General features: G+C 67.4%; 49 protein-coding genes and 1 pseudogene (2 of these 50 running past the window's edge). 40 read left to right on the top strand and 10 right to left on the bottom strand.

The window, feature by feature from the left end:
• The 11 genes from CRT60_RS20880 to CRT60_RS20830 all read left to right on the top strand — a co-directional run.
• Positions 1-378: the 3' portion of an SDR family NAD(P)-dependent oxidoreductase gene (locus tag CRT60_RS20880; protein WP_098738439.1), read on the top strand. Its footprint begins 372 nt before the window's first position; the window shows 378 of its 750 coding nt (coding positions 373-750); its start codon lies beyond the left edge, outside the window; the stop codon is at positions 376-378.
• Between the two features lie 25 nt (positions 379-403).
• Entirely contained in the window at positions 404-1,261 is an 858-nt protein-coding gene (locus CRT60_RS20875) for a transketolase (RefSeq protein ID WP_098738438.1), read from the top strand.
• Positions 1,258-2,274 carry a transketolase family protein gene (locus tag CRT60_RS20870; RefSeq protein WP_204562041.1) on the top strand — a complete coding sequence of 339 codons (1,017 nt, stop codon included), beginning with the start codon at positions 1,258-1,260 and terminating at the stop codon, positions 2,272-2,274. Before CRT60_RS20875 ends, CRT60_RS20870 begins: the two co-directional genes overlap by 4 nt.
• 95 nt (positions 2,275-2,369) lie before the next feature.
• Positions 2,370-3,410, top strand: a complete 1,041-nt coding sequence (locus CRT60_RS20865; protein ID WP_193548452.1) for a TRAP transporter substrate-binding protein — start codon at positions 2,370-2,372, stop codon at positions 3,408-3,410.
• Between the two features lie 178 nt (positions 3,411-3,588).
• The gene (locus CRT60_RS20860; RefSeq protein ID WP_098738436.1) at positions 3,589-5,481 is read left to right on the top strand and encodes a TRAP transporter large permease; all 1,893 of its coding nucleotides are present in this window, start codon (positions 3,589-3,591) and stop codon (positions 5,479-5,481) included.
• 59 nt (positions 5,482-5,540) lie between these two features.
• Entirely contained in the window at positions 5,541-6,458 is a 918-nt protein-coding gene (locus CRT60_RS20855) for an NAD(P)-dependent oxidoreductase (protein ID WP_098738435.1), read from the top strand.
• A 50-nt stretch (positions 6,459-6,508) separates the two neighbouring features.
• On the top strand, positions 6,509-7,258 hold the full coding sequence (locus tag CRT60_RS20850) for a response regulator (protein ID WP_098738434.1): 750 nt from the start codon (positions 6,509-6,511) through the stop codon (positions 7,256-7,258).
• Positions 7,259-7,424: 166 nt separating this feature from the next.
• Complete coding sequence (locus CRT60_RS20845) at positions 7,425-8,474, top strand: ABC transporter substrate-binding protein (RefSeq protein WP_244592660.1); 1,050 nt, start codon at positions 7,425-7,427, stop codon at positions 8,472-8,474.
• A 138-nt stretch (positions 8,475-8,612) separates the two neighbouring features.
• Positions 8,613-10,802 carry an ABC transporter permease gene (locus tag CRT60_RS20840; protein WP_098738432.1) on the top strand — a complete coding sequence of 730 codons (2,190 nt, stop codon included), beginning with the start codon at positions 8,613-8,615 and terminating at the stop codon, positions 10,800-10,802.
• Complete coding sequence (locus CRT60_RS20835) at positions 10,799-11,878, top strand: ABC transporter ATP-binding protein (RefSeq protein ID WP_098738431.1); 1,080 nt, start codon at positions 10,799-10,801, stop codon at positions 11,876-11,878. The genes CRT60_RS20840 and CRT60_RS20835 overlap by 4 nt, the downstream gene beginning before the upstream one ends.
• 105 nt (positions 11,879-11,983) lie before the next feature.
• Positions 11,984-14,719 (top strand): PAS-domain containing protein, encoded by a 2,736-nt coding sequence (locus CRT60_RS20830; protein WP_161958100.1) that lies wholly within the window; start codon positions 11,984-11,986, stop codon positions 14,717-14,719.
• An 82-nt stretch (positions 14,720-14,801) separates the two neighbouring features.
• On the opposite strand, the gene CRT60_RS20825 is transcribed toward CRT60_RS20830, so the two are convergent.
• Positions 14,802-15,839: an ABC transporter substrate-binding protein gene (locus tag CRT60_RS20825; RefSeq protein WP_244592659.1), complete on the bottom strand. Its 1,038-nt coding sequence runs from the start codon at positions 15,837-15,839 to the stop codon at positions 14,802-14,804.
• A 376-nt stretch (positions 15,840-16,215) separates the two neighbouring features.
• On the opposite strand from CRT60_RS20825, the gene CRT60_RS20820 reads away from it, so the two are divergent.
• Positions 16,216-16,773 carry an LbetaH domain-containing protein gene (locus CRT60_RS20820; protein WP_204562039.1) on the top strand — a complete coding sequence of 186 codons (558 nt, stop codon included), beginning with the start codon at positions 16,216-16,218 and terminating at the stop codon, positions 16,771-16,773.
• 147 nt (positions 16,774-16,920) lie between these two features.
• On the opposite strand, the pseudogene CRT60_RS37810 reads toward CRT60_RS20820, so the two are convergent.
• Positions 16,921-17,136, bottom strand: a pseudogene (locus tag CRT60_RS37810) (hypothetical protein); the annotation flags it as partial.
• A gap of 469 nt (positions 17,137-17,605) precedes the next feature.
• Between CRT60_RS37810 and CRT60_RS20810 the strand changes: the two are divergent.
• From CRT60_RS20810 to CRT60_RS20765, 10 genes are all read left to right on the top strand, one after another.
• Entirely contained in the window at positions 17,606-20,017 is a 2,412-nt protein-coding gene (locus CRT60_RS20810) for a glycosyltransferase (RefSeq protein ID WP_244592658.1), read from the top strand.
• Between the two features lie 96 nt (positions 20,018-20,113).
• Positions 20,114-21,088, top strand: coding sequence for a glycosyltransferase family A protein (locus tag CRT60_RS20805; RefSeq protein ID WP_244592657.1), 975 nt, complete (start codon positions 20,114-20,116; stop codon positions 21,086-21,088).
• A gap of 494 nt (positions 21,089-21,582) precedes the next feature.
• On the top strand, positions 21,583-24,552 hold the full coding sequence (locus CRT60_RS20800; RefSeq protein WP_143273334.1) for a beta strand repeat-containing protein: 2,970 nt from the start codon (positions 21,583-21,585) through the stop codon (positions 24,550-24,552).
• Positions 24,553-24,788: 236 nt separating this feature from the next.
• Positions 24,789-26,720: a bifunctional sugar phosphate isomerase/epimerase/4-hydroxyphenylpyruvate dioxygenase family protein gene (locus tag CRT60_RS20795; protein ID WP_098738424.1), complete on the top strand. Its 1,932-nt coding sequence runs from the start codon at positions 24,789-24,791 to the stop codon at positions 26,718-26,720.
• A gap of 40 nt (positions 26,721-26,760) precedes the next feature.
• Positions 26,761-27,210 carry a type II 3-dehydroquinate dehydratase gene (gene aroQ, locus CRT60_RS20790; protein WP_098738423.1) on the top strand — a complete coding sequence of 150 codons (450 nt, stop codon included), beginning with the start codon at positions 26,761-26,763 and terminating at the stop codon, positions 27,208-27,210.
• A complete protein-coding gene (locus tag CRT60_RS20785; protein ID WP_098738422.1) occupies positions 27,207-28,109 on the top strand; it encodes a shikimate dehydrogenase in 903 nt (300 codons plus the stop codon). Before aroQ ends, CRT60_RS20785 begins: the two co-directional genes overlap by 4 nt.
• Positions 28,110-28,166: 57 nt before the next feature.
• A complete protein-coding gene (locus CRT60_RS20780) occupies positions 28,167-28,796 on the top strand; it encodes a TRAP transporter small permease (protein WP_244592656.1) in 630 nt (209 codons plus the stop codon).
• A gap of 12 nt (positions 28,797-28,808) precedes the next feature.
• A complete protein-coding gene (locus tag CRT60_RS20775; protein WP_098738421.1) occupies positions 28,809-30,089 on the top strand; it encodes a TRAP transporter large permease subunit in 1,281 nt (426 codons plus the stop codon).
• A 35-nt stretch (positions 30,090-30,124) separates the two neighbouring features.
• Positions 30,125-31,144, top strand: coding sequence for a TRAP transporter substrate-binding protein (locus CRT60_RS20770; protein WP_098738420.1), 1,020 nt, complete (start codon positions 30,125-30,127; stop codon positions 31,142-31,144).
• Between the two features lie 122 nt (positions 31,145-31,266).
• Positions 31,267-31,944 carry a TetR/AcrR family transcriptional regulator gene (locus CRT60_RS20765; RefSeq protein WP_098738766.1) on the top strand — a complete coding sequence of 226 codons (678 nt, stop codon included), beginning with the start codon at positions 31,267-31,269 and terminating at the stop codon, positions 31,942-31,944.
• A 31-nt stretch (positions 31,945-31,975) separates the two neighbouring features.
• Here CRT60_RS20765 and CRT60_RS20760 read toward each other — a convergent pair whose 3' ends face one another.
• Positions 31,976-32,914: a LysR family transcriptional regulator gene (locus CRT60_RS20760; protein WP_098738419.1), complete on the bottom strand. Its 939-nt coding sequence runs from the start codon at positions 32,912-32,914 to the stop codon at positions 31,976-31,978.
• A gap of 94 nt (positions 32,915-33,008) precedes the next feature.
• Here CRT60_RS20760 and CRT60_RS20755 point away from each other — a divergent pair, with 94 nt between their 5' ends.
• The 6 genes from CRT60_RS20755 to CRT60_RS20730 all read left to right on the top strand — a co-directional run bounded on the left by CRT60_RS20755 (position 33,009) and on the right by CRT60_RS20730 (position 38,382).
• Positions 33,009-33,476, top strand: coding sequence for an ester cyclase (locus CRT60_RS20755; protein ID WP_098738418.1), 468 nt, complete (start codon positions 33,009-33,011; stop codon positions 33,474-33,476).
• 309 nt (positions 33,477-33,785) lie between these two features.
• Positions 33,786-34,982: an ABC transporter substrate-binding protein gene (locus CRT60_RS20750; RefSeq protein WP_098738417.1), complete on the top strand. Its 1,197-nt coding sequence runs from the start codon at positions 33,786-33,788 to the stop codon at positions 34,980-34,982.
• A 32-nt stretch (positions 34,983-35,014) separates the two neighbouring features.
• A complete protein-coding gene (locus CRT60_RS20745; RefSeq protein WP_098738416.1) occupies positions 35,015-35,947 on the top strand; it encodes a branched-chain amino acid ABC transporter permease in 933 nt (310 codons plus the stop codon).
• Entirely contained in the window at positions 35,944-36,933 is a 990-nt protein-coding gene (locus CRT60_RS20740; RefSeq protein ID WP_098738415.1) for a branched-chain amino acid ABC transporter permease, read from the top strand. Before CRT60_RS20745 ends, CRT60_RS20740 begins: the two co-directional genes overlap by 4 nt.
• Complete coding sequence (locus tag CRT60_RS20735) at positions 36,926-37,681, top strand: ABC transporter ATP-binding protein (RefSeq protein ID WP_098738414.1); 756 nt, start codon at positions 36,926-36,928, stop codon at positions 37,679-37,681. The genes CRT60_RS20740 and CRT60_RS20735 overlap by 8 nt, the downstream gene beginning before the upstream one ends.
• A complete protein-coding gene (locus CRT60_RS20730; protein WP_098738413.1) occupies positions 37,681-38,382 on the top strand; it encodes an ABC transporter ATP-binding protein in 702 nt (233 codons plus the stop codon). Before CRT60_RS20735 ends, CRT60_RS20730 begins: the two co-directional genes overlap by 1 nt.
• Before the next feature lie 69 nt (positions 38,383-38,451).
• Here CRT60_RS20730 and CRT60_RS20725 read toward each other — a convergent pair whose 3' ends face one another.
• Complete coding sequence (locus CRT60_RS20725) at positions 38,452-39,180, bottom strand: GntR family transcriptional regulator (RefSeq protein ID WP_098738412.1); 729 nt, start codon at positions 39,178-39,180, stop codon at positions 38,452-38,454.
• A 125-nt stretch (positions 39,181-39,305) separates the two neighbouring features.
• On the opposite strand from CRT60_RS20725, the gene CRT60_RS20720 reads away from it, so the two are divergent.
• The 7 genes from CRT60_RS20720 to CRT60_RS20690 are packed head-to-tail and all read left to right on the top strand — an operon-like array spanning position 39,306 to position 47,990.
• Positions 39,306-40,691, top strand: a complete 1,386-nt coding sequence (locus CRT60_RS20720; RefSeq protein WP_098738411.1) for a M20 family metallopeptidase — start codon at positions 39,306-39,308, stop codon at positions 40,689-40,691.
• A complete protein-coding gene (locus CRT60_RS20715; RefSeq protein ID WP_098738410.1) occupies positions 40,688-42,262 on the top strand; it encodes an ABC transporter substrate-binding protein in 1,575 nt (524 codons plus the stop codon). The genes CRT60_RS20720 and CRT60_RS20715 overlap by 4 nt, the downstream gene beginning before the upstream one ends.
• A 4-nt stretch (positions 42,263-42,266) precedes the next feature.
• Positions 42,267-43,214, top strand: coding sequence for an ABC transporter permease (locus tag CRT60_RS20710; protein ID WP_098738409.1), 948 nt, complete (start codon positions 42,267-42,269; stop codon positions 43,212-43,214).
• The gene (locus CRT60_RS20705; protein ID WP_098738408.1) at positions 43,207-44,037 is read left to right on the top strand and encodes an ABC transporter permease; all 831 of its coding nucleotides are present in this window, start codon (positions 43,207-43,209) and stop codon (positions 44,035-44,037) included. Before CRT60_RS20710 ends, CRT60_RS20705 begins: the two co-directional genes overlap by 8 nt.
• A complete protein-coding gene (gene nikE, locus CRT60_RS20700) occupies positions 44,034-45,620 on the top strand; it encodes a nickel ABC transporter ATP-binding protein NikE (protein ID WP_098738407.1) in 1,587 nt (528 codons plus the stop codon). Before CRT60_RS20705 ends, nikE begins: the two co-directional genes overlap by 4 nt.
• Positions 45,621-45,639: 19 nt before the next feature.
• Positions 45,640-46,851 (top strand): M20 family metallopeptidase, encoded by a 1,212-nt coding sequence (locus CRT60_RS20695; protein WP_098738406.1) that lies wholly within the window; start codon positions 45,640-45,642, stop codon positions 46,849-46,851.
• Positions 46,851-47,990: a M24 family metallopeptidase gene (locus CRT60_RS20690; RefSeq protein WP_098738405.1), complete on the top strand. Its 1,140-nt coding sequence runs from the start codon at positions 46,851-46,853 to the stop codon at positions 47,988-47,990. Before CRT60_RS20695 ends, CRT60_RS20690 begins: the two co-directional genes overlap by 1 nt.
• 107 nt (positions 47,991-48,097) lie before the next feature.
• Here CRT60_RS20690 and CRT60_RS20685 read toward each other — a convergent pair whose 3' ends face one another.
• From CRT60_RS20685 to CRT60_RS20675, 3 genes are all read right to left on the bottom strand, one after another.
• Positions 48,098-49,591: a M20/M25/M40 family metallo-hydrolase gene (locus CRT60_RS20685; protein ID WP_204562037.1), complete on the bottom strand. Its 1,494-nt coding sequence runs from the start codon at positions 49,589-49,591 to the stop codon at positions 48,098-48,100.
• A 214-nt stretch (positions 49,592-49,805) separates the two neighbouring features.
• The gene (locus CRT60_RS20680) at positions 49,806-50,531 is read right to left on the bottom strand and encodes an SDR family oxidoreductase (protein WP_098738403.1); all 726 of its coding nucleotides are present in this window, start codon (positions 50,529-50,531) and stop codon (positions 49,806-49,808) included.
• A gap of 62 nt (positions 50,532-50,593) precedes the next feature.
• A complete protein-coding gene (locus tag CRT60_RS20675) occupies positions 50,594-51,346 on the bottom strand; it encodes an SDR family NAD(P)-dependent oxidoreductase (protein ID WP_098738402.1) in 753 nt (250 codons plus the stop codon).
• Between the two features lie 123 nt (positions 51,347-51,469).
• Here CRT60_RS20675 and CRT60_RS20670 point away from each other — a divergent pair, with 123 nt between their 5' ends.
• A complete protein-coding gene (locus tag CRT60_RS20670; RefSeq protein ID WP_098738401.1) occupies positions 51,470-52,378 on the top strand; it encodes a LysR family transcriptional regulator in 909 nt (302 codons plus the stop codon).
• 8 nt (positions 52,379-52,386) lie between these two features.
• Here CRT60_RS20670 and CRT60_RS20665 read toward each other — a convergent pair whose 3' ends face one another.
• On the bottom strand, positions 52,387-53,292 hold the full coding sequence (locus CRT60_RS20665) for a LysR family transcriptional regulator (RefSeq protein ID WP_098738400.1): 906 nt from the start codon (positions 53,290-53,292) through the stop codon (positions 52,387-52,389).
• 106 nt (positions 53,293-53,398) lie between these two features.
• On the opposite strand from CRT60_RS20665, the gene CRT60_RS20660 reads away from it, so the two are divergent.
• The 4 genes from CRT60_RS20660 (at position 53,399) to CRT60_RS20645 (ending at position 55,774) form a co-directional block, all read left to right on the top strand.
• Positions 53,399-54,265: an SDR family oxidoreductase gene (locus CRT60_RS20660; RefSeq protein WP_098738399.1), complete on the top strand. Its 867-nt coding sequence runs from the start codon at positions 53,399-53,401 to the stop codon at positions 54,263-54,265.
• A gap of 192 nt (positions 54,266-54,457) precedes the next feature.
• Positions 54,458-54,712: a type II toxin-antitoxin system ParD family antitoxin gene (locus CRT60_RS20655; RefSeq protein WP_098738398.1), complete on the top strand. Its 255-nt coding sequence runs from the start codon at positions 54,458-54,460 to the stop codon at positions 54,710-54,712.
• The gene (locus CRT60_RS20650) at positions 54,709-55,068 is read left to right on the top strand and encodes a type II toxin-antitoxin system RelE/ParE family toxin (RefSeq protein WP_098738397.1); all 360 of its coding nucleotides are present in this window, start codon (positions 54,709-54,711) and stop codon (positions 55,066-55,068) included. Before CRT60_RS20655 ends, CRT60_RS20650 begins: the two co-directional genes overlap by 4 nt.
• Before the next feature lie 43 nt (positions 55,069-55,111).
• Positions 55,112-55,774, top strand: coding sequence for an HAD family hydrolase (locus tag CRT60_RS20645; RefSeq protein ID WP_098738396.1), 663 nt, complete (start codon positions 55,112-55,114; stop codon positions 55,772-55,774).
• A gap of 73 nt (positions 55,775-55,847) precedes the next feature.
• On the opposite strand, the gene dctA is transcribed toward CRT60_RS20645, so the two are convergent.
• Both dctA and CRT60_RS20635 read right to left on the bottom strand, forming a co-directional pair.
• The gene (gene dctA / locus CRT60_RS20640; RefSeq protein WP_098738395.1) at positions 55,848-57,227 is read right to left on the bottom strand and encodes a C4-dicarboxylate transporter DctA; all 1,380 of its coding nucleotides are present in this window, start codon (positions 57,225-57,227) and stop codon (positions 55,848-55,850) included.
• Positions 57,228-57,256: 29 nt separating this feature from the next.
• Positions 57,257-57,671: the 3' portion of a 4-oxalomesaconate tautomerase gene (locus CRT60_RS20635; RefSeq protein WP_204562035.1), read on the bottom strand. The gene runs 707 nt beyond the window's last position; 415 of the gene's 1,122 nt are visible here — the last part of the coding sequence; its start codon lies beyond the right edge, outside the window — the gene reads right to left on this strand; the stop codon is at positions 57,257-57,259.

Raw genomic sequence — 57,671 nt, 5'->3', positions numbered from 1 at the left:
CCCCACATGCGGGAGCGCAAGTCCGGCTCCATCGTCTGCATCTCGTCGGTGTCGGCGCAGCGCGGCGGCGGCATCTTCGGCGGCCCGCATTACAGCGCGGCCAAGGCCGGCGTGCTGGGGCTGGCCAAGGCGATGGCGCGCGAACTGGGGCCGGACAATGTCCGCGTCAACTCGGTCACGCCCGGCCTGATCCAGACCGACATCACCGGCGACAAGCTGACCCCGGAACTGCGGACGGAAATCCTCAAGGGCATTCCGCTGAACCGCCTGGGCGACGCCGACGATGTGGCCCGCTCCTGCCTGTTCCTGGCGTCCGAGCTGTCCTCCTACGTCACCGGCGCCACGCTCGACGTCAACGGCGGCATGCTGATCCACTGATCCCGAAATGCTGGAGACACCTCCCGTGGACACCGCAATCGACTCCACCCCGCTGGGGCACAATGTGCCGCTGGCCGAACGCGCCTACCGCATCCGCCGCAACGCCCTGCTGATGGGCGAGGTGCAGGGCCAGGGCTATATCGGGCAGGCGCTGGACATCGCCGACGTGCTGGCGGTCTCCTACTTCCACGCCATGACCTACCGGCCCGAGGACCCGCACTGGGAGGGGCGCGACCGCTTCCTGCTGTCCAACGGCCATTACGCCATCGCGCTCTACGCCGCCCTGATCGAGGCCGGCATCGTCCCGGCCGAAGAGCTGGAAACCTACGGCAGCGACGACAGCCGCCTGCCGATGTCGGGCATGGCCGCCTACACGCCGGGCATGGAGATGTCGGGCGGGTCGCTCGGCCTCGGCCTCGGCATCGCGGTCGGCATCGGGCTCGGGCTGAAGCGCAAGAACTCCGCCAGCCGCGTCTACACCCTGTTCTCCGACGGCGAGCTGGACGAGGGCTCGGTTTGGGAGGCCATCATGTCGGCCGCCCACTACAAGCTCGACAATCTGATCGCCATGGTCGACGTCAACAACCAGCAGGCCGACGGCCCGTCGACCCAGGTGATGGCGTTCGAGCCGCTGGTCGACAAGCTGGAGGCCTTCGGCTGGTTCGTCCAGCGGGTCGATGGCAACGACATGGACGCGGTGGTCGCCGCCTTCGACGCCGCGAAGTCCTACCCGGAGCCCAAGCCGCGGATAATCGTCTGCGACACCAAGATGGGCAAGGGCGTGCCCTTCCTCGAAGCCCGCGAAAAGAACCACTTCATCCGCGTCGACGCGCACGAATGGCAGCTGGCGCTGGACGCGCTCGACGCCGGGAGAACCGCATGAGCACCGCCGCCACCACCCCCGGCTCCAACGCCGCCAAGCCGCGCCTGAAGACCTCCGCCATGATCGCCTCCATCGCGGCGGAGGGGCAGCGGACGAAACCGGCCCCCTTCGGCCATACGCTGGTCGAGCTGGCGAAGCAGCGGCCGGAGATCGTCGGCATGACCGCCGATCTCGCCAAATACACCGACCTGCACATCTTCGCCCAGGCCTTCCCGGACCGCTTCTATCAGATGGGGATGGCCGAACAGCTGCTGATGGGGGCGGCGTCGGGCATGGCGCATGAGGGCATGATGCCCTTCGTCACCACCTACGCCGTCTTCGCCTCGCGCCGCGCCTACGACTTCGTCCACCAGACGATTGCGGAGGAGAACCGCAACGTCAAGATCGCCTGCGCCCTGCCGGGCCTGACCTCCGGCTATGGCCCGAGCCATCAGGCGGCCGAGGATCTGGCGCTGTTCCGCGCCATGCCGAACATGGTGGTGATCGACCCCTGCGATGCGCACGAGATCGAGCAGGTGGTGCCCGCCATGGCCGCCCACAACGGCCCGGTCTATATGCGCCTGCTGCGCGGCAACGTCCCGCTGGTGCTGGACGAGTACGACTATAAATTCGAACTCGGTAAGGCCAAGCTGCTGCGCGACGGCGCCGACGTGCTGGTCATCTCGTCCGGCATCATGACGATGCGGGCGCTGGAGGTGGCGCAGCGGCTGGAGGCCGACAGGATCGGCGTCGCCGTGCTGCACGTCCCCACCATCAAGCCGCTCGACACCGGGACCATCCTGCGCGAGGCGGCCCGCACCGGCCGCATGGTGGTGGTGGCGGAGAACCACACCGTCATCGGCGGGCTGGGCGAGGCGGTGGCCGGCACCCTGCTGCGCGCCGGCGTCACCCCGGTCTTCCGCCAGATCGGCCTGCCCGACGAGTTCCTGAAGGCCGGCGCCCTGCCGACCCTGCACGACCTCTACGGCATCTCCACCGATGCGATGGCGGCCAGCATCAAGGGCTGGCTGTAAGGGCCTTCGGGACGCGGGGAGGACGCCTCCCCGCTGTCGCCGCCCTAAAAGGCCAAACCCCAAAAAACCAATCATAGACCTCCGGAGAGGAAACCATGCTCAAGATGCCGCCCTTCCGCGCGACCTCCTTCCGCCCCAGCCGCCGCGCCGTTCTGGCCGCCGTCGGCGCCATGCCGCTGGTCACGATCCTGAAATACCCGGCGGACGCCGCCGAGTTCCAGTTCAAGTACGCCACCGGCCAGGACCCGACCCATCCGGTCAACATCCGCGCCCAGGAAGCGATCGACCGCATCCGCGAGGCGACTTCCGGCAGGCTGGACATCAAGCTGTTCCCGGCCAACCAGCTGGGCAGCGACACCGACCTGCTGGGTCAGGTGCGCAACGGCGGGGTCGAGATCTTCAATCTCAGCTCGCTGATCCTCGCCACCTTCGTCCCGGTGTCCGGCATCACCAGCATGGGCTTCGCCTTCAACGACTACAACGCCGTCTGGCAGGCGATGGACGGCGATCTTGGCAAGCACATCCGTGCCGAGATCGCCAAGACCCCGATCATGACGCTCGGCAAGATCTGGGACAACGGCTTCCGCCACGTCACCTCCTCCACCCGCGTCATCAAGACCGCCGACGACATCAAGGGCTTCAAGATGCGGGTGCCGCCGGCGCCGGCCTTGACCTCGCTGTTCAAGGCCATCGGCGCCGCTCCCGCCCCGATCAATTTCAACGAGCTGTATTCGGCGCTCCAGACCGTGGTGGTGGAGGGGCAGGAAAACCCGCTGGCGATCATCGCCACCGCCCGCCTGTACGAGGTGCAGAAGACCTGCAGCCTGACCGGCCATGTCTGGGACGGCTACTGGGTGCTGGGCAACAAGCGGGCCTTCGCCAAGCTGCCGGCCGATGTCCAGGGGATCGTCGGCCGCGAACTGGACCGCTCGGCCGACGACCAGCGCGCCGACATCGCCGCCCTGAACGACAGCCTCCAGAAGGATCTGGCCGCCAAGGGGCTGACCTTCCACACCGTCGACCGCGAGCCGTTCCGCAAGGCGCTGTCCTCGACCAGCTTCTATCAGGAGTGGAAGGACAAGTACGGCGCGACCGCCTGGGAACTGCTGGAGAAGGTGTCCGGCAAGCTCGGCTGAGACCGTCCGGGCTGAGACCGTCCAGACTGAGACTGCCGTCCATTGAGACTGCCGTCGATTGCGACCCGGCCGACCCGCCCCCCCGCTCTGAACCCGGTCCGAATGGCGCCGGCTTCACGGGCGGCGGGTCCAGGTCGGCCGTCCCGTCCACCGATCGTCCTTCCGAAGGGCTGGCCTCATGAACACTCCCATCAATGCGGCGACGTCCGTCGCTCACGGTTCCGGGCAGCCGTCCGGCAGCCAAGCCCGCTGGCTCGGCCAGCTCGACCGGGGCATCGGCCTCCTCGTCGAACTTCCGGCGGCGCTGCTGGTGCTCGCCGAGGTCGGCGTGCTGCTGGTCGGCGTCATCTGGCGCTATCTGCTTCACAGCCCGATCATCTGGTCTGACGAGCTGGCCTCCATCCTGTTCCTCTGGCTCGCCATGTTCGGCTCCGTCGTGGCGTTGCGCCGGGGCGAGCATATGCGGATGACGGCGCTGGTCGGCATGCTGGGACCGCGCGCCCAGGCCTTCCTCGACGTGCTCGCCATGACGGCGGCGCTGGCCTTCCTGCTGCTGATGGCCGAACCCGCCTATGAATTCGCGTCGGAGGAGGTGTGGGTCACCACCCCGGCTCTCGACATCGCCAATTCCTGGCGCGCCTCGGCGCTGCCGGTCGGCATCGTCCTGATGATCTCGGTCGCCCTGCTGCGGCTGGCCCGTGTCGGCCGCGCCGCCGACGTGCTGTGGGCGGCGCTGGCGGTGGTCACGACCATCGGTGCGGCGGTGCTGGCCGGTCCGGTCTTCGCCGGGCTCGGCAACCTCAACCTGCTGCTGTTCTTCGTCGTCGGCGTCGGCGTGATGGTGTTCCTCGGCCTGCCCATCGCCTTTTCCTTCGGGCTCGCCACCTTCGGCTATCTGTCGCTCGCCACCTCGACCCCGGCCATCGTCATGGTCGGCCGCATGGACGAGGGGATGAGCCATCTGATCCTGCTGTCGGTGCCGCTGTTCGTCTTTCTCGGCCAGTTGATCGAGATGACCGGCATGGCCCGCGCCATGGTCGGCTTCCTCGCCAGCCTGCTCGGCCATGTCCGCGGCGGCCTGTCCTATGTGCTGATCGGTGCCATGTATCTGGTGTCCGGCATCTCGGGCTCCAAGGCGGCGGACATGGCGGCGGTGGCGCCGGTGCTGTTCCCCGAGATGAAGGCGCGCGGCGCCAAGCCCGGCGATCTGGTCGCCCTGCTGTCCGCCACCGGCGCCCAGACCGAAACCATTCCGCCCTCGCTGGTCCTGATCACCATCGGGTCGGTCACCGGCGTGTCCATCGCCGCCCTGTTCACCGGCGGATTGCTGCCCGGCATCGTGCTGGGGGTAGCGCTTGGCGGGCTGGTCTGGTGGCGCTATCGCGACGAGGACCTGTCCCATGTCCGCCGCGCCAGCCGGGGCGAGATCGGCAAGGCGTTCCTGATCGCCATGCCCGCCATCGCCCTGCCTTTCATCATCCGCGCCGCGGTGATCGAAGGTGTCGCGACCGCGACCGAGGTGTCGACCATCGGCATCGTCTATGCCGTGATCGCCGGGCTGCTGGTCTACCGCCAGTTCGACTGGCGCCGCATCTATCCGATGCTGGTCGATACCGCGGCCCTGTCCGGCGCCATCCTGCTGATCATCGGTGCGGCTACCGGCATGGCCTGGGCGCTCACCCAGTCCGGCTTCTCCAATACCCTGGCGACGGCCATGCGCGACCTGCCCGGCGGCGTGCCGGTGTTCATCGCGGTGTCCATCGTCGCCTTCATCATCCTGGGCAGCGTGCTGGAGGGTATCCCCGCCATCGTGCTGTTCGGCCCGTTGCTGTTCCCCATCGCCCGTCAGATCGGCGTGCATGAGGTCCATTATGCGATGATCGTCATCCTGGCGATGGGCATCGGCCTGTTCGCCCCGCCCTTCGGTGTGGGCTATTACGCCGCCTGCGCCATCAGCCGCATCAGCCCGGACGAAGGCATGAAGCCCATCCTGGGATATCTGGCGGCGCTGGCAGTCGGGCTGATCGTCGTCGCGGCGTTCCCCTGGGTGTCGATCGGCTTCCTCGGCTGACCCGCTCCGGCACCGGCCTCTCTCCCCTTCACAGTCTCCGCATCCAAGGACACCGGACAATGACGATTGTCGGATTCATCGGCCTCGGGTCCATGGGAATGCCCATGGCGAACAACCTGCTGGCCAAGGGCTTCGCCGTGCAAGGCTTCGATGTCCGCGGCGACAGCGTCGCCGCCCTGGCGGCGCGCGGCGCCCGGCCGGCGGCCAGCGCGGCGGCGGCGGCGGCCGGTGCCGATGCGCTGGTGCTGATGGTGGTGAATGCCGCCCAGGCCGAGCAGGCGCTGTTCGCCGACGGCGCGCTGGAGGCCTTGCCGGACGGATCGGCGGTGATCCTGATGGCGACCTGCCCGCCGGGAGCGGTGGCCGCCCTGGCGGCGCGGGTGGAGGCGGCGGGCCGCCGCTTCGTCGACGCGCCGGTGTCCGGCGGGGTGGTGGGTGCGGTCGCCGGCACCCTGTCGATCATGGCGGCGGCACCGGCCGCGGTGGTGGAACGGCTGCGCCCGGTGCTGGCGGCGATGGGGGACAAGGTCTTCCATGTCGGCGAGCGGCCGGGCCAAGGCGCCACGGTGAAGACCGTCAACCAGCTGCTGTGCGGCGTCCACATCGCCGTGGTCGCCGAAGCCTTCGCGCTCGCCGCCAAGGTCGGCGTCGATCTCGACATCCTGCTGGAGATCATGAGCGGTTCCGCGGCGTCGAGCTGGATGCTGAAGGACCGCGGTCCGCGCATGTTGCAGGCCGACCCCGGCATCACCAGCGCCGTCGACATCTTCGTCAAGGATCTCGGCATCGTGCTGGAGGCCGGCCGCGACACCAAAGCGGCCTTGCCGCTGGCGGCCGTCGCCCATCAAATGTTTCTCGCCACCTCCGGCCGCGGAGAGGGGGCGATGGACGACAGCCAGGTGATCCGCAGCTACCACGCGCTCAACGGAACAGGCCAGGCTGCGGAACCGATTGGAAATACCGGCCAGACCGGTTGATCCTGGCGGAAAGGAATGCGATCCTGCGCCCTCATCAGCGGGCGGGCAGGATGTCATCGAACACGTCACCGAATGGCGGCAGGCGTCTGACGATCGGGATCGTCGACGACGATCCGGCGGTCCTCCAGATGGTCGCCGACCTACTTTCCGGGGAAGGGTACGAGACGGTCCGCTGCCCCGACGCGGCGACGCTGATGACCGTGCTCGGTGCCGGACGGCTCGACCTGATCGTTCTCGACCTGCGGTTGCCCGACCGCGACGGCATCTCCATCGCCGCCCAGGTGCGGGGCACGATGGATGTCCCGATCATCATGCTGACCGGCCGCGGCGACGACATCGACCGCATCATGGGGCTGGAGGTCGGCGCCGACGACTACATCGTGAAGCCGTTCAACAACCGCGAATTCATCGCGCGGGTGAAGGCGGTCCTGCGCCGCACCGCCCGCGAGAGCGTTCCCGTCCCGGCTCCCTGTAAGCGCGGCTACCGCTTCGCCGGCTTCACCCTGGACGAGGACGGGCGGCGGCTGTTCGACCCGGCGGGCAAGCCGGTGCCGCTGACGGTGGCCGAGTTCGACCTGCTGGTGGCCCTGGTCCGCGCCCATGGCCGGGTGCTCAGCCGCAACCAGATCCTCGACCTGACCCACCATGACCGGGACGACGTCTTCGACCGGACCATCGACGTGCTGATCCTGCGCCTGCGCCGCAAGATCGAGCGCAACCCGCAGCAGCCCTGGCTGATCCGCACCGAGCGCGGTCTGGGATATGTCTTCGACTGCGACATCGAGGCGTTCGGCCACTGACCGGGCCACTGAGCAGCCATCCCCCACAGCCGGGCTTCTGTTAACAAAGTTACAGCCACTCCCTTGAAGCGTGACATTCGCCGTTCACCCTGGCCGCTTACGCTGGGGAAGCGAACAAATGTGCAATCGTCAAAAATCAACCCGAACTCCAAGGGAGGAGTGTTCCGTGACATCCGCTGGCTACTGGATCAAGTCGCTCGGCCTCGGCATCCTGGCGGCCGGCTCCGTGATCGCCCTGACGGCGACCCCGGCCAAGGCGCAAGGCCCGCTCACCGTTCTCTGCGGCGTGCAGGAGGAATGGTGCAAGGCGATTGCCGTCGCCTTCGAGAAGAAGACCGGCACCGCCGTCGCCATGAGCCGCAAGAGCGCCGGTGAGGCGCTGGCGCAGATCCGCGCCGAGTCCGCCAACCCGAAGACCGACGTCTGGTGGGGCGGACCCGGCGACCCGCATCTGCAGGCGGCCGAGGAAGGGCTGACGATGGCCTACGAAAGCCCGCAGTTCGCGGACCTCCAGCCCTGGGCGCAGAGCCAGTACAAGCAGTCGCAGGGGCGCAGCGTCGGCATCTATGCCGGTGCGCTCGGCTTCGTCTACAACACCGAGCTTCTGGCCAAGCGCAAGATCAGCGCGCCGAAATGCTGGGCCGACCTGCTGCGTCCGGAATTCAAGGAAGAGATCCAGATCGCGAACCCCAACGCGTCGGGCACCGCCTACACGGCGCTGGCCACCCTGGTCCAGGTTCTGGGCGAGGATGGGGCGTTCGATTACCTGAAGAAACTGAACGACAACGTCAACCAGTACACCAAGTCGGGCAGCGCCCCGGCCGCCGCCGTCGCGCGCAGCGAAACGCTGGTCGGCATCATCTTCATGCATGACGGCATCAATCAGAAGGTGAACGGCTTCCCGGTCGATGTCGCCGCCCCCTGCGAGGGCACCGGCTACGAGATCGGCTCGGTCAGCATCATCAAGGGCACGAAGAACCTCGACACCGCCAAGGCCTTCTACGAGTTCGCCCTGTCGCCGGAAGGCCAGGCCACCGGCGCCGAGACCAAGCAGTTCCAGATGCCGTCCAACCGCAAGGCGGCGATCCCGCCGGAAGCGCCGAAGCTGGAGGCGATCCGCATGATCGACTACAACTTCCAGAAATTCGGCACCGCCGAAGAGCGCAAGCGCCTGCTGTCGCGCTGGGACGCCGAGATCAAGGCCGTCGCCAAGTAACGGCTGCCGAACAGCGGTTGCAGCGTAACCGCCTACGGTCTTTCCCATCGATCAGGACATCCGTCGCCCCCCTCCCCCGTCAAAGGGGGGAGGGAAGGGGCGGTCATGCCCGGATCGCAAAAATTCGCAGGTGAAGTGATGCGTCCTCGTTCAGCAGTCTGGCTGGCGCTGGGGTGGGTGGGCTTCGCCCTGCTGCCCTGGTTCGCCGGCAGCGGCACCCAACCAGAACTTGCACCGCCGTCCCCAGGCCCGGCCGGCTCCGCCCTGATCGACGGGCTGACCAACGGGCGCTGGTGGCTCCTGCCCGCCGCCCTGCCGCTGATCCTGGCACTCGTCGCCACCGCCCTGCCCCGGCTCCACGCCCGGCAACCGGCGATCCTGCTGGCGAGCGGAGCCTTCGGGCTGGCCTGGACCGCCGCACAGGGCTTCGCCATCGGCCTCAACGGCTGGGCTTGGGGTTGGCTCGGCGCGCTGTTCGGCCCGCTGCCGCTCGGCCAGGGCGGCTTCGGCGCCGGGGCGGCGCTGACCGCGCTGTCCTTCCTGTTCCTGATGACCAACGGCTTCGCCGGTCTGGGCTTCATGAAGGGCGACCGCTTCACGGCAGGCGCCATCGGGCTGGTGCTGGCGGCCATCGCCGCCTTCGTCTTCCTGCCGGTCGGCTATGTGCTGAGCGGAGCCGGCGACACCGGAACAGGCGCCTTCTCGGCTGCGGCGCTGTGGTCACGGCTCACCGCCCCCGACATCTGGCGCCTGTCCTGTCTGACCGAGGCGAAAGCCTGCGGGGTGGTGTGGAACAGCGTCTTCCTGGCGGTGATGACCGGCATCGCGACGACCCTGCTCGGGCTGGCCTTCGCCCTGGTGGCGGTGCGCACCGGCTTCCGCGCCAAGAAGCTGCTGCGCGTTCTGACCGTGCTGCCGATCATCACGCCGCCCTTCGTCATCAGCCTTGCCGTGATCCTGCTGTTCGGGCGCAACGGCACCGTCACGCTGGTGCTGGCCGACTGGTTCGGCATCCCGGTCTCGCGCTGGATCTACGGGCTCCCCGGCGTGCTGCTGACCCAGACGCTGGCCTTCACGCCGATTTCCTTCCTGGTGATGATCGGCGTCGTGCAGGGCATCGGCCCTTCGCTGGAGGAAGCCGCGCAGACCCTGCGGGCGAGCCGCTGGGTCACCTTCCGCACCGTCACCTGGCCGCTGATGCGTCCCGGCGTCGCCAACGCCTTCCTGATCAGCTTCATCGAGAGCCTGGCCGACTTCGGCAACCCGCTGATCCTCGGCGGCAATTTCGAAGTGCTGTCGACCAAGATCTATTTCGCGGTCGTCGGCGCCCAGAACGACCCCGGCCGTGCCGCCGCACTCGGCATCATCCTGCTCTGCATGTGCCTCGGCGCCTTCTGGGTGCAGCGGCAATGGCTCGGCAAGAAGTCCTACGCGACGGTCGGCGGCAAGGGCGACAACGGCATCCCGTCGCAGCTTCCGCGCGGCATCAAGATCGCCGCCTATGCCACCGCCCTGCCCTGGGCCGCCTTCACCTTCGTGCTCTACGGCCTGATCCTGTTCGGCGGCTTCACCGAGAACTGGGGCCGCAACAACAGCCTGACGCTGCGCCATTATCTGGCGGCCTTCGACCTCAGCTGGGGTCCGGGCGGGCTGATCTGGTCCGGACGGGCCTGGGGCTCGCTGTTCACGACCCTCGAGGTCGCCGCCCTGTCGGCGCCGCTGACCGCCGCCGTCGGTCTGCTGACCGCCTATCTGCTGGTGCGCCAGCGCTTCAAAGGCCAGGGCGCCTTCGAGTTCCTGACGATGCTGAGCTTCGCCATCCCCGGCACGGTGATCGGCATCAGCTACATCCTCGCCTTCAACCAGCCGCCGATCGAGCTGACCGGCACCGTCACCATCCTGATCGTCTGCTTCGTCTTCCGGAACATGCCGGTCAGCATCCGCGCCGGCGTCGCCGCCATGTCGCAGATCGACCGCAGCCTCGACGAATGCTCGCTGACGCTGGGGGCCGGCAGCGTGCAGACGATCCGCCGGGTCATCCTGCCGCTGCTGCGCCCGGCCATCGTTGCCTCGCTGGTCTACAGCTTCGTCCGGGCCATCACCTCGATCAGCGCGGTGATCTTCCTGGTCAGTCCGAAATACGAGCTGGCCACCGCCTACATCGTTGGCCGTGTCGAGCAGGGCGATTTCGGCCTCGCCATCGCCTACAGCTCGGCCCTGATCGTCCTGATGTCGATCGTCATCGCCCTCATCCAGCTGCTTGTCGGCGAGCGCCGCATCGGCCGCCGCACCGCCACCCCCGTCACGCTTCAGGAGAAGCCGGTATGAGCATCGCCAGCAAGCCCGCGGGCGTCGAGTTCCGCAACGTCAGCCGCCGCTACGGCAACACGGCGGCGGTGGACAACGTCAGCTTCACCATCGATCAGGGCACCCTCGTCACCCTGCTGGGGCCGTCCGGCTGCGGCAAGACCACCACGCTGCGCATGATCGCCGGGCTGGAGATGGCGAGCAGCGGAACCATCCTGATCGGCGGCAAGGACGTCACCCGGCTGTCGGCGACCGACCGCAACGTCACCATGGTGTTCCAGTCCTACGCCCTGTTCCCGCACATGAGCGTGGCCGACAACGTCGCCTACGGGCTGGTGGTCAGCGGCGTGCGCAAGCGCGACGCCGCCGCCAAGGCGGCAGAGGGGCTGGAACTGGTCGGGCTCGGCGGCTACGGCCAGCGCCTGCCGAGCGAGCTGTCCGGCGGCCAGCAGCAGCGCGTCGCCGTCGCCCGCGCCCTGGTGCTGGAGCCGGAGGTGCTGCTGTTCGACGAGCCGCTGTCCAACCTCGACGCCAAGCTGCGCCGCAAGATGCGCGACGACATCCGCGAGCTTCAGCAGAAGCTCGGGCTGACCTCCGTCTACGTCACCCACGACCAGGAGGAGGCGCTGGCCGTCTCCGACCGGATCATCGTGATGAACAGATCGGTGATCGCCCAGACCGGCACGCCGGACGAGCTGTACCGCCGGCCGAAGAACCGCTTCGTCGCCGACTTCATCGGCGGTGCCAACCTGATCGACGGCGAACTGGTGGGGCGCAGCGGCGGCATGGCCACGGTGGCACTCGGCCGGATGACGCTGTCGGTCCCCGATCCGGGACTGCCGGCCGGCGAGGTGCTGCTGGCTGTCCGGCCGAACGCGATCCGCCTGCGCACCGTGTCGGCCGGCGAGAGCGGCGGAGACGGCATCCCGGTCACGGTCCGCAAGGCGACCTATCTCGGCTCGCACATGGAGTATGGGCTGGTCAGCGAGTTCGGCGACCTGTTCGTGGTCGATCCGAACGTCGCCAATCCGGTGCCGGCGGGGGCCAGCGCGCTCGCGACCTTCACCGGCGACGGCATCGCCGCCGTCGCACGCTGAGGCCCTCCGCCCCGTCTCCTACCGCCCCGTTCGCGCCGGCCGCCGCTTTTACCGCTGGCGCCGGCGGGGCGGCCGGCGCTAGCCTCCAACCCGATGGTCAGACGCATGCTGTCCCCCGTTAGTGTTCGCGGCCGGCTGCTCGCCGCCTTCGGAGCCATGGTGGTCCTGACGACGGCGGTCGGCGGGGTCGGCTGGTTCGGGCTGGGGGAGACGGAACGCGCCCTGCTCTCCCTCCAGCGCGAGGGGTTGGGCAACATCGCGCTGGCGATGCGGATGGCGGAGCTGAGCACCGGCTTGGCCGCCCGCGCGCCCTTCATCGCGGCCATCGAGGCGACGCCCAGCCTGGACGAGGAGCGCAGCCAGCTCGAACTCAAGCTCGCCGACCTGACCGGGCTGGTCAACCGCCTGCCGGGGCTGGAGCGTGCTTCGCTGCATGTCCCGTCCGACGTGCCGTCGCTGGTTCGCCTCGCCGGCCGGCTCGACGGCACCTTGCGCAACCTGATGGACGTCACCGGCGAGGCCATCGCCGTGCGGGCGGAGGCGTCGGCGATCCGGCTCGGGCTGGAACACCAACGCATCCTCGGCGAAACGCTGGCCGGGGCCGCGGCCAGGACCTTCGAGCATCCCGGCTTTCCCGGCCTTGAGGGAACCGGGGCGCCGCCCCTGCCCTTCTCTGTCCTGCGGCTGGCAGACCGCACGCGCGACGCCGTCTCCGCCGCCCTGACGACCACCAGCCCGACCGACCTCATCCGCTGGTACAGCGGCTTCGATGCCGACCGGCAGAGCCTGCGGGCAATCGACACCACGGCTCCGGCGCTGGCGATCATGGCCCCCTCGCTCGATCAGCTTCTGACCGTGCTGGACACCCAGTCGGCCGTCTTCGACATCCGCACCCGCCAGCTCGGCATCGAACAGCGCAGCCGGTTCCTGGTCGCCGCCGCCAACACCCTGTCGGTCCAGCTGAACCGCGAGGTCGAGAGCGTCACCAGCACGATGCAGACGGCGGCGCGCAGCCGGGGCGACGCGACCTTCTCCGCCCTGTCGTCTGGCAAGGCCAGCATCCTCGCCTTGGGTGCCCTGTGCGCGCTCGCCGCCATCGCCGCGGCGGTCTATGTCATGCGCGACGTTGCCGGCAACCTGCGCGCGGTGACGCGGGCGATGTCGGCGCTGGCCGGCGGCGACCGGCTGGTCAGCGTCCCCGCCACCGGCCGGCCCGACGAGATCGGCGACCTCGCCCGCGCCTTCAGCGTCTTCAAGGAGAATGTCGCGGAGCGCGACGCACTGGCCCGCAAGCTGGGCGAGAACTCCCGCATGCTGGAAGCCGTGTTCGTCAACATGAACGACGGGCTATCGGTGTTCGACGAGAATGGCCGGCTGGTCACCTGGAATCCGCGCTTCCTCGACCTCAACGGCTTCACCCCAGCCGAGGTCGCCGGCCGCGAGCTGGCGGAACTGCAACGCAGCCTGCTGCGGCGCGGGGTCGGCATCCGCATGCTCGACGGCAGCAGCGTCGATCTCGACGCGCTGACCCGGCTGCGGACGGAACAGGCGGTCCGCTGCGAGCATCACTTCCCCGATGGCCGGGTGGTGGAACTGCACAGCAGCCCGATGCCGTCCGGCGGCTTCATCACCACCTATTCCGACCTGACCGAACGCAAGGACATCGAAAAGCAGCTGCGTCACGCTCTGAAGATGGAGGCGGTCGGCCAGTTGACCGGCGGCATCGCCCACGACTTCAACAACCTGCTCGCCGCGATCATGGGCAATCTGCAGATGATCCACGACGAGTCGCCGGAGCAGGACCCGGTGCGCGGCAAGGCGCTGCGGGCGCTCGACGCCGCGGAACGCGGCGCCACGACGATCCAGCGGCTGCTGGCCTTCTCGCGGCAGCAGGCATTGCAGCCGCAGGCGGTCGACCTGAACGAACTGGTGGAGGGCATGCTCGACCTGCTGGCCTATGGGCTGGGCGGCGGCATCGTCCTAAAGACGGCGCTGACGCCGGGGCTGCCTCCCGCCCTGGTCGATCCCGGCCAGTTGGAGAACGCCCTGCTCAATCTCGTCGTCAATGCCCGCGACGCCATGCCCGATGGCGGCACCATCGTCATCGCCACCGAAGCCGCCACGCAGGATTCCAGACAGGATGGGAGCGACGCCATCGTCCTGTCGGTCCGCGACGACGGCAGCGGCATGCCGCCCGCCGTGCTGTCGCGCGTCTTCGAGCCCTTCTTCACCACCAAGCGCTTCGGGCGGGGCAGCGGGCTCGGCCTGTCGATGGTCTACGGCTTCGTCCGCCAGTCGGGCGGCAAGGTCGACATCCAGAGCGAGGCCGGCGTCGGCACGCTGGTGGCCATGGCCTTCCCGCGCGCCCGGATGCTACCGGAAACACTGGTCCTGCCGCGCGACCCCGGCCCGGTCGAAGGCGGCCCCGAACGCATCCTGGTGGTGGAGGACGATCCCGCAGTCCGCACGACCACGGTCGACATGCTGGCGGCGCTGGGCTACCGGGCGGTGCCGGCGGCCTCGGCGGAAGAGGCGCTGCTCCTGCTGGAGGGGACGGCGTTCGATCTCCTGTTCACCGACGTCATCCTCACCGGCGGCATGAACGGCCCCGCCCTGGTCGCCGTCGCCAAAATCCGGCAACCGACGCTCCAGACCCTTTTCTGCTCCGGCTATGCACGGGACTTCCTGGTGGAAAGCGCCAGTCTGCCGCTCGACATCCACTTCATTCAAAAGCCCTACCAGAAGCCCCTGCTGGCCGCCCAGATCCGCAACGTCCTGGGCGGTGTCCCGCCCGCGGCCCGCGGCCGGGCGGAGATTTCGGCCCTGCCGGGACAGGCCTGACGCCGAACAGGTTCCCGAAAACGGAAAAGCCCGCTTCCCCCGGCATGGGGGGAAGCGGGCCCGTCGAAGCCGGTCCGCCTGCTCAGTTGGCTGCGGACTTGATCTCGGCATCCCAACGGCCCAGCAGCCGCTTGCGCTCCTCGACCATGCCGTATTTCTGGAAATTATAGTCGATCAGCCGGACATCCTCGAATTTCGGTGCGTCGGGCGGCAGCACCGACCGCTTGTTGGACGGCGTCATCTGGAAGTTGGTGGCACCGTAATCCTGGGCTTCCGGCGTCAGGGCGAAATCGTAGAACTTCTTGGCCGCCTCAAGGTTCTTGGCGCCCTTCAGGATGCTCATCGAACCGATCTCGTAGCCGGTTCCCTCGCAGGGGGTGGAGATCTCGACCGGGAATTTGTTCACCTTCTGGATGACGCTGTCGTTGACCCAGGAGATGCCGACCAGCGTCTCGCCCCGCGCCACCGCCGCCGCGGGTGCGGCCCCGGACTTGGTGTACTGGTTGACGCTCTCGTTCAGCTTCTTCAGATAATCGAAGCCGGCATCCTCCCCGAAGATCTGCACCAAGGTCGCCACCGCGGTATAGGCTCCCCCCGACGAATTGGGGTTGGGCATCTGGATCTCGCCCTTGAATTCCGGGCGCAGCAGGTCGGCCCAGCATTTCGGCGGCTGGATGCCCCGCTTGGCAAGCATCTCGGTGTTGTAGACGAAGCCGAGCGCACCGGCATAGATGCCGACGCTGCGTCCCTGCGACTGCTTGTACTGGCTCTCCGCCCAGGATTGCAGGTCCTTCATCTGCCCGCTCTCGTAGGCAACGGTCAGGCCTTCCTCGGCCGCCTGGAGATGCGGATCGCCCGAGCTGCCCCACCAAATGTCGATTTTCGGATTGGCCGCCTCGGCGCGGATCTGGGCCAGAGCCTCGCCGGCGCTCTTGCGGGTCATGGCGACGCCGATGCCGGTCTTCTTCTCGAAGGCGACAACCATGGCCTTGCACCATTCCTCCTGCACACCGCACATGACGGTGACGCTTCCCTGCGCATAAGCCGGGATCGCGGCAAGCGCAACCAGCGCACCGATGCCGACACCGGCAAACTTCATCTTGGCAACCGCACCAACCATGAGAGGAATCCTCCGAGTGAACTTGTGTTCTTGTTTTCTCTGACGATATCGCGTCGCCCAAAAGCTTTGGAACTTCAGGGAAAGGCTGATATCAATGGCGAGGAGGGGCAAAGGCAACTTTCCCTGTTCCTTCGACCGCCCCCGTATTTGTGCATGGCGCATTGTTTGCCGGCACCATTGTTTCCGATTGTTCATACAAGGGCCGAATGAATGGCGGATGTCACCGTTATGCGAAATCGGCGAAACACTGTTAACCGAAGGCTCCCGGCTCTGCCCGGATCGAGGCGTGCGGAGGCCGGCGACCTTGAGTGACTCCCTCGTCGCCGCCGCCAACCGGGCGCGTGGATGCGCCGGTTTCCTGCCCGTCGAGGCGGTGATGGCACTCGCCGACGACGGTGTTCTGGTGCTCGATCCGTTTTCGACCCTGGTATCGCCGGGCGTCACCCTGGCGGCCGGCGTCACGCTCTGGCCCGGCACGATCATTCAGGCGACGGGGGGCGGCGAGGTGACGGTCGGCAGCGGCACCCGGCTCTTTCCCGGCACACGCATCGTCGCTGCCGGCGCACGGGTGACGATCGGTGCCGACACCGAAATCGGCGAAGAGGGTGGCTTCACCATCAAGGCCGATCATCCCGACGGCCTGATCGAGATCGGCAGCCGCGTCCGGCTGCTTGGCGCCGGTTCGCTCGCACTCGACAACCACATCGGTGACGGTGCCCAGATCCTCGGCGCGATCCGGATGCAGAATTGCAGACTCCAGGCCGGCGGCAGCCACCGTGACCCGGACCCGGACCGGCGGGGCGGCGTCCTCAAGGGCAGCGGCGTCGCCCGCGACCTCACCGTACCGACCGGAATGGTCATTCAGGCTTTCGGCCTGTTCAACGAAGCCCCTCTGCGCCCTCAGTCCTTCTTCCATCCGAAACAGCGGACGTGACGCCAAGTGAAGCGGCCCTGGAGGCACTGAACATTCGGGCAATGCGACAGGCTGCGGTGAGCGTCCAGCCGCTCCGGCACGTTCGGGTTGAGTGCGCGGGCGGCTCGCAGAGCGGCGATGTCGCTCCCACTCCTCCCGCTTGGGCAGTTAGGAGCACCAGACATCGGCGGAGCGCTCGAAGGTCATCTGAACATCGAAGAAGCGCATGATCGCAGGATCGTTCCGTACTGGCGTGTGCCCACGGCGTTCCATCGACCAGGCCACCCAGATCTGACCGCGGCGCTTGGGGACCGTCCCAATCTCGTTGCATTGCGGCAGATGGAAGACGACAGCATCGGCGTCGGCCAGGAACTCCCGGTTGTTGGTGAAACGATACTCCGAAGAGCAGGGGAAGCTGGCCCAGTCCGGACAGGAATCGAAAAAGCTGTTTTAGAACAATATTGTAGCTTCTCGCCCCGTTGCCGCGCCGCCCAGCGACATGTCATTCCGTTCCGTTCAAGCCGATGAAGAGCCAACACAAAACGCTTTCCCTACAGACTCAATATAATATATGGCTATGACATCCTAGAAATACCCACAAGCCATCATCAAGACTCGCAGTTGGCAGAATCAAATGCCGAGAAAGAACATCAAAAATGAGATCGATGGCAATTTTTATATTATACATTTTTTGGAATATATTATAAATCTTCATTTAAAGTGTCGATTCAGTCTTTGGCTTTGGATTTATAGGGAAAATTTCAGAATCCGGCTTGAGCCATTTCGCCCAACGCGGTCGATCTGAGTTTCCCTTCTGCTCCACCTTGACGATATCTAAAAGGACTTGAGCGACTTGGCCCCCGTCATCCCGCCTGTGATCCATCAGACCTGGAAGAGCCGGGAGATTCCGAGCGAGTTCCAGGCCCTTCAACGAAGCTGGATCGAGCACAATCCAGGCTTCGCCTATCGGTTCTGGACCGACGATGACATCGAGCGTTTCGTTGAGGCCGAGCACCCGGCGCTGCTGCCGGTTTTCCACGGCTACGCCGATCCGATCGCGCGGGTCGATCTGGCGCGCTACCTGATTCTGCGCCGGTTCGGCGGGGTGTACGCCGATCTCGATTTCGAATGCCTCCGCCCGATCACGGGGTTGCTGGACGGTCGGAGCTTCGTCGTCGGGCTGGAGCCGGAGGAGCATGATGGCTTGGCGAAGGCGGTCGAACGCGGCCTCTCCCGCATTCTCTGTCCGTCCTTCCTCGCATCCGTTCCCGGTCACCCTTTCTGGGATCATCTGCTGAACCGGCTGGTCGAGGCGCGCCACTGCGCGGATCTGCTCGATGCGACCGGCCCTTTCCTGCTGACCCGCGCCCATGCGTCCTACGAGGCCGCCCATCCGGGCGGAACGGAAGCCGCGGCCGCGGTGACGGTGCTGCCGCCGAACCAGCTCTATCCGGTCACCAAGGACGATTGCTGGAGCGGCCGGCTGTTCGATCTCGTCTTCTGGGAGCAGGCGACGCGAGACGCCTACGCCATCCACTATTGGGAAGGCACTTGGTTCCGCAGCGATGCCGAACGCACTCCGAGATTGCCGGATCGGGTCACCGCGGTGGTGTCGGACGGTTCTGCCGCCCCGACGGCCGGCTCCGCGGCGACCGCGGGCGACACGGGCGATCATCCGCCGCTCATTTCCTGCCTCATGGTCACCAAGGGCGGGGATGGCGGGCGGGCGGACATGCTGGCCCTGGCGATCGGCAGCTTCGCGCGGCAGAGCTGGCCGAACAAGGAACTGGTCATCGTCTGCGACGCCGCCGCCCGCGATGGAGACGGGCCGGAGGACCCGCTGGACGCCGTGATCCGGATTGCCGGCAGAGCGGACATCCGCCTTGTCCGGGTCGACGGGCCGGGCCGGACGCTCGGGGAACTGCGCAACATCGCGGTCGACAGCGCCAAGGGCCGCTATGTCTGTCAATGGGACGATGACGATCTCTACGACCCGATGCGGCTAGAGGTCCAGCACATGGTCCTCGCGCGGACCAATGCCCGTGCCTGCCTGCTGGGGCGGTGGATGATCTGGTGGCCGGGCCGGCAAAAGCTTGCGGTTTCCTGCGAAAGATACTGGGAAGGGTCTCTGCTGTGCGAGAAGGCGGCGATGCCCCGCTATCCGCACCTGCGGCGTGGCGAGGACACGCCGCTGGTGGACCGGCTGCGGCAAACCGTACGGCTGGTCCGGCTGGATATGCCCCGGCTCTACACCTACATCGTCCATGGCGCCAACACCTTCGCCGCCGAGCATTTCGAGGAGCATTGGCAAATCGCCACCTGCCGCTTCACCGGCGACCGTTATGAGACGGTGCTGCGGGAAATGGCCAAGCGGCTGCCAATCGATGCAGTCCGACGGCAAGCCACGGCGATGTCCCGGCCAGGTCCGGCGTCCCACCCCCTTCCCCCATCGGATCGGACGGGCCAAGCCCCGACGGCTCCCGCAATGTCTACCGGGGCATTGCGGACCGCCAAGGTCCTGGTGCTGACGCCGGTCAAGAATGCGCGCAGCCATCTGCCTCGCTACATGGAATTGCTCGACCGGCTCGACCATGACCCCGGCTGCCTGTCCCTCGGTTTCCTGGAAAGCGACAGCGTGGATGGGACCCATCCGTGGCTGGCCGAACGCCTGCCGGCCCTGCGCGGCCGCTACCGCCGGGTGACCCTGCTGCGCCAGGATTACGGATTCCATCCAGAGGGACCGCGCTGGCTGCCGGCGGTCCAGCGTGCCCGCCGCGAGATCCTCGCCCGTTCGCGAAACCGCCTCCTCCAGGCCGCCCTTGCCGACGAGGACTGGGTGTTGTGGCTGGATGCGGACCTGATCCACTATCCGCCCGATTTCCTGGGGCGTCTGCTGGCGGCGGGACGGGACATCGTGACCCCGCATTGCGTTCTGCCGAACGGCACCACCTTCGACCTCAACAGCTTCGCTCTGGAGCCGGGCGGCGAGCGGCCGGAGCATCTGATCGACGGCCTGTTCCAACCGCCGAGAGGCATCGGGCGCCGCTATCTCGACTCCTTCCCGGAAAGGGACGCCGTGCCGCTAGACGGTGTCGGCGGCACGGCGCTGCTGGTGCGGGCCGATCTGCATCGGGAGGGGCTTTGCTTCCCGCCCTACAGCCATCGGGGCTACATCGAGACGGAAGGGTTGGCCGCGATGGCGAAAGACATGGGGATCACCTGTTGGGGGCTCCCGGCGGTGAAGATCGTCCATGCCGACCATTGACGCGGCGGTCATTCAGTTCCGCCCGGCGGACCGCGGCGGCTACGGCGATGGCCGGCGCTTCGGCCCTGACAACTGCTCATTCAAGGGATGAATCCGGTGTTCGAACCCGAACCGGCCCAATCGGGCCCATCGCCGACCGCGGACGGCCCGGCACTGCCCACCTTTGCGGCCAGCATCGTCATCTGCACCTATCGGCGCCCCGAGCTGCTGGATGCCTGTCTGGCCAGCCTGCTGGATCAGCAGCTCCCGGACGGTTTCCACGAAATTCTGGTGGTCGACAATTCAACCGGCTGCGAAGCCCGCCCGGTCGTGGAGCGCTGGCAGCCCTTCTTCACCTTGCGGCGCACCCCGCTGCGCTACCTGCTGGAAGAGCGCAGCGGGGTCGCCTTTGCCCGCAACCGCGGGGTGGCGGAGGCGGTGTCGCCGCTGATCGTCTTCATCGACGATGACGAAACGGCTTGCGACGGCTGGCTCGACCGGATGACCGAACCGTTCCGCCGCTTCGGCGACGCGGTGGACATCGTCGCCGGCGAGGTCGAGCCGGATTTCGGCGATCAGCCTCGCCCCGACTGGCTGAGCGACGACCTGTTGCATTTCTTCTCATGCCGTTGGGGGTGGGACACCCAGCCACGCTTTCTCCAGCTGCCGGAGTGGTTCGGTGAAGGAAACTGCGCCTTCCGCAAGGTTCTGATGGCCGGCCGGCAATTCCCGACCGATATGGGGCGCAAGAGCGGCGGACTGATGTCCAACGAAGGCATCATCTTCCAGGACATGCGGCGGGAGGGAGCCAAGGCCTATTACGTGCCAGGCGCCTTCGTTCTGCACCGTATCCATCCCGACCGGCTGAACCGGCGCTGGCTTATGCGGCGCATGTTCTTCCAGGGCGTGTCCAACCGCAAGACAGTGGACCGCATGGGAGTGGACGTTCCCCAGGCCGACTTCATGCTGAATCTGGCCAAGCTGGCCACGCTGGATGTCGAGACGCTGGAAGGCGAGAGCATCCGCGCCGTCGCGGGGCTGTATCACCAGATCGGCTACGCGATGGGAAGCGTGCTGCACGGAGACGGCTGAGGACGCGTCGGCATCGCCCTCGCCCGGGTGCGACAGCCCGGCCGGCGGCCTTGCCGGTCCGCCAGCAAGCCTGTTGCCCCTGTCGGCTTGCCGTAAACAATTAAAAATTTACTGAGAATAATTGCACAACTTCCTGTTTTATTCATAATTGTCACGGGTTTTTCTCATGCCTCTGCCACAAAGTTTTTTGTCGTAAATAAATGCAACAAATAGTGCGTTGATAACTGCGCACCCCCTTGTTAGGCCCGTAGTGATAGCCTTGAGCCGACAAAGGCCAAGCTTCATTCACCACAACCATTAGATGTTGTGATTTCAATGTTTTTAGTTTCACACTGTGTGAAATGGAGGAGATTGGCGTGGCCGGCACACTTGACCTTGGTGTAAGCTATCCCACTGGATCAACCCAAGCGGTCAGTCCGTATTCCACGATCATCGGCAGCACCGCAAAAGACGTCATCACGTTCGGGTCTGACGGCAATACAGTGTCGATCTCCTTGCTTGAGACTCTGATCGGCAGCGCGGGTACGGATTTCGTTACATTGGATGCGGGTGGCAACACTCTGCAGGTTTCGCTGCTGGAAACACTGGCAGGCGGCGCCGGCAGCGATGTCGTCGAGTTGAGCGGATCGGGTTCGACCATCCAGGTTTCGCTGCTGGAGACGCTGACCGGTAGCGGCGGCGTCGACATCGTCACGCTGGCGGGGACGCTCGGCACGACGCTGCAGGCCTCGCTGCTGGAGACTTTGGTCGGCGGCGTGGGCACCGATGCGATCAGCCTGGGCAGCGCCGGCAACACCGTGCTGGTTGCAGATCTGGAGACGCTGACCGGTGGCGCCGGCACCGATGTCGTCACGCTGGGCGGGACCGGCTCGTCGATCCAGGTCTCGCTGCTGGAAACGGTGATCGGCGGCATCGGCACCGACATCATCACGCTGGCCGGGACGCTCGGCACGACGCTGCAGGTTTCGCTGCTCGAAACGCTGGTGGGCGGCACTGGTAACGATGTCGTTACCGTTGACGGGACCGGCTCGACCATCCAGGTCTCGCTGCTGGAGACGGTGATCGGCAGCGTCGGCACCGACATCATCACGCTGGCCGGGACGCTCGGCACGACGCTGCAGGTTTCGCTGCTGGAGACTTTGGTCGGCGGCACCGGCAACGATGTCGTTACCGTTGACGGGACCGGCTCGACCATCCAGGTCTCGCTGCTGGAGACGGTGATCGGCAGCGTCGGCACCGACATCATCACGCTGGCCGGGACGCTCGGCACGACGCTGCAGGTCTCGCTACTGGAGACTTTGGTCGGCGGCACCGGCAACGATGCGATCAGCCTGGGCAGCGCCGGCAACACCTTGCTGGTTGCGGGTCTGGAGACGCTGACCGGCGGTGCCGGCACCGATGTCGTCACCATCGACGCGGCCGGTTCGACCATCCAGGTCTCGCTGCTGGAGACGGTGATCGGCGGCATCGGCACCGACATCATCACGCTGGCCGGGACGCTCGGCACGACGCTGCAGGTCTCGCTGCTGGAGACTTTGGTCGGCGGCACCGGCAACGATGCGATCAGCCTGGGCAGCGCCGGCAACACCTTGCTGGTTGCAGGTCTGGAAACACTGACCGGCGGTGTCGGCACCGATGTCGTGATCATCGGCTCCGCAGGCAGCACGCTGGCGGTGACCGGCATCGAGACGCTGATCGGCGGCGTCGGCACCGACATGGTCTATCTGGCGACCACCGGCAGCACCGTCACGCTGACGAGCATCGATATTGTGATCGGCAGCACCGCCAACGACGTGGTGACGCTGGCCAATACGGGCGGCAACACCGTGCAGATGCTCGGCATCGAGACGCTGACCGGCAGCATCGGCACCGATGTTCTGACGCTGGGCAGCGGCGGCGGAACGGTCACGGTCTCGCTGTTCGAAACGGTGACCGGCGGCGCCGGCCTGGACATCGTCAACATTGGCACGACCGGCAGCACGCTGGCGGTGTGCGCCGTGGAGACGCTGACCGGCGGCGTGGGCACCGATGTCATCACCCTCTGCCCGAACGGCAACACCGTTCTGGTCGCGGCTGTCGAAACGCTGATCGGCAGCACGGCCTCCGACGCCATCGCTCTGGGCACCGCCGGCAACACCATCCTGGCGTCGGCGCTTGAGACGCTGACCGGCAGCGTCGGGACCGACGTCGTCACCCTCGGTTCGGCCGGCAGCACGATGCTGGCGACCGGGCTGGAGACGCTGACCGGCGGGGCCGGCACCGACTTGGTGTTCATCGGCCTGACCGGCAGCACCCTGCTGGTGTCCGGCATCGAGACGCTGGTCGCCGGATCGAACATCGACACGGCGAACACCCTGGTCGACATCGTCACTCTGGGCACCGCCGGCAACACCATCACCCTGCGCGGGCTGGAGACGCTGATCGGCGGGGCCGGCACCGACGTCGTCACCATCGGCGACACCGGCACCACCATGCTGATGTCGAATGTCGAGACGCTGACCGGCGGCACCGGGATCGACGCCATCAGCCTGGGCACGGCCGGCAACACCCTGGTGCTGAACGGCCTGCTGGAGACCCTGACCGGCGGTGTCGGCACCGACGTCGTCACCCTGGGCTCGACCGGAACGACCCTGCTTGCCGGCGCGCTGGAGACCCTCACCGGCGGCGCGGGTTCGGAACTGATCTATCTCGGCTCGGCCGGCAACACGCTTCTGGCGTCCGGCATCGACATCCTGATCGGCGGCGTCGGCACCGATGTCGTCACGCTGGGCACGGCCGGCAACACGGTGCTGCTGCGCGGCATCGAGACGCTGACCGGCAACGTCGGCACCGACATCCTGACGCTGGGCGACACGGGCAACACCGCGACTGTTTCGCTGTTCGAGACGATCATCGGCGGCACCGCCACCGACGTCATCGCCTTGGGCACGGCCGGCAACACCGTCTTCGTCTCGGCCGTCGAGACGCTGACCGGCAATGTCGGTACCGATGTCATCACCCTCGCCTCGGTCCTCGGCAACACCACGCTGGTGTCCGGCATCGAGACGCTGACCGGTCAGGCCGGCAACGACGTCGTCACGCTCGGCACCACCGGCAGCACCGTCCTGGTGTCGCTGCTGGAGACCCTGATCGGCAGCACGGCTTCCGATGTCGTCACGCTCGGCACCGTGGGCGGCACCCTGCTGGCCTCGGGCATCGAGACGATCACCGGCGCTGCGGGTACGGACCTCATCTTCCTGGGCTCGGCCGGCAACACGGTCCTGGCTTCCGGTCTGGAGTTCCTGATCGGCGGCGCGGGCAGCGATACGGTCACCCTGGGCACTTCGGGCAACACGGTCATCGTCCGTGGCCTCGAGAGCCTGACCGGCGGCGTGGGCACCGACGTCATCACCATCGGCGACACCGGCACCACCATGGTGGTTTCGGGCATCGAGAGCTCACCCATCAGCGCTCACCACCCGTAAACCCCTGTGCTTACAAGAAAGTTGCACTTCAGAATAGAACCTACCCGCCATGCAGACGGAAAACACATAAGTGCCGTTATGGAAAATATGCGAACCCTCATGCGACGTCGCATGGCCCCGACCAGAGACGTTGTTCGGTATGCCGATCATTGGCAATCAAAGCGTCTTGCGCCAAAATGTACGAACTGGTACGTTTGTTGATGCCTACGAACCATGCCGCTGCCGAAGGGGCTCCCATGCCGTCCAGCGCCTTTACCTTCAAAAAGTCGATCGCCACCGTTTCGCTGAGCGGCACCCTGCCGGAGAAGCTTGAGGCGGCGGCTGCCATCGGCTTTGACGGGGTCGAGATTTTCGAGAACGACCTGCTGACGTTCGACGGGTCGCCGGCCGACGTCCGCCGCATTGCCGAGGGTTTGGGGCTGGAAATCACCATCTTCCAGCCATTCCGCGATTTCGAGGCGATGCCGGATCCGATCCGTGCCCGCAACCTCGACCGAGCGGAACGCAAGTTCGACGTGATGCAGGAGCTGGGCACCGACCTTGTGCTGGTCTGCTCCAACGTCCAGCCCGCCGCCATCGACGATCCGGCCCGCGCCGCCGCCGATCTCGCAGAAATGGCGGAGCGGGCGCAGCGCCGCGGTCTGCGTGTCGGCTACGAGGCGCTGGCCTGGGGCCGGCATGTCAACCGCTGGCGCCAAGCCTGGGACATCGTGCACCGCGCAGACCATCCGGCGCTGGGGCTGATCGTCGACAGCTTCCACACGCTGGCCCTGAACGACGACCCGTCCGGCATCGCCGACCTGCCTGGCGACCGAATCTTCTTCGTGCAGCTGGCCGACGCCCCGGCGCTGTCGATGGACGTGCTGTCCTGGAGCCGCCATTTCCGCAATTTCCCCGGCCAGGGCCAGTTGCCGGTCCGGCGTTTTCTCGATGCGGTGCTGGCATCGGGCTATCGCGGGCCGCTGTCGCTGGAGATCTTCAACGACGAATTCCGCGCCGCCCCTGCCCGCCTGACCGCTCTCGACGGCTTGCGGTCGCTCATCCATGTGGAGGCCGAGGCCGGCTTCGGTCCGGGCCTGCCGGCGCCGCCGGTCTGCCATGGCGTGGAGTTCCTCGAATTCGCCGTCGATGCGGCGGCACGCGACAAACTGTCCGCCCTGCTCGGCAGCCTGGGATTCTGGCATGCCGGGCGCCACCGCTCCAAGGACGTCGACCTCTACCGCCAGGGCGGCGTCAATCTGGTGCTGAACAGCGAGGAGGATTCCGCGGCGTCGGAGCATTTCCAGATGCATGGCCCCTCGGTCTGCGCCATGGCCTTCACGGTGGACGATGCCGCCCGTACCATTGCCCGTGCCGAGGCGTTGCGCTGTGTGTCGTGGCGCGAGCGGGTCGGCGACGGCGAACGCCGGATCCCGGCGCTGCGGGCACCCGACGGCACGCTGATCTATCTGGTCGATGGCAAGGAAGCCCATCGCAGCATCTGGGAGGACGACTTCCACCTGTTCGCAGAAGAGCCGGCTGGGCAGGAGTCCAGCCCGCCACCCTCACATGGCTCCCCCCTGCTCGGCATCGACCACATCGCGCAGGCCCTGCCCTTCGGGCGGATGGACAGCTTCGTGCTGTTCTACCGCGCGGTCTTCGGCTTCGTGCCGGAGAGCCTGTGGGAGCTTCCCGACCCCTACGGCCTGATCCGCAGCCGGGCCCTGGTCAGCCCCGACGCCGAGCCCGGTCGGGGCGTGCGGCTGCCGCTGAACATCTCGGAAAGCCGGCGGACCGCCACCGGCCGCTTCGTCAGCGCCACGTCGGGCGCCGGCGTCCACCACATCGCCTTCGCCACCGCCGATGCCGATGCGCTGGTGACGGACCGTCTTGCCGCAGGCGCCCCCTTCCTGCCGATCCCCGCCAACTATTACGACGATCTGGCGGTCAAGCACCCGCTGGACGATGAGACGCTGGCGATGCTGAAGGACCGCGAGCTGCTGTATGACCGCGACGAGCAGGGCGAGTTCCTGCACGCCTACACCGACAGCTTCGACGACCGCTTCTTCTTCGAGGTGGTGGAGCGGCGTGGCGGCTACCGGCAGTTCGGAGCGGTGAACGCCGCCGTGCGCATGGCGGTGCAGGCCCAGCTGCGCGAAGGCGCCCGGCCCGAACTTTATCTCGACTGAAAATGAACGAAACAGTGCGTTTGTTTGGAGACGCCCCACCATGAGCCGCCCGATCCTCGTCCTCAACGGACCGAATCTCAATCTGCTGGGCAAGCGCGAGCCGCACATCTATGGCCACGAAACTTTGGCCGATATCGAGGCCGACTGCCGCCGCACCGGGGAGGCGCTGGGCCTTGCCGTCGATTTCCGGCAATCCAACGCCGAACATGTGCTGATCGACTGGATCCACGAAGCGCGGGAGACGATGGCCGGGCTGGTCATCAACCCGGCCGGCCTGAGCCACACCTCGGTGTCGCTGATGGATGCGCTGTCGGCCTGCGCCTTCCCCATCCTGGAAGTCCACATCTCCAACATCCACCGGCGCGAGGAATTCCGTCATTTCTCCTACGTGTCGCGCGTCGCCGCCGGGGTGATCTGCGGCTTCGGCACCCAGGGCTACACGCTGGCCCTCCAGCGCATGGCCCGGCTGCTGGAAAGTGCCGTGAAATGAACGCCCTGTCCCGGCCCGCCCCCGCCGTCGGCACTTCCATCCTCGTCGGCCTGATCGGCGCCGGCATCCAGGCCTCACGCACCCCGGCAATGCACGAGCGGGAGGCCGACGCGCTCGGCCTGCGCTGCATCTACCGGCTGATCGACCTCGACCGCCTCGGCCTCGGCCCCGATGCCCTGCCGGAACTGCTGTCGGGCGCCGAGCGCATGGGCTACACCGGGCTGAACGTCACCTACCCGTGCAAGCAGGCGATCATTCCGCTGCTGGACGAGCTTTCGGACGACGCCCGCGCCATCGGGGCGGTCAACACCGTCGTGCTGAAAGACGGCCGTCGGGTCGGCCACAACACCGACTGTTCGGGCTTCGCCGAGGGCTTCCGCCGCGGGCTGGCCGGCGTGCCGATGGACCGGGTGGTGCTTCTCGGCGCCGGCGGAGCCGGAGCGGCGGTCGCCCACGCCGCCTTCCATCTCGGGACCGGCCGGCTGGACATCTTCGACGCCGACCCGACGCGGGCGGCGCTGCTGGCCGAGCAGATCGACGCGCGCTTCGGCAGCGGACGGGCCATGGCGATCCCCGACCGGGAGAGCCTGCGCGCCGCCGTGGCGGCGGCGGACGGGCTGATCCATGCCACGCCCACCGGCATGGCGAAGTTCCCCGGCCTGCCGCTTCCGGCGGAGATGCTGCACCCGCGGCTTTGGGTGGCGGAGATCGTCTATTTCCCGCTGGAGACCGAGCTGCTGCGCACCGCGCGGTCCATCGGTTGCCGGACGCTCGATGGCGGCGGCATGGCGGTGTTCCAGGCGGTGGACGCCTTCCGCCTGTTCACTGGGGTTTCCCCCGATGCCGAACGCATCCGCGCCCATTTCGCGTCGATGGACGCCGGCCGATCCGCCGCCTGATACTGGCCCCAATCGAATAGAGATAAGCCGGCGGGGTGCCGGCACCGGGAGGACCGCATGAGACAGCTGGTCGAGGCCTATTTCACCCTCATCAAGATTCTGATGGCGTTGTGCATGGCCGGCATGGTGGTGCTGGTGTTCGGCAATGTGGTGCTGCGCTACGCCTTCAACAGCGGCATCACGGTGTCGGAGGAGTTGTCGCGCCTGTTCTTCGTCTGGATGTGCTTTCTCGGCGCCATCCTGGGCCTGCGCGAACGGGCGCATCTCGGCGTCGATACGCTGGTGGCCCGCCTGCCGCGGACCGGCAAGATGGTCTGTGCGGTGCTCAGCTGCGGCCTGATGCTGTGGATCACCTGGCTGGTGCTGCAGGGAAGCTGGACCCAGACCCTCATCAACTGGAGCGCCCAGGCCCCGGCCACCGGCCTGTCGATGGGGCTGCTCTACGGCATCGGCGTGGTGTTCGGCCTGTCGACCGGCGCCATCCTGCTGCACGAGATGTATCTGCTGCTGACCGGAAAAATCTCCGACGACGACCTCGTAATGGTCTCGGAATCGGAGGATTTGCCGGAAGCCACCGCCCATGGCGCCCACACCGGCGGCCACCGGACGCACCAGTCCACCAACCAGGGAGGCACCGACCGAGCGGATGGTCTGCCGCTGCCTCCCCGCACCGTCTCCAGCCGCTGAGGGCGCCGGACCATGACCATCACCATTTTCCTCGGCTCCCTGCTGGGCGCCATGGCCATCGGCATGCCCATCGCCTATGCGCTGCTGCTGTGCGGCGTGGCGCTGATGATCCAGCTCGACCTGTTCGACGCGCAGATCGTGGCGCAGAACCTGATCAACGGCGCCGACAGCTTTCCCCTGATGGCCGTGCCCTTCTTCATGCTGGCCGGCGAGATCATGAACACCGGCGGCCTCGCCAAGCGCATCGTCAACCTCGCGATGGCGATGGTCGGCCACATCCGCGGCGGGCTCGGCTATGTCGCCATCCTGGCGGCGACGGTGATGGCCAGCCTGTCCGGCTCCGCCGTGGCGGATGCGGCGGCGCTGGCGACCCTGCTGGTGCCGATGATGGTGGCGGCCGGCCATGACCGCAACCAGTCGGCTGGCCTGGTCTCCGCCAGTGCCATCATCGCCCCGATCATCCCGCCCTCCATCGGCTTCGTGATCTATGGCGTGGCCGGCAACGTCTCGGTCACCAAGCTGTTCCTGGCCGGCATCTTTCCCGGCATCCTGCTGGCCGTCGGCCTGTGCGGCGCCTGGTGGTACGTGTCGCGCAAGGAGAACCTGTCGCCGCCGCCGCGCCGCTCCCTGCGCGAGGTGCTGGCGATCCTGCGCGAGGGCGTGTGGGCGCTGATGCTGCCGGTGATCATCATCGTCGGGCTGAAGTTCGGCGTCTTCACCCCGACCGAAGCCGCCGTGGTCGCCGCCGTCTACTCGCTGTTCGTCGCCGTCTGCGTCTATCGCGAGATGTCCGTCGCCGACATCTACCCGGCCCTGCTGGGGGCGGCGAAGACGACCAGCGTCGTCATGTTCCTGGTCGCGGCGGCGCTGGTGTCGTCCTGGCTGATCACCGTCGCCAACCTGCCGGGGATGGTGACCGATCTGCTGGAACCGCTGATGGGCAACCAGACCCTGCTGCTGTTGGCGATGATGGCGCTGGTGGTGGCGATCGGCACCGCGATGGACATGACGCCGACCATCCTGATCCTGACGCCGATCCTGGTTCCGGTGTGCAAGCAGGCCGGCATCGATCCCGTCTATTTCGGCGTGCTGTTCATCATCAACAACGCCATCGGCCTGATCACCCCGCCCGTCGGCACCGTGCTGAACGTGGTCTGCGGCGTGTCGAAGGTCAGCATGGAGGGCGTCATCAAAGGCGTCTGGCCCTTCATGCTGGTGCAGCTGTTCGTCCTTTTCCTGCTGACCCTGTTCCCGTCGCTGGTGATGGTTCCGGCGGCCTGGCTCAGCCACTGATCCCATTCCGCAAGAAAAAACCCGGAGGAAACCCAATGAAGACGCACATGAAATCCCTGCTCGCCGGCCTGCTGCTGCCAGGATTGCTGTTCGCCGGTGCCGCTGCCGCCGCAGACTACAAGGACCGCTCGGTCAAGTTCGCCTTCCAGAACGTCAAGGAGCACCCGCAGGGCCAGGGCGCGCAGAAATTCGCCGAAATCGTCGAGGCGAAGAGCGGCGGCAAGATCAAGGTGAAGCTGTTCCCCGGCGGCACGCTGGGCGGCGACGTGCAGACCGTTTCGGCGCTGCAGGGCGGTATCGTCGAGATGTCCGTGATGAATGCCGGCATCCTGGTGTCCCAGGCCAAGGAATTCGCGCTGGTCGACCTGCCCTTCCTGTTCAACAGTGCGACCGAAGCCGACGCCCTGCTGGACGGTCCGGTGGGCGAGCAGCTGATGGCGAAGCTGCCGGAAAAGGGTCTGGTCGGGCTTGGTTTCTGGGACCTTGGCTTCCGCAACCTGACCAACAACCGCCGGCCGGTGAAGACCGCCGCCGACATCGCCGGCCTGAAGATCCGCGTCATCCAGACGCCGATCTACATCGACATCTTCAAGGCGCTGGGCGCCAACCCGGTGCCGCTGGCCTTCCCCGAACTCTACAGCGCGCTTGAGACCGGCACCGTCGACGGGCAGGAGAATCCGGCCAAGACCATCGAACTGACCAAGTTCAACGAAGTCCAGAAATACATGACGATCACGCGGCACATCTACAATCCGCAGTCGCTGATCATTTCCAAGAAGTTCTGGGACACGCTGAATTCCGATGAAAAGGCCCTGTTCCAGAGTGCTGCGGCGGAAGCCACCGTCTTCCAGCGCAAGCTGTCGCGCGAGCAGGAGGCCGATGCGCTGGCGTCACTGAAGGCCAAGGGCATGACCATCGATGAACTGCCGGCCGACGAGCTCGGCAAGATTCGCGAGAAGGTCAAGCCGGTGGTCGACAAGTACAAGGCCGAGATCGGCGATGCACTGGTCACCCAGGCCTATGCCACCATCGAAAAGAAGCGCGCCTCGAACTGACCGGCGAGTTCAAGGTGGAGCGTGTCCGCACGCTCCACCACTCCGGCATTGAGCTTTTAACTCCGTTCGTCCATTACCTCCGTTGAAGGCGCTCTCTGCGCCGCATGAAAATGGAACAGGGCATGACGGCGGACGACGCGACCGGAACAACTCCAAAAGCCAAGCCGAGCCGCAAGAACGATCCGGAAGGCACCCGCCAGGACATCCTTGAGGTGGCGACGGAGGAGTTCGCCTCGCTCGGCTTCAGCGGCGGCCGGGTCGATGCCATCGCCGCACGCACCCGCACCACCAAGCGCATGATCTATTATTACTTCGGCGGCAAGGAGGAGCTGTATCTTGCCGTTCTGGAGAAGGTCTATGGCGACATCCGTGCCATCGAGAACCGGCTGAACCTCCAGAATCTGGACCCGGAAGCGGCGATCCGCGCCCTGATCGACTTCACCTTCGACTATCAGGAGCAGCACGAGGACTTCATCCGGCTGGTCAGCATCGAGAACATCCACCGCGCCGAACACATGAAGAAGTCAAAGGCCATCGCCAATCTGAACATCACGGTCATCGACACGCTGGCCCGGATTCTGGAGCGCGGCCGGGCGGCGGGTGTGTTCAAGGCCGACATCCAGCCCATCGATCTGCATCTGATGATCAGCGCCTTCTGTTTCTTCCGGGTGTCGAACCGCCACACCTTCAACCTGATCTTCCATCAGAATCTCGCCGCCACCGACACGCGCACCCGGCACAAGCGGATGATCGCCGACGCCATCGTCAGCCTGCTCAAGTCGGAAGCGGCGGGCACCTGAACCGGCCTCGCCGAACAGGCTCACCGCCGCATCAGGCGGCCGGACCGGCGGGGATACGAAGTCCGGCGCAGTGCGGAACCGACGCCAGCAGGTCGCGGAACCACCGCTGTGCCGGGTGGACATCGTTGCGGCGGTGCCAGGACAGCGCGAAGAGAATCGGCGGAAGGTCGAGCGGGACCGGCATGATGCAAAGCCGCTCCGCATGGCCCGAGGCCGCGACCACACCTTCCATCAGGGTGGCGATCAGGTCCGTTTGCGCCACCAGGGCCGGAGCGGCATAGAGTTGCGGCAGCGTCAGGGCCAGCCGGCGCTTCAATCCCTGCTTTGCCAGGGCCGCATCGACCACCCCGTAACTCTCGTTTTCCGGCGACACCAGAAGGTGCGACTGCTCCAGAAAGCCGCCCAGTTCGAGCGGTGGGCGCACCGTCGGATGCCCCCTGCGGACGACGCAGACGAAGCGCTCCTCGAACAGGATGCGGCTGAGGATCCTGCCGGTGGCGGTCGGCGGCACACCGACCGTCAGATCAACCTCGCCGGCGTCCAGCATACCGATGGCATCGTCCCGTGCGATGAAGTTGCGGATGCGCAGGGTGACGCCCGGCGCCTGTTCGCGCAGGATTTCCAGCAGGGCCGGCAGCAGGGCAAAGGTCGGGTGGTCCGACAGGCCCAGGGTAAAGCTGGCGGTGGAGGTCGACGGGTCGAAGCTCTGCGTGAACGCCAGGGCCTGCTGGAGTTCGGTCAGGGCCCGGCCGATCGGTTGAGCCAGGTCGAGCGCCAGCGGGGTCGGTTGCAACCCATTCGGCCCGCGCACGAACAGCTCGTCCTTCAGCAGCCCGCGCAGACGGGCAAGCGCGGCGCTCATGGCCGGTTGGGTGCGGCCGATGCGGGCCCCGGCCCGTGTCACGCTGCGCTCGGCCATCAGGGCATCGAACGCGACGAGCAGGTTCAGGTCGATGCCATGCAAATCCATAGCATGGATGTTTCCATATATCGAGGATCGATTTCAAGCATGTCCGGCCATCGGGTAGCGTCCCCTCATCGCATCCATGATAAGGAAAAGCCCCATGGCACCGAAGGACGACACAGTGACCCGAACCGGGCTCACGCCGCAGGAACTCCGCGCCGTCGAGACGCTCTACCGCGCCTTCAGCGAAGGCAATCCGGACCTTCTCGACGAGGCGGTGACCGAGGATTGGCAGGACATTCCGCTCAATCCCGGCCAGCAGCCGGGCCGTGACGGGATGAAGCCGCTGATCCGCGGATTTCTCGCCGCGTTCCCCGACACCAAGATCGAGGTCCTTGACATCATCGGCGCGCCCGGCCGTGCCGCCGTGCGGGCGGTGATGACCGGAACCCACAGCGGCGACTGGTTCGGGATCGCGCCGACCGGCCGGCCCTTCCGGGTGGCGATCCATGAATTCCACCGCATCGCCGACGGCAAGCTGACCCACACCTGGCATCTCGAAGACTGGTTCGGCTGGATGAACCAGATCGGAGCCCGCCCCGTTCTGGCGGAGGAGGCCGGACGGTAGCCTCCCAACCCGCTGTCCCGTCCGCCGGGGGGACAGCTGGAACGGTTTCCCACCACGTTCTTTTCAGTGTCGGCATGACGGCGCGCTGGCCGGGGCGAAGCATCCGCCCCCCGGACTCAAAGGCCATCGCCGCCATCGCCGCCATCGGGCGTCCTTCCAGACAGTCCGGTCCGGTTCGGAAGAACCGGATTTCGGATCTGGACAGTTCGCCCCCCACCACGGACAACCGGCGCACCGCACAGACACGGATGCCAAAAGCCGGACTGCGAGGGTATGCTTCCGACACATCAAGAACAGGGAAATCCATCAATGAACCGTCGCAGCTTTCTCACCACGACCGCCGCCACCGCAACCGTCGCCGCCACCGGGGGATTCGCCTTCGCGCCGTCCATCGCGCGGGCGCAGACTCAGGCGGTGAAGGTGGCTTTCGTCGGCACGCTGTCCGGTCCGGGGGCGGCGCTGGGCACGCATCTGCGGGACGGCTGGCTGGCGGGGGTGACGCGGCTGAACAACCAGCTCGGCGGCCGGGCGGTCGAGACACTGGTGATCGACGACGAGTTGAAGCCCGACGTGGCGGTGTCGAAGGTCCGCGCCGCGCTGGAGCGCGACAAGGTCGATTTCGTGGTCGGCGTCGTGTTCAGCAACATGCTGCAGGCCATTGTCCGCCCGGTGACGGAGAGCAACACCTTCCTGATCACCGCCAACGCCGGTCCCTCCACCCTCGCCGGCAAGGGATGCAGCCCCTTCCTGTTCAGCAGCGCCTACCAGAACGACCAGCCGCACGCGACCATGGGGCAGGCGGCGCAGGACCTGGGCTACAAGCGCGTCTTCATCCTCGTGCCGAATTATCAGGCCGGCAAGGACGCGGTGGCCGGCTTCCGCAGCCGTTACAAGGGCGAGGTGGTGGACGAGGTCTATGTGCCGCTGAGCCAGCTCGACTTCTCGACCGAGGTCACCAAGATCGCCGCCGCCAAGCCGGACGCCATCTTCACCTTCATGCCGGGCGCGCTGGGCGTCAATCTGGTGCGGCAGTACCGTCAGGCCGGGCTCGCCAACATCCCCTTCCTTTCCACCTTCACCGTGGACGAATCGACCCTGCCGGCCCAGGGCGAGTCGGCCCTCGACTTCTACACCGCCGCCACCTGGGCGCCCAACTTCGACAATCCGCACAGCCGCCGCTTCGTGCAGGAGTTCGAGGCGGCCTATGGCTATGTCCCGTCGAACTTCGCCGCCCACGCCTATGACGCCGCCCACATGCTGGATGCGGCGATCCGCCGGACCAAGGGCGACGTCGCCGACAAGGCGGCGCTGCGGACGGCGCTGGAGGCCGGCGACTTCCCGTCGGTGCGGGGAGCGCTGCGGCTGGGGCCCAACCATTTCCCGATCCAGGATTTCTGGCTGTGCAAGGTCGCCAAGCGCGCCGACGGCAAGTTCCAGACGGAAACCGTGCGCAAGGTGCTGAGCGCCGACGCCGACGGCTACGCCGCCTCCTGCAAGATGGGGTGACGGGCGGGACGGGCTGACGGGGGGCTTTCGCAATGTCCATGCTTCTGGTGCAGGCCCTCAACGGCCTGCAATTCGGGGTGCTGTTGTTCCTGGTGGCGGCCGGACTCAGTCTGGTGTTCGGCGTCATGGATCTGATCAATCTGGCCCATGGCGTCCAATACATGCTGGGGGCCTATGTCGCCGCCACGCTGGGGGTGTGGACCGGCAGCTTCTGGCTGGGGGCGCTGCTGGCTCTGCCGGTGGCGCTGCTGGTCGGGCTGGCGCTGGAATGGCTGGTGTTCCGCCATCTCTACCGCCGCGACCATCTCGCCCAAGTGCTCGCCACCTTCGGGGTGATCCTGACGGTGGAGGAGGCGACACGGGCGCTGTGGGGCAGCGCCCCGCAGACCGTGCTGGAGCCGTCCGGGCTGACCGGCGGCCCGATGGGCGGGGTGGAGATCGTGCCTGGGCTGCTCTACCCGACCTACCGGCTGGTCATCATCGGCATCGGCATCGTGGTGCCGCTCCTGCTGTGGTTCCTGGTGGAGCGGACGCGGGCCGGCATGCTGGTGCGGGCGGGGGCGACCCATCCCGCCATGGTATCGGCGCTGGGGGTCGACATCCGCCGCCTGTTCACCGTCGTCTTCGCCTTCGGCGCCATGCTGGCGGGGTTCGCCGGGGCGCTGGCCAGCCCGATCTTCCCGGTGGCGCCGGGCATGGGCGATACCGTGCTGATCCTGTGCTTCGTGGTGATCGTCATCGGCGGCGTCGGCTCCATCCGCGGCGCCTTCATCGCAGCATTGCTGGTCGGGCTGCTCGACAGTGTGGGGCGGGCGATGCTGCCCGACCTGCTGCGGCTGCTGCTCGACCCGTCGTCGGCCCGGCAGACCGGGGCGGCGCTGGCCTCCATGCTGGTCTACATCGTCATGGCCGCCATCCTGTTCTTCCGTCCGGCCGGGCTTTTCCCGGGGGGACGCTCGGCATGACGGCCCCGTTCCACAAATCCCTCCGCAACCATGCGCTGGCGCTGGTCACGCTGCTGGCGCTGGCGGCGGCCCCCTTCCTCGGCTTCGGCGACGGCTTCGCGCTCAGCCTGCTGGCCCGCGCGATGATCCTGGGCATGGCGGCGGTCAGCCTGTCGCTGCTGGTCGGCGGCGCCGGGCTGGTCAGCCTGGGCCATGCCGCGACGATGGGGATCGGCGCCTATGCCGTGGTCGCCTTCGACGCCGCCGGGATCAGCGAGGGGCTGATCGTCTTCCCCGCCGCCATCGCCGCGGCAGCCGTCTACGCGCTCATGACGGGAGCGGTGTCGCTGCGCACCAGCGGCGTGCATTTCATCATGATCACGCTGGCGTTCGGGCAGATGGCCTTCTTCATCACCTCCTCCTTCTCCAGCCTGGGCGGCGACGATGGCTACACGCTCTATGCCCGCACAGAGTGGCTGGGAAGCCGGATCCTGGACAACCGGCTGATCTTCCATTTCCTCTGCCTGGGCCTGCTGGCCCTGGTTTGGGTGGGCGGAACCCTGCTGCTGGGCAGCCGGTTCGGCCGGGTGTTGCGGGCGGCGCGGGAGAATCCGCAGCGGGCGCTGGCGGTGGGTTTCCAGCCCTACCCCTACCGTCTGGTCGCCTATGTGATGGCGGGGGCGGTCGGCGGCCTGTCGGGCGCCCTGCTGGCCAATGCGACGGAGTTCGTATCCCCTGCCCTGCTGTCCTGGACGCGGTCGGGGGAACTGCTGTTCATGGTCATCCTTGGCGGCGTCGGCCAGCTCGGCGGCGCGATCCTGGGGGCGCTCGCCATCGTGCTGCTGGAGGAAACGCTGTCGCACCTGCTGGTCTACTGGCGGCTGGTGTTCGGGCCGCTGCTGGTGCTGTCGGTGCTGTTCCTGCCGGACGGGCTGATCGGCGCGCCGCTGCGCCTGCGTGCCGCCTTCCGGTTCGCCTCGCCCAAGCGGAGAAACGCCGATGCCTGATCCGTTGCTGGAACTGCACGGCCTGAGCAAGAATTTCGGCGCGCTGACCGTGACCTCCGACGTATCGCTGACCGTCCTGCCGGGGGAGATCCATGCGATCATCGGCCCCAACGGGGCGGGCAAGACCACGCTGATCCACCAGATCAGCGGCACGCTGCGCCCGGACCGCGGAACCATCCGCTTCGCCGGCCAGGATGTGACCGCCCTGCCGTTCGAGCGCCGCGCCCGGCTGGGGCTGGCCCGCAGCTTCCAGATCACCAGCATCGTGCCGGGCTTCACCGCGCTGGAGAACGTCGCGCTGGCGGTGCAGGCGCGCAGCGGCTCCTCCTTCCGCTTCCTGCGTCCGGTGGCCGGCGAGGCGGCGCTGAACGACGAGGCGCGGGCGGCGCTCGACACCGTCGGGCTGGGCCAGGTCGCCGACCGCACCGCCGCAACACTGTCGCACGGTGAGAAGCGGCAGCTCGAACTCGCCATCGCCATCGCGATGAACCCGCGCCTGCTGCTGCTCGACGAGCCGCTGGCCGGCGCCGGGCCGGAGGAGACCGAGCGGCTGATCGGCATCCTGCGCGACCTGCGCAGCCGCTACGGCATCCTGCTGGTCGAGCATGACATGCAGGCGGTGTTCGCCCTGGCCGACCGCATCTCCGTCCTGGTCTATGGCCGCGTCATCGTCACCGGCACGGTCGACGAGATCCGCGGCCATCCGGAGGTCCGCACCGCCTATCTTGGAGAGGACGCGCTGGCGTGATGCTGAAGATCGATAATCTCACGGCGGGCTACGGCCAGAGCCAGGTGCTGTTCGACGTGTCGCTCTCCATCGAGGCCGGGCAGGTGCTGGCGCTGATGGGGCGTAACGGCATGGGCAAGACCACCACCATCTCTGCCGTGATGGGGCTGATCCCGCGCTGGGGCGGCAGCGTCAGCTTCGACGGCCAAGGCATCGGCCGCATGCCGCCGCACCGGGTGGCGCGGCTGGGGGTGGGGCTGGTGCCGGAAGGCCGCCAGATCTTCCCGACCCTGACGGTCGAGGAGAACCTCGTCGCCACCGCTGCCGCCCGCGGCGACGGAACTGCGCGCTGGACGCTGGAGGCGGTGTGGGAGCTGTTCCCCCGCCTGCGCGAGCGCCGCCGCAATCTGGGCAACCGGCTGTCGGGCGGCGAGCAGCAGATGCTGGCGATCGGGCGGGCGCTGATGACCAACCCGCGCCTGCTGATCCTGGACGAGGCCACCGAAGGGCTGGCCCCGGTGATCCGCGCCGAGATCTGGGCGGTGCTGGAGACGCTGAAGCGCGAAGGCCAGTCGATCCTGCTGGTGGACAAGAATTTGTCGGCGGTGTTGCGCCTCGCCGACGCCTGCGCGGTGATCGAGAAGGGCCGCACGGTGTGGAGCGGCACCAGCGCGGATCTGGGCCGGGCGGCCGACATTCAGGAAAGCTACCTGCACATCTGAGGGGTCGGGTGCCCCCGCGCCGCAGGGTATCGGCCGCCCACAGTAGACGGTGCCGTGGCCTCTCGTCCGTCAGCGCACTTCGTTCACATATCTGTGGTCGTCCGTCAGCGTCCTGTGGTGGCTGACGATGGTCAGGGTTCCGGTCTGGTCGAACGCCTCCTCGTCGATGACCAGAAGCGGCGTCGGGTCGGGGACGCCGAGGTCGGCGCGATCCTCGGCAGTGGCGAGCCCGGCCGAGACCCGCTCGCGCACGGCGGAAATGCGGATGCCGTGAACGTCGAGCAGGTGGAGGTAGAGCCGCTGCGGCACAAGTGACGGGTCCAGCGGGAAATCGGGCACCCGGCGGGCCACCAGCGCGATGTGGGAACGCATCACCGCCCGCCCCTCCACCCGGCGCAGCCGCGCGATGCGAATCAGCGGCTCCCCCGGTGCCTCGCCCAGCAGAACGGCCTCGTCTGCGGTGGCCGGGCTCTGCCTGACCTCGGTCACCACTGCCTCGGACGACAGCAGTTGGCCGTCGCCGCCATGCAGGCGGTAATATTGGAAGAAGAAGCGCAGGCTGTGCTGCGGCGTGCGCCCGGTGACCACCGTCCCGGTCTTGCGCCGACGCATCAGCATGCCGTCCGCGGTCAGGTCGGCCAGAGCGCGGCGCATCGTTCCCACCGCAACCCCATAATCGGCGGCCAGCGCAACCTCGCCCGGCAGCACCATGCCAGGCGGCCATTCGCCCAGCAGAATGGCTTCCGCCATGCGGCGCTTGACGTGCTCGTAGAGCGGGATCGGCAGGTCACCCGCCATGTTTGCCGTCTTTTTGTTCACTACCGCCTCGAAAATAGCCAGAAATTGCTCGAATCTTGACGATTGACAAAGATTTGTGCGCCGGTCACATTTCTTTATAGAATATAGAAAACAGCGAGCCTGTCATGGACAATCGGCACGGAAGCGGCCAGCCCACCGGCGACGATGGCCTCGATGCGGCGATGGCCTGGATCGCGCGGTCGGCTGAACCAGCCCTCGCCGATCTCGCCCGCATGATCGCTGTCGACACGTCCTTTCCTCCCGGTGCCGGCTACGACGCCTTCGCCGACCTGATGGATGAGCTGATCGCCCCGCTGGGCTTCCGCTCCAACCGGGTCGTCGTCCCCGACGCGCTGTGGCGGGTGCCCGGCGGGCCGGCGTCCGGCCGGCGCACCAATCTCATCGGCGAACGGGAGACGGGCAAGCCGGTTCTCGGGCTGTATTTCCATGTCGACACCGTGCCCGCCGCCGCCGGCTGGGACAAGCACCCGCTCCGCCTGACCCGCGACGGCGACCGGCTGTACGGGCTGGGCGCCGCCGACATGAAGGGCACCATCGCCGCCGTGCTGCTGGCGCTGCGCGCGGCCGAGGCCTGCGGCCTGCCGCTCGCCTACGACCCGATGCTGTTGTTCTGCACCGACGAGGAGGGCGGGCTCTATCCCGGCGTGCGCTACCTTGCCGAACAGGGGCTGCTGAAGGGCCATGTCCTGAACTTCAACGGCAGCGCCGCGCCGCGCATCTGGGCGGGCTGCTTCGGCCTGTTCAATCTGCAAATCCGGCTGCACGGCCACACCGTCCATGCCGGCGAGGGCAACAAATCCGGCTCCGGCGTCAACGCCATCGAGGCGGCGCTGCCGCTGCTCCAGGCCCTGACCGACCTCAAGCCGGTGGTGGCGCAACGGACCTCGGCCCTGCCGCCGCCGCCGATCGCCACGGGGCCGCTGGCCGCAAGGCTCGACATCGCCGCCGCCCATGGCGGCATCTGCGGCGGGCAAATCCCCTCGCTGTTCGAGATCCTGGTCTGCCGCCGCTATGCGCCGGAAGAGGACTATGAGGAGGCACGGGCGGAGATCGAAACGGCAGTCGCCCGCGCGATGGCCGGGAGCCCCGACATCGCGGTGGACATCCAGCTGGTCGGCCACCTCGCCCCCACCGGCGATCCAACCGGTCCGCACTGGCCGCGCTGGCAGGCGGCGCTGTCGGCCGGCTTCGGCTACCGCGGGGAAGAGTTCCGCACCTGGGGGGCGGCCAGCTGCTCCGACTTCGGCTGGGTCCAGCGCACCGGCATGCAGGAGGTTCTGCTGACCGGGCTGGGCCGGCCCGAAAGCAACGTCCACTCCCCCGACGAGCACACCACCGTCGCCGACATCGTCGCATTGGCGCAGAGCGTGCTGGCCTATCTGGCCGCCGGCTTCGCCCCCGACCTTATTCCCGAAAAGACCGACCAGAACACCGATCCGAACGCCGTGCCGACCCCAGGCCGCGGCCCGCAGAAGGAGTCCGACCGATGAGTTCCGTGACCCGCCGCCTCTTCCTCGCCGGGACCGCCGCCGGCCTCGGCGCCCTGCCCGCCTTCAGCCTGACTGGTGTGGCTCCGGCCTTCGCCCAGCAGAGCGCCGCGCGCCGCGGCGGCGTGCTGCGCATCTCGGTCGATCAGGCCGCCAGCGTCATCCACCCGCTGCGCACCCGCGTGAACCCGGAATATCTGGTGGCGGAGCTGCTCTATTCCGGCCTGACGCGGCTGGCCGCCGGCATGAAGGTGGAGCCGGACCTCGCCCTATCCTGGACGCCCGACCAGACCCTGACCGAATGGACCTTCGTCCTGCGGCCGGGCCTGACCTTCCATGACGGCTCGCCCTGCACCGCCGCGGACGTGGTCGCGACCTTCACCGCCATCCTCGATCCCAAGACCGCCTCGCCCGGCCGCACCAATGTCGGCCCGATCAAGGAGGTGACGGCCAAGGACGAGCGGACGGTGCTGTTCCGCCTGACCTCGCCCTATGCCGACCTGCCGGTGGCGCTGGCCTACACCAACGCCCGCATCGTCCCGGCCAAGGTGATCGAGACCGACCTCGACAGCCTGTCGCGCAGCGCCGTCGGCACCGGCCCGTTCAAGCTGGTCTCCTTCGAACCCGACCGCAAGATCGTGGTGGAGCGCAATCCCGCCTATTACGACCCGGCGCGCCCCTATCTCGACCGGGTCGAGGTGCTGGTCTATCCCGACCGCACCGCCGAGGCCTCGGCGCTGATCTCCGGCGACATCGACCTGATGCTGGGCACCGCCCCCGGCGAGTACCAGCGGCTGGAGAAAGCCTCCGGCGTCAAGGCTCTGCGGGTGCCGTCAGGCCAGTTCCTGAACGTCAACATGGGCTGCGACCAGAAGCCCTTCTCCGACCCGCGCGTCCGCAAGGCGCTGGCGCTCTCCGTCGACCGCGAGGCGATGGTGGGCTTCGTCGCCGGCGGCTACGGCACTCCCGGCAACGACACGCCGATCAGCCCGGCGTACCGCTTCCACCGCGAGCAGCCGCTGCGCAAGGCCGATCTCGCCCAGGCGAAGAAGCTGCTGGCCGAGGCCGGATATCCCAACGGCGTCGACCTGACCATGATCGCGTCGGACAAGCCGGGCACCCGCACCGAACTGGCGGTCGCCATCCGCGAGATGGCGAAGCCCGCCGGCTTCCGCATCCAGGTGCAGACCATGCCGCACGCCACCTACCTGGACCAGGTGTGGAAGAAGGGCAATTTCTACGTCGGCTTCTACAACATGCAGGCGACCGCCGACGCGGTGTTCTCGCTGCTCTACACCTCCGACGCCGCCTGGAACGAGACGCGCTGGAACAACAAGGATTTCGATGCCCTGGTCGCCGAGGCGCGGACCAAGACCGACGAGACCGAGCGCGCCGCCCTCTACACCAAGGCGCAGCAGCTGATGCATGACGAGGTGCCGTCGGTCATCCCCGTCTTCTTCGACCTGCTAGCGGCACGGCGCGATTACGTCGAGGGCTACGACCTGCACCCGCGCGGCTCGGTGTTCCGCCTCGACTTCGTCTCGCTCGGGGCGGCTGCTCCCAAGCGGGGTTGAGGTCGTGAGCGCATCCTGGCTCCTGCGGCGGCTGGCGCTGATCCTCTACACGACCTTCATCGTGTCGGTGCTGGTCTTCGGCATCACCCAGGCGCTGCCCGCCGACGCCGCCGTCACCCTGCTGGGCGAGAACGCCACCGCCGAAGCGCTGAACGCGATCCGTGAGCGCCTCGGCCTCGGCGACCCGATCTGGTGGCAGTATCTGCGCTGGGTCGGCCATGCCGCGACCGGCGATTTCGGCCTGTCGATGCGCACCGGCCAGCCGGTGGGGCCGGAGATGCTGACGGCGCTCGGCCGCTCGCTTCTGCTGGCCGTCGCCGCCATCCTGGTCATGCTGGTGATCGCCGTGCCGCTCGGCATGCTGGCGGCGGTGCGCCAGGGCAAGCTGGCCGACATGGCGACCGGGCTGATCTCCTATCTCGGGGTGTCCTTCCCGGAATTCGTCACCGCGACGCTGCTCGCCATGCTGCTGGCCGACACCCTGCAATGGCTGCCGGCCACCGGCTACGTCTCGCCGCTGGAGGATTTCGGCGGCGCGCTGCGGCATCTGGCCCTGCCGGTGCTGACCGCCTCGCTGATCCTTGTGGCGCATGTCGCCCGCATGGTGCGGTCGGAAACGCTCGACGTGCTGCATAGCGACTATATCCGCGCCGCCCGGCTGAAGGGGCTGCCGGAGCGCACGGTGCTGGTCCGCCATGCCCTGCGCAACGCGCTGCTGCCGGTGGTCACCATCGTGGCGCTGGACGTCGGCTATCTGCTGGGTGGCATCATCGTCATCGAGGAGATCTTCGCCATTCCCGGCATCGGCCGGCAGCTGATGGTGGCGGTCACGGCCCGCGACCTGCCGTCGATCCAGGCCGGCGCCCTTATCATGTCGGCGACCTACGCCGTCGCCAACACGCTGGCCGACGTCGCCTACGCCGTCCTCGACAAGAGGATCCGCTATGACTGACCTGCTGCGCCGGCTGATGCGCACGCCGCAAGGCGCCATCGGCCTGATCCTGCTGGCGGTGCTGGCCGCGGTCTGCCTGTTCGGCCCCTGGCTGGCGCCCCACGACCCGGAGAAGATGGACTTCCTCGGCCGTTTCCGCCCGCTCGGCGCCCAGAACTGGTTCGGCGCCGACCAGTTCGGCCGCGACGTGCTGAGCCGCCTGCTGGTCGGCGCCCGCTCCACCCTGCCGATGGCGCTGGCCGCCACCCTGCTCGGCACCGTCGCCGGCGCGGTGGTCGGCACCGCGTCGGCCTATCTCGGCGGGCGCTGGGACGAGGCGATCATGCGCACCATCGACGCGGTGATGGCGGTGCCCGGCCTGCTGCTCGCCCTGCTGCTGGTCAGCACGCTGGGCAACGGCGCCGGCAACGCGATGATCGCCATCGCCGTCACCTTCGCCCCCGGCATGGCGCGCGTCACCCGCGCGGTGGCGCTGACCGTGCGCGGCCAGGACTATGTCAAGTCGGCCACGGTGCGCGGCGAAAGCGCGTCCTGGATCATCTTCCGCGAGATGCTGCCGAATGTGATGGCACCGGTGGTGATCGAGGCGACGATCCGCGTCTCCTTCGCAGTGATGCTGTTCGCCACCCTCAGCTTCCTCGGCCTCGGCGCCCAGCCGCCGGCTTCCGAATGGGGCCTGATGGTGGCGGAGGCGCGCCAGTATGTCCATCAGGCGCCCTGGATCCTCATCGCGCCGTCGCTGGCCATCGCGATGACCGCCATCGCCTTCAACCTGCTCGGCGACGGTCTGCGCGACGCCATGAACCCGCGGGACGAACGATGACCGCAGTCCTCTCATTGCGCGACTACACGCTGGATTACCTCACCGGCAGCCGTCCCTTGCGGGTTTTGCAGGACATCAGCCTCGACATCGCGCCCGGCGAGGTGCTGGGGCTGGTCGGCGAATCCGGCTCGGGCAAGAGCACGCTGGCCTGGGCGATCATGCGGCACCTGCCGAAGAATGCCCGCGAGCTGTCCGGCACCATCCGGCTCGGCGGCACCGACCTGCGCAGCCTGCCGCCGCGCGAGTTGACCCGCATCCGCGGCCGGCGCATCGGCATGGTGTTCCAGGATCCCTCGACCGCGCTGAACCCGACGCTGACCGTCGGCCGGCAGGTGACGGAGACGCTGGTCAACAACCGCGGCCTGACCCGGCGCGCCGCCTGGGATCTGGCGCTCGAACTGCTGGGCCATGTCGAACTGCGCGATCCCGAGGCGCTGATGCGCCGCTATCCGCACCAGATCTCTGGCGGCGAGAAGCAGCGCATCCTCATCGCCACCGCCTTCGGCTGCCGGCCGGAGCTGATCGTCTTCGACGAGCCGACCACGGCGCTCGACGTCATCACCGGCGCCCGCATTCTCGACCTCTTCGCCCGGCTGCGGGCCGAGACCGGGGTGGCAGCACTCTACATTTCGCACGACCTCGCCCTGGTCTCGCGCGTCGCCGACCGGGTGGCGGTGATGAAGAAGGGCCGGCTGGTGGAGGAAGCCCCGGCCGCCTCGATCTTCGCCCGCCCCGCCCACGAGGAAACCCGCAAGCTGGTGGCGGCGGTGCCGCGCCCGGAAAACCGGCTGGTCCACGACCGGCCCGGCGACCGCGTCCTGCTCGCCGCCGAGGCGGTCTCGGTCCGCTATGCCCGGCCGCGCCTGTTCCGTCCGCCCCCGCCGCCGGCGACCCACGCGGTCGGCTTCGATATCAAGGCCGGCGAGATCCTGGGCATCGTCGGCGAGTCCGGCTCCGGCAAATCCTCCATCGCGCGGGCGCTGACCGGGCTGGCCGACTTCTCCGGCGGCATCCGCTTCGACGGCCGGCCGATCGGCTCGGCCCGCGACATGGACGGCGCCTACCGCCGCGCGGTGCAGATCGTCTTCCAGCATCCCGACGGCTCGCTGAACCCGCGCCAGACGGTGGGCGAGATCCTGTCGCGCCCTCTGAAGCTGTTCGGCACCGGCCAAGCCAATCTGAGTGCCGAGATCGGCCGGCTGCTGGAGCAGGTGCGCCTGCCGGCCGCCTACGCCACCCGCTGGCCGCACCAGCTATCCGGTGGCGAGAAGCAGCGCGTCGCCATCGCCCGCGCCTTCGCCGCCAAACCCTCGCTGGTCATCTGCGACGAGATCACCGCCCCGCTCGACGTCTCGGTCCAGGCCTCGATCATCGAGCTTCTGCTGTCGCTGCGGGCAGAGACCGGGGCCGCCTATCTCTTCATCACCCATGACATCAACCTGATCCGCCAGATCGCCCACCGCATCGCCGTGATGCGCCGGGGCGAGCTGGTCGACCTGCTGCCCATCGACGCGGTCGATGCCGACCATGTCCACCCCTACACGCGCGACCTGATGGCCGCCTCGCCGACCCCCGTCGGCTGATTCGCTAGGAACCTCCCCCATGGACACCGCAGAGATTCTCGCCCGTCTCGACACCGATGCCGCCCTCGCCTTCCTCGCCCGGATGGTCCAGCACAAGAGCTACAGCCAGACCGAGGGCGAGCGCGAACTGGCCCGCTTCATGGCCGCCTCGATGTCGGGTCTGGGGCTGGAGGCGGAGCTGACGCCGGTGCCCGGCGGGCGGGTCAACGCCGTCGGCCGCTGGCGCGGCACCGGCGGCGGCAAAAGCCTGCTGTTCAACGGCCACATCGACACCAACCCGGTGACCGAGGGCTGGACCGTCGATCCCTGGGGCGGCAAGATCGACGACAGGTTCATCTACGGCATCGGCTGCTCCAACATGAAGGCGGGCGACGCCGCCTATTTCTGCGCGGTGAAGACCCTGATGGACGCCGGGGTGACGCTGCGCGGCGACGTCATCCTGACCTATGTGGTGGGCGAGCTTCAGGGCGGCGTCGGCACGCTGGCGCTGATGGAGCAGGGGCTGCGCGCCGACTGCTTCATCAACAGCGAGCCGACCGACCTCCAGGCGATGACGATGCACGCGGCGGCGCTGAGCTTCGTCATCGAGCTGGTCGGCGACACCCGCCACCTGTCCAAGCGCGAGGAGGCGGTCGACGCCATCTCCGCCGCCTGCGACCTGATCCCGCGGCTGAACGCGCTCGCCCTGTCCGGCGCCAAGTCGCCGGAGCATGCCACGATCAACCGCGTCCATGTCGGCGTCGTCCATGGCGCACTCGGCAAGGAGCTGCACGAGTGGCGCTCGCCGCAGGTCGCCGACTTCGTGCGGATCAAGGGGTCCGCCCGCTACGCCACCGGCCAGAGCGAGGAGGGGGCGCTGGCCGACCTGCGGCGCGAGCTGGACGCGCTGGAGGCGCGCTTCCCCGGCCTGAAGGCCAGCGTCTTCTCCGAGGACCGCGGCGGCACCCCGACCATGCCGACCTTCGAGGTGGCGAAGGACAGCGCCATCGTCCAGGCGGTGAACCGCGCCTACCGCGCGGTGCGCGGTACCGACCAGCCGACCGGCGCCATCACCCCGCCCGGCTTCTACGGCACCGACGCCGGCCATCTCCAGCATTCCGGCGGCATGGAGGGCGTCGTCTGCGGTCCCGGCGGCCGCTACAACACCATGCCGGACGAGCGGGTCGACATCGACGACTATCTCGACATGATCCGCGTCTACATGCTGACCATCCTGGAGATCTGCGGATAATGGCCGGCTCGTCCGCAGCACGCTTCGCGCCGCGGATCGCCCGGCTGCGCGAGGCCATGGCGGCCCAGGGCTGCGACGCCTTCCTGGCCGACCATGCCGAGCTGATCGCCTGGATTGGCGGCTACACCGTGTCGGAAACGCTCTACCGCGCCGTCATCGTGCCGATGGAGGGCGATCCCTGCTTCGTCCTGCGCTCCATCGATGCCGGCCCCTGCCGCGCCGGGGTGTGGTTCGACGACGTGACGACCTTCGACGACCACGAGGATCCGCATGGCGCGGTGGCGAACGCGCTCGCGGCGCGTGGCTTCTCCAGAGCGCGGATCGGCGTCGATCCGGTGTCCTACGGCCATACCGCCGCCACCGCGCAGTGCCTTGCCGAGTTGCTCCCCGATGCCCGCTTCGTCCCGATGCCGGGGGTGAGCGACCGTCTGCGCGCCTGCAAGTTCGCCGACGAGATCGACGCCATCGCGGCGGCGGCTGCCATCGCCGAACGGTGCATGCTGGGGTTGGAAGGCCATGTGCCTCCCGGCCGGCCGGTGCGGGAAGTGGCGGCGGCGGCGGCCGCGGCGCAGCTCTGGCTCGGCGCCGACGATGGCGGACCGGGGCCGATCCTGGTGTCGGGCGGCCACGGAACCGGCGGCCATGTCGATTTCCTGCACGGCAGCGGCCTCGACCGGACGCTGATGCCGGGCGACATCCTGCATGTCGAGCTGACGCCGCGGGTCGGCAACTACGGTGCCCGGCTGATGCGGCCGGTCTTCGTCGGTAACCCGCCGGCCGGGGCGCGGGAGACCTTCGATCAGTTGGCGGAGCTTCAGGACCGGCAGATCGCCGCCATGCGGCCGGGAGTTGCGGCCCGCGATGTCGATGCCCTGTTGCGCACGGCGGTGCTGGACGCCGGGTTGCGGGCCGATTACGGCAACGTGACCGGCTACGCCATGGGCCTCTACGCTCGCACGCCGCGGCCGAGCGATTTCTCGCAGTCCTTCCACCCCGGTGCCGACTTCCGTCTGGAAGCGGGGCAGGTGTTCCACATGTACGCGTCGGCGCGCGGCGTCGCTGTGAGCGAGACCGTCCTCGTGACCGACACTGAACCCCGCCGGCTGACGGCCTGCCCGCGCCGGCCCATGGAAGGCTGAGCCCACCACGGTGTCGAACACGGTTCGGTCAGGTGTCGCGCCAGACCTGAGCCATATGCGGAAAACGGCGCGCCGGGCCGGGGGGCCCGGGCGCGCCGCTTCGGCGATCAGAACGGCTGTTGGAGCAGTCCGATCAGGCCCTTCACGCCCGATACGAAGTTCCCGACGCGCAGGTTTTCGTCGTAGCTGTGCTGGTTGTTGTCGGCATTCACCAGCGGGACGATGACGAAGGGCACCTTCAGCGCCTCGACCGCCGCTCCGGTGGGCACCGTGCCGCCCATCATGCGGATGCGCACCGGTTCCTCGCCGTAGGTCGCCTTGAAGGAGCGGTACAGCCAGTCGCCGACCGGCGCCTGCATGTCGGTCCGCGCCGCGGAACTGGAGGCGGAAACCTCCTCCGAAGCCAGGGAGGCCAGCTTGTCGTACCTGGCCCGGTCCTCGTCCGTCGGATTGCCCTGGACCAGATGATAGCCCTGGGCCTCGATATGCTTCTTCAGCATGCCGATCAGCTGTTCCGGCGGCGTTTCCGGAACCGTGCGCAGGTCGAGTTCGGCGACGGCGCTTTCCGGAATGATCGTCCGCGCCTTGGCGCCCACGTCGCCGGCCGCCATGCCACGGACGTTGAGCGACGGGTATTGCAGCGCCTCCTGATAATTCTTGCCGACCTTTTCCGCCTGCGCGATGCCCAGCCGCTTGCGCAGCGCCGCCTCGTCATCGGGGACGGCGGCCATGATCTTTTCCGCCGCCGCGTCGATCTTCACGGAGTCGTAATAGCCGGGAATGGTGACCCGGCCGTTCTCGTCCTTCATCGACGCCAGCAGCTGCGCCAGCCGCATCGCCGGGTTGGCCGAATAATTGCCGAAATGGCCGCTGTGCAGGCCCTGCTTGGCACCGAAGACCGTCAGGGTCGCCTGGGCGACGCCGCGGTTGCCGAACACCAGCGTCGGCTTGTTGCTCTGGTGCATCGGGCCGTCCAGCACCAGCAGCGCGTCATTCTTCAGCAGCTCGGCATTCTGCCGGATCACCTCGCCCAACGACGGCGACCCCTTTTCCTCTTCGGAATCGAGGATGATCTTGACGTTGACGCTGGGCTTCTGGCCGGCCTCCTTCAGCGCGTCGAACGCCGTCAGCAGCATCATGATCGGACCCTTGTCGTCCGACGACGACCGCGCAAACAGCCGCCAGTCCGGATCGACCTGCTCGCCGTACAGCTTCTCCAGCGGGATCGTCTCCCACTCGCCCTTGTCGGTCTTCTGCTTCAGCGTCGCGTCCCAGGGGCTCTTCTGCTTCCACTGCTGCGGCGTGACCGACTGGCCGTCCAGATGGGCGTAGAACAGAATGGTCTTCTTGGCAGGGTCGGCGCCGGGCAGTTCCGCAAACAGCATCGGCTTGCCGTTGTTCGCCAACGCACGCGCCTGGAAGCCGCGCTTCTGGAAGGCCTGCTCCAGCCATGCGACATTTTTCTGAATGTCAGCTGGAACAACTGCATCGTTGGGAAGGGCGAGAAGCTCGACGAATTCCTTGTAATTCGCAGACGCGTGCTTGGCTGCGAGCGTATCCGTGGATGGCGACGCGGCACCCGCCTGTACCGGCAAGAACATGCACGCGCCGATGAGAAGCGCTTGTTTAAGAGAAAATTTCTCGCTGCCCGACATTTCTTCCCTCTTACGTATTCATGACGTAATTTTTACGAAGGAATTGCAGGCACCGTCAAGTTTATCACCCGTTTTCACGGGTCTGACCTGTGCATGACGCGCAGCAGGCGGCCGGGGCGAACAGCCCCGGCAACTCCCGACGGATCGGCGCGCCCTGCCGTCAACTGCGGGCGACGGGACGGACAGTGATCTCGTTGACCCCGACATCCCGCGGTTGTTCGATGGCGAAGAGGACGGCCCGGCCGATGGCTTCCGGTTCGATTGCGTTGCGGCGGTATTCGACCATCGCGCGGGCCGCGGTCTCGTCGGTGATGGTGTCGGCGAGTTCGGAGCGCGTCACGCCGGGATAGATGCAGGTCGTACGGATCGTCTCGCTTTCCTGCCGCAATTCGTCGGTGATGGCCCGCACCGCGAATTTGGTCGCGCTGTAGACGGCGGAAGTCGGCACCACCTCGAAACTGCCGACCGAACCGATGTTGACGACGTGCCCGCCTCCCTGCGCCTCCATGACCGGCAGGACGGCGGCGATGCCATGGAGGACGCCGCGGATGTTGACGTCGATCATCCGGTCCCATTCCTCGACCTTCAGGGAGGCGAGCGGCGAGAGCGGCATCACGCCGGCATTGTTGACGAGGACATCGACGCGGCCTAGGCGGTCCCTGGCTTCGGCAACGAAGCCTTCCATGCTGGCACGGTCGGTCACGTCGAGGGCGCGGGCGGCGGCCTTACCGCCCTTCGCCTGGATTTCCTGGACAAGTACGTCGAGCCGCTCGGTTCGCCGCGCCCCCAGCATCAGGGTGGCGCCAGCCCCGGCGAGAACGCGCGCGGTGGCCTCCCCGATGCCGCTGGACGCACCGGTGATGAGAACGACTTGGTCGATGGTCATGACGATTCCCTGTATTTCAATGGATTTGGATTTCGACGGTTGCGGTCGACTGCCGGCGGCGGTTACTGCGCCGTGTAGCCGCCATCGACGAAAAGCTGTGCGCCGGTGATGAAGCTGGAGGCCGGCGAGGCCAGGAAAGCGATTGCCTCGGCAACCTCCTCAGGACGGCCGATGCGGCCGACCGGGTGGGCATCGCCGAAGCTCCGCAGCATCTCCCGGCCGTTCTCGACCACGCCTTCCATGATGTCGGTGTCGATGACGCCGGGCAGGACCACATTGCAGCGGATGCCGCGACGGCCATATTCGACGGCGACGATGCGGGCGAGCTGCGCGGAAGCCGCCTTGGACGAGGCGTAGGCAGCCTGCGTCGGAAAGGCTGTCGTCGCCGACAGCGAGGAGTTGATGACGACGGCACCGCCGCCGCCGCTCTCCATCAGCGGCATCGCCGCACGGATGGTGACGAAGGCGCCGCGGGCGTTGATCTGGAAGATGCGGTCGTATTCCTCGACCGAGGTTTCGGCCAGCGGCTTGTTCAGGGTCCGTCCGGCATTGCAGACGACGATGTCGAGCCGGCCGAAGCGCTCGCTGGCGAGATCGACCGAACGCTGGGCAAGCCCCTCGTCCGAGACGTCGCCGACCAGCGTGGCGACTTCGTCGGATTCGAGCGACCGGACCTCGTCGGACAGGTCGGTCGCCACGATCCGCGCGCCGCGGATCCGAAGCAGATCGAGCACGGCCCGCCCGATGCCGCGACGGGCGCCGGTCACGAGTGCCACCTTGCCGGTCAGATCGTAGGTGTTTGGCAGATTGGTCATTGCGGTCTCCCTCAATACGGCAAAGCGATGTGCTCGCCTGCCGTCCATGCCCAGAAGGTGGCATTCGGCCGCTGTCGAGATAACTTGCCAATTATTGGACGCTGTGGTTAGAACAGCTAACCAATGCAGATCGACCTGAACCTCCTGACCCTGTTCGCCGCGGTGGCGGAGACCGGCAATTTCCGTGCGGCGGCCGACCGCCTCGGGGTGACGCGCTCGGCCGTCAGCCAGGGCGTCCAGCGCCTGGAGGCGGCGCTGGGACAGGCGCTGTTCCTGCGCACCACCCGCAGCGTGCGGCTGACCGAAGCCGGGGAGCGCCTGCTGGCGCAGATCTCCACCCCGCTGGCCGAAATCGCGAGCGCCATCGATGCGGCGTCCGGCTCAGCGGCGGAACCTCGCGGCCTGCTGCGGATCGCCGCCACCTCGATTGCCGAGCGCTTCCTGTCCGGGCCGCTGATCGCCTCCTTCAGCGAGGCCTGTCCGGGCATCTCCCTCGACGTGACGGTGACCGATCTGGAATTCGACATCGTCGCTGCCGGCTTCGATGCGGGCGTGCGTCTCGGCGAGGTCATCGAGCGCGACATGATCGCGGTGCCGCTGACGGGCGACCAGCGCCAGATCGCGGTGGCAACACCCGGCTATCTCGCCCGTCACGGGACGCCGGAGCACCCGCGCGATCTCGTCCGCCACCGCTGCATCGGCTGGCGGCCGCAACCTGACACGGCCCCCTACCGGTGGGAGTTCGAGAAGGACGGACACGCCTTCGACGTGTCGGTCGAGCCGCAGATCACCACCAACGACATGCTGCTGATGCTTCGCACGGCGCTCGCTGGCGCCGGCATCACCTTCGGGATCGAGGAGACGTTCCAGCCCTATCTTGAGCGCGGTGAACTGGTCACGATCCTCGACGACTGGCTGCCGCCCTTTGCCGGCTTCTTCCTGTATTTTCCGAGCCGGCGCACGGTAACGCCCAAGCTCCGCGCCCTGATCGACCATGTGCGCCGCCACCGCGAGGGAGCGAAGTCCGGATAACCACCCCGTCACCCCTCGACGTAAGCCGCAAGCTCCTCCGGGGTTCCCTGCGGAAACGCCGACTTCAGATGCTCCAGGAAGGCGGAGACGCGCGCATTGAGCAGCCGCCGCGTCGGGTAGAGCACCCACAACTCCGTCTCGGACCCGGCCAAATCGCCCCATCTCACCAACTTTCCGGCGGCCAGATCCGCGCTGGCGAGCGACAGCGGCAGGCGGGCAGCCCCCACACCCATGCGAACCGCATCGCGGACCATGACGAAGGACGAGAGGCTGAGCACCGGTTCGACCATGATGCTCGACGGTCCGGCCGATGTCGCGATCTCCCACGATCCGGACCTGGGTCCGGCCTGCCCCGGCGATCCGCGGGTGACGACAGGAACGGTGTCGTTGCCGGGGGGAAACGGCAGGTCCGGGCTTGCCACGACAACGAGGCGGTCCCGCAGGAAGACGCGCCCGACAAGGCCCGCGTCCGGGTCTGGATTGACGCGGATGACCAGATCATAGGCTTCCTCGACCATGTCGACGGCCCTGTCCTCCGTGACGATCTCAAGCCGGACCTCCGGGTATTTGCGTAAAAATCCGGCTGCCAGCTTGCCAATGGCGGTCTGCGAGAACAGCAGCGGCGCGCTGATCCGCAACCGTCCGCGGGGGCTGTGGCCGCCGGATGCAATTGCCTTCGCCGTCTCGTCGAGTTCGGTCAGCAATACACCGGTCCGCTCGAACAGCGCCTGGCCCTCCGCCGTCAGCTTGAGTGTCCGGGCACCCCGCTCGAACAGGCGGAGATCGAGGCTTGCCTCCAACTCCGCGACGCGCCGCGACAAGGTCGCCTTCGGGCGACCGGCCGCGCGCGCCGCCTTTCCGAACCCGCCATGGCGGGCGACCAGATTGAAATCGGCCAGGGCGAGCAGGTCCATCCGTTCCACCAATGAGACGATCCGTCCAAATTCGCCGCCTATCGGACCCTGCATGGATCGGTAAAGTCAAGAGCGTCAACTGAACCCCCAAAGCGGAGTGAACCCCATGACCATCCTCGTTACCGGAGCCACCGGCCGTGTCGGCCGCCATGTCGTCGACCAGCTGGTCAAGCGCGGCGCCGACGTGCGCGTGCTGACCCGCGACCCGTCGAAAGCCGCTTTCACCGCCGGTGTGGAAGTCGCCCAGGGCGACATGCTGGACATCGATGCGCTGCGTGCCGCCTTCCGCGGCGTCCGCACCCTGTTCCTGCTGAACGCCGTCACCGGCGACGAGTTCACCCAGGCGCTCGTCACACTGAACATCGCGCGGGAAGCCGGCGTCGAACGGGTAGTCTATCAGTCCGTGTTCCAAGCCGACCGTGCGGTGAACGTGCCGCATTTCGCCGTGAAGTTCGGCGCCGAGCGCATGCTCGACCGGATGGGCTTCAGCGCCACCATCCTGCGCCCGTCCTACTTCATCGACAACGAACTGATGATCAAGGACGTGATCACCGGCCACGGCGTCTACCCGATGCCGATCGGCAGCAAGGGGGTGGCGATGGTCGATGCGCGGGACATCGCCGAGGTCGCGGCCATCGAACTGATCCGTCGTGACCGGGCGCCAGGAAAACTGCCGGTGGACATCATCAACCTCGTCGGTCCCGACACGCTGACGGGTCCGCAGGTGGCGGCGATCTGGTCCGATCTGCTGGGTCGCACCGTGGTCTATGGCGGCGACGATCCCAGCGGGTTCGAGCAGACCATGGCCTCCTTCATGCCGAAATGGACCGCCTATGAAATGCGCCTGATGGCCGAGCGCTACGTCAGCGATGGCATGATCCCCGAAGTCGGCGATGTCGAACGGCTGACCGGGCTGCTGGGCCGCCCGCTGCACAGCTACCACAGCTTCGCCGCCGCGCTCGCTGCGGCCTGAAACCTCACGATCCTCGGGTCGGTTGCAAAGCTCGACGGCGGCTTTGAGGGTAACGGAGACCTTTACCCCGGCCTGCTGTCGGACTTTGTAAAAGAAGCTCGCGTATGGCGCCCCGCCCCCAAACAGGGCGAACCTTTGACAAATTTTGCCATGCCTTCCATATTGGCAGTCGGTCATGACGAGGAGCCACCCATGGCGACGATGAATGTCAGTCTTCCGTCCGAGATGGTCGATTTCGTCGAGCATGAAGTGGCGACGGGCGGCTATGCATCGTCTAGTGAAGTGGTGCGCGAGGCATTGCGCCTGCTGCAACGGGATCGCGCCCAGGAGCAGGAGAAGATAGCCATCCTGCGGCGCGAGGTCGCTGCCGGACTTGCAGCGGCGGCGCAAGGCGATTTCTCCTCCCGCTCAGCCCTGGATATTGCCGAGCAGGTTGCTCGGGAATGAGCCACCGGCTCACCGCTCCAGCCGAGCGCGACATCCTGGATATCCTGCGCATGACGCGGACACGGTTTGGAACCGCCCAACTGCGCACCTATGCAACGCTGATCGAAAAGGCGATGCAGATGGTTGCCGAGGCCCCTGACCGGCCGGGAATGCTGCCGCGTCCGGAACTCGGTCCAGACGTTCGTCTGTTTCATCTGGAACTGGCAGCAGGCCGGCGCGGTGCTGCCGCGCACTGCCTCTATTACACGACCGGGCTCCTGCCCGATGGGACAATCGGCACGATCATCCTGCGTGTGCTTCATGAAGGCATGGAACCGCGGCGCAAGGTGGCCCGATCCTTGACCGGCCTCTCATGACCGGCATCGCTTTTCAACAATCGAGATCAGGAGACAATAGGGGATGGACGGCAGGCTTCAGGAACGGTGGGACGCCATCATCTTCGATTTCGACGGCGTGCTGTGCGATTCCAACGACCTGAAGGGTGAAACCTTCGCCACGCTGTATGCCCATGAGGGGCCGGAGGTTCAGGACGCCATCCGCGCCTATCACCGGGACAATGGCGGCATGCCGCGGCGGGAAAAGCTGGCGCGCTTCGAACGCGACATTCTCGGCCGCGCTCTGGACGAGGACCGGCTGGACCGGATGGTCGCCGGTTTTGCCGCAGCGGTGGAGGAGGCGGTGATCGCCTGCGCCGAAATTCCCGGCGCGACGGACTTCCTGGCCACCCATGCCGGCCGGCCCGCCCTGTTCATCATTTCCGCGACGCCGCATGAGGAAATGCTGCGCATCGCCGAGAGACGGGGCATGACCGACCGGTTCGTGTCCGTCCACGGCAGCCCGCCAAGCAAAGCGGAGACGGCTGCCATGCTGATCGCACGCCACGGCCTGCGTCCCGGCCGCGTTGCCTTCGTCGGCGATGCCGTTCAGGACTATGCGGCGGCGACCGCTCTCGACCTGCACTTCGTCGGAGTGCGCGATGCCGACGGCCGCCACCCCTTCCCCGACGGAACGCTGACCGTCGCCGATCTGCGTGACCTGCCCGCAGCCCTTGCCACGCTTTGAAACCGCATGATGGGTGCGGAAGGCCGGTTCGCGACCGGTCCTCCGCACCCATCGCCGGGCCATTGTCGGGCGTTCAGTGCGACGGATGGGCGGGGGCGCGGGCGGCCAGCGGCATGACCGGGATGTCGCCCATCCCCTCCAGGACGCGCTCGGTGCCGGCGCTGCTCTGGTTCAGCTCGCGGTGCAGAACCTCGCGGTCGCAGGCGTCCTCCCAGATCGACACCACGATGCTGACGACGCAGTTGCTGATGATGCTGGTCAGGGCGCGGGCTTCGGACATGAAGCGGTCGATGCCGACCAGCAGCGCGACGCCGGCAACCGGAAGGTCAGGCATCACCGTCAGCGTGGCGACCAGGGCGACGAAGCCGCTGCCGGTGACGCCGGCGGCACCCTTGGAGGTCAGCAGCATGACGCCGAGCATGGCGACGATCTGACCGGCCGACAGGTGGATGTCGCAGGCCTGGGCGATGAACAGCGAGGCGAGGGTCAGGTAGATCGCGGTGCCGTCGAGGTTGAAGGAATAGCCCATCGGCAGAACCAGGCCGGAAACACCCTTCTTACAGCCCAGCGCTTCCAGCTTCTGCAAGACGCGCGGCAGGACCGGCTCGGAGGAGGAGGTGCCGAGCACGATCAGCAGCTCCTCGCGGAAGTAGCGCAGGACCTTCCACAGGCTGAAACCGTGCAGGCGGGCCAGCGTGCCGATGATCGCGACCAGGAAGACGCCGCAGGCGACATAGAAGGTCAGGATCAGCAGGCCGAGCGAGCCGATGCTGTCGATGCCGTATTTGCCGACGGTGAAGGCCATCGCGCCGAACGCACCGATGGGGGCCAGCTTCATGATGAAGCCGAAGGCGGCGAACAGCACGTGGGAGAAGGATTCGATGCCCTGCACCACCGGCTCGCCGGCCTTGCCGACCCGCGTCAGGCCGAAGCCGACCAGCACGGAGATGAGCAGCACCGGCAGCACCTCGCCCTCGGCGAAGGCGCCGAAGAAGGAATGCGGGATGATGTGCAGCAGGAAGTCGGTGAAGCCGACCGGGGCCGCCTGCTTGGCGTAGCGCGCGGCCACCGCCGGGTCGAGCGACGACGGCGACACATGCATGCCGGCGCCGGGCTCGATGATCATGACCGCGGCCAGCCCGATGAGCAGCGCCGCCGCCGTCAGCGCGTAGAACAGCGCCATCGACTTGACCAGCGTCTTGCCGATCTCGCGGGTGTCGTTCAGGCTGGTGATGCCGCTGACGATGGTGCAGAAGACCACCGGCGCGATCATCATCTTGACCAGCTTGACGAACCCGTCGCCCAGCGGCTTCAGGCCCGCGCCGAAATCGGGCCAGAAATGACCGGCCAGGATGCCCAGGGTCAGGCCGACGACGACCTGGAAATAGAGCGCCTTGTAGATGGCCTTGGGCTTGCCCGGCGTCAGGGTATCGGTCCCCGTTTGTGGACGCATGGTGTTTCCTCCTCTCTGATTTTGTGACGTCAGGCCGCCATGGCGGTCCGCGACGGGGTCGATGGGCGGGCGAACACGGTTCCCTCGAACAGCCGCCGCGCGGTGCGCAGGATGCTGGCGGTCGGCGCGGATCGGCCGTCCCCCGCCTCGAGACGGCCGGCGTCGAGACGGACAGTCAGCCGGCCGGCCGGATGTTCAAAGGTGATGTCGCCGGGCATGGTGAACCGCCCCACCAGGGCGGCGGCCACGGTTTCCGGAATGGTGCAGGCGGTCGCGGTGGCGACGGCGCCGGTGATGGCCATCGCCCGATGGCAATCATGCGGCATGAAATAGCGCACGGTCAGCGTGCCGCCGCGCGTCGGCGGGGCCAGCAGGACCGGCTTGGGAATCACCATCCCGGCCGCGTTGGGAAAGCCCATGCGGCGGCCGGCCTCGACGCGCAGC

This window comes from Azospirillum palustre, from assembly GCF_002573965.1.
GTDB classification, from domain to species: Bacteria; Pseudomonadota; Alphaproteobacteria; order Azospirillales; family Azospirillaceae; genus Azospirillum; species Azospirillum palustre.
Note: the sequence above shows the minus strand (reverse complement) of the source record. Positions and strands in the feature narration are given on the sequence as shown.

Bases quoted from the DNA above. Each gene is read 5' to 3' on its own strand.
- CRT60_RS20870 (WP_204562041.1), top strand. From the start codon at position 1,258: ATGAGCACCGCCGCCACCACCCCCGGCTCCAACGCCGCCAAGCCGCGC.
- CRT60_RS20865 (WP_193548452.1), top strand. From the start codon at position 2,370: ATGCTCAAGATGCCGCCCTTCCGCGCGACCTCCTTCCGCCCCAGCCGC.
- CRT60_RS20860 (WP_098738436.1), top strand. From the start codon at position 3,589: ATGAACACTCCCATCAATGCGGCGACGTCCGTCGCTCACGGTTCCGGG.
- CRT60_RS20855 (WP_098738435.1), top strand. From the start codon at position 5,541: ATGACGATTGTCGGATTCATCGGCCTCGGGTCCATGGGAATGCCCATG.
- CRT60_RS20850 (WP_098738434.1), top strand. From the start codon at position 6,509: ATGTCATCGAACACGTCACCGAATGGCGGCAGGCGTCTGACGATCGGG.
- CRT60_RS20840 (WP_098738432.1), top strand. From the start codon at position 8,613: ATGCGTCCTCGTTCAGCAGTCTGGCTGGCGCTGGGGTGGGTGGGCTTC.
- CRT60_RS20835 (WP_098738431.1), top strand. From the start codon at position 10,799: ATGAGCATCGCCAGCAAGCCCGCGGGCGTCGAGTTCCGCAACGTCAGC.
- CRT60_RS20830 (WP_161958100.1), top strand. From the start codon at position 11,984: ATGCTGTCCCCCGTTAGTGTTCGCGGCCGGCTGCTCGCCGCCTTCGGA.
- CRT60_RS20825 (WP_244592659.1), bottom strand. From the start codon at position 15,839: ATGGTTGGTGCGGTTGCCAAGATGAAGTTTGCCGGTGTCGGCATCGGT.
- CRT60_RS20820 (WP_204562039.1), top strand. From the start codon at position 16,216: ATGGCACTCGCCGACGACGGTGTTCTGGTGCTCGATCCGTTTTCGACC.
- CRT60_RS20795 (WP_098738424.1), top strand. From the start codon at position 24,789: ATGCCGTCCAGCGCCTTTACCTTCAAAAAGTCGATCGCCACCGTTTCG.
- aroQ (WP_098738423.1), top strand. From the start codon at position 26,761: ATGAGCCGCCCGATCCTCGTCCTCAACGGACCGAATCTCAATCTGCTG.
- CRT60_RS20785 (WP_098738422.1), top strand. From the start codon at position 27,207: ATGAACGCCCTGTCCCGGCCCGCCCCCGCCGTCGGCACTTCCATCCTC.
- CRT60_RS20780 (WP_244592656.1), top strand. From the start codon at position 28,167: ATGAGACAGCTGGTCGAGGCCTATTTCACCCTCATCAAGATTCTGATG.
- CRT60_RS20775 (WP_098738421.1), top strand. From the start codon at position 28,809: ATGACCATCACCATTTTCCTCGGCTCCCTGCTGGGCGCCATGGCCATC.
- CRT60_RS20770 (WP_098738420.1), top strand. From the start codon at position 30,125: ATGAAGACGCACATGAAATCCCTGCTCGCCGGCCTGCTGCTGCCAGGA.
- CRT60_RS20765 (WP_098738766.1), top strand. From the start codon at position 31,267: ATGACGGCGGACGACGCGACCGGAACAACTCCAAAAGCCAAGCCGAGC.
- CRT60_RS20760 (WP_098738419.1), bottom strand. From the start codon at position 32,914: ATGGATTTGCATGGCATCGACCTGAACCTGCTCGTCGCGTTCGATGCC.
- CRT60_RS20755 (WP_098738418.1), top strand. From the start codon at position 33,009: ATGGCACCGAAGGACGACACAGTGACCCGAACCGGGCTCACGCCGCAG.
- CRT60_RS20750 (WP_098738417.1), top strand. From the start codon at position 33,786: ATGAACCGTCGCAGCTTTCTCACCACGACCGCCGCCACCGCAACCGTC.
- CRT60_RS20745 (WP_098738416.1), top strand. From the start codon at position 35,015: ATGTCCATGCTTCTGGTGCAGGCCCTCAACGGCCTGCAATTCGGGGTG.
- CRT60_RS20740 (WP_098738415.1), top strand. From the start codon at position 35,944: ATGACGGCCCCGTTCCACAAATCCCTCCGCAACCATGCGCTGGCGCTG.
- CRT60_RS20735 (WP_098738414.1), top strand. From the start codon at position 36,926: ATGCCTGATCCGTTGCTGGAACTGCACGGCCTGAGCAAGAATTTCGGC.
- CRT60_RS20730 (WP_098738413.1), top strand. From the start codon at position 37,681: ATGCTGAAGATCGATAATCTCACGGCGGGCTACGGCCAGAGCCAGGTG.
- CRT60_RS20725 (WP_098738412.1), bottom strand. From the start codon at position 39,180: ATGGCGGGTGACCTGCCGATCCCGCTCTACGAGCACGTCAAGCGCCGC.
- CRT60_RS20720 (WP_098738411.1), top strand. From the start codon at position 39,306: ATGGACAATCGGCACGGAAGCGGCCAGCCCACCGGCGACGATGGCCTC.
- CRT60_RS20715 (WP_098738410.1), top strand. From the start codon at position 40,688: ATGAGTTCCGTGACCCGCCGCCTCTTCCTCGCCGGGACCGCCGCCGGC.
- CRT60_RS20705 (WP_098738408.1), top strand. From the start codon at position 43,207: ATGACTGACCTGCTGCGCCGGCTGATGCGCACGCCGCAAGGCGCCATC.
- nikE (WP_098738407.1), top strand. From the start codon at position 44,034: ATGACCGCAGTCCTCTCATTGCGCGACTACACGCTGGATTACCTCACC.
- CRT60_RS20695 (WP_098738406.1), top strand. From the start codon at position 45,640: ATGGACACCGCAGAGATTCTCGCCCGTCTCGACACCGATGCCGCCCTC.
- CRT60_RS20690 (WP_098738405.1), top strand. From the start codon at position 46,851: ATGGCCGGCTCGTCCGCAGCACGCTTCGCGCCGCGGATCGCCCGGCTG.
- CRT60_RS20685 (WP_204562037.1), bottom strand. From the start codon at position 49,591: ATGTTCTTGCCGGTACAGGCGGGTGCCGCGTCGCCATCCACGGATACG.
- CRT60_RS20680 (WP_098738403.1), bottom strand. From the start codon at position 50,531: ATGACCATCGACCAAGTCGTTCTCATCACCGGTGCGTCCAGCGGCATC.
- CRT60_RS20675 (WP_098738402.1), bottom strand. From the start codon at position 51,346: ATGACCAATCTGCCAAACACCTACGATCTGACCGGCAAGGTGGCACTC.
- CRT60_RS20670 (WP_098738401.1), top strand. From the start codon at position 51,470: ATGCAGATCGACCTGAACCTCCTGACCCTGTTCGCCGCGGTGGCGGAG.
- CRT60_RS20665 (WP_098738400.1), bottom strand. From the start codon at position 53,292: ATGGACCTGCTCGCCCTGGCCGATTTCAATCTGGTCGCCCGCCATGGC.
- CRT60_RS20660 (WP_098738399.1), top strand. From the start codon at position 53,399: ATGACCATCCTCGTTACCGGAGCCACCGGCCGTGTCGGCCGCCATGTC.
- CRT60_RS20655 (WP_098738398.1), top strand. From the start codon at position 54,458: ATGGCGACGATGAATGTCAGTCTTCCGTCCGAGATGGTCGATTTCGTC.
- CRT60_RS20650 (WP_098738397.1), top strand. From the start codon at position 54,709: ATGAGCCACCGGCTCACCGCTCCAGCCGAGCGCGACATCCTGGATATC.
- CRT60_RS20645 (WP_098738396.1), top strand. From the start codon at position 55,112: ATGGACGGCAGGCTTCAGGAACGGTGGGACGCCATCATCTTCGATTTC.
- dctA (WP_098738395.1), bottom strand. From the start codon at position 57,227: ATGCGTCCACAAACGGGGACCGATACCCTGACGCCGGGCAAGCCCAAG.